Here is a 56,648-nt window from a genome sequence, read left to right on the forward strand (position 1 = left end):
CTCGAGGTCGCCGCCGAACCCGGCGCGCGCGGCGTCGAGCACGGCAGGCTCGTCGACGGACGAGACGACGACCCGCGGCGTGACGCCGGCTGCTGAGGAACTGCCGCGCTCTCGAGCGCCTGGAAGAATGGTCCGACCATGACTTCCCCGACCGGCACCCCCACCGAGACCACCCCCACCCCCCGCCCCGCCGGCACGCTGCTGCCGTACCTGCCCGCCCCCACCGGCGGCGCGCCGGACCCCGACGTCCTCTTCGAGGGTTTCGGCGAGTGGGCCACCGGCACCGGCCGGCCGCTGTACCCGCACCAGGAGGAGGCGCTGCTCGAGCTCATGACGGGCTCGCACGTGGTGCTGGCGACGCCCACGGGGTCGGGCAAGTCGATGGTCGCGATGGGCGCGCAGTTCGCGGCGCTCGCGAACCGCCGGTCGGGCCGGGGCGGGCGCACGTTCTACACCGCTCCGCTGAAGGCGCTGGTCAGCGAGAAGTTCTTCGACCTCGTCGCCGCGTTCGGGTCGCGCAACGTGGGCATGATGACCGGCGACTCCGCCGTCAACGCCGACGCCCCGATCATCTGCTGCACCGCGGAGATCCTCGCCAACCTCGCCCTGCGGCGCGGGGCCGACGACGACGGCGTCGGCGCGGACGGCACGGCCGGCGACGACGCCATCGCCCAGGTCGTCATGGACGAGTTCCACTTCTACGGCGACCGGCAGCGCGGCTGGGCGTGGCAGGTGCCGCTGCTGGAGCTGCCGCGCACGCAGTTCCTGCTGATGTCCGCCACCCTCGGCGACACCACCCGGCTGCGCGAGGACCTCGAGGAGCGCAGCGGCCGCCCCGTGGCGGAGGTCGCGGGCGCCGAGCGTCCGGTGCCGCTGACCTTCTCCTACGTCGTCGAGCCGCTCACCGACGTCATCGCCGAGCTCGTCACGACGCACCGCGCCCCCGTCTACGTCGTGCACTTCACGCAGAAGGACGCCGTCGAGCGCGCCCAGGCGCTGCTGTCCACGAGCCTCGCCTCCAAGGACGAGAAGGCCGCCATCGCGGCCGAGATCGGCGCGTTCCGGTTCGGCACGGGCTTCGGCAAGACGCTGAGCAAGTTCCTGCGCGCGGGCATCGGCGTGCACCACGCCGGGATGCTGCCGAAGTACCGCCGCCTCGTGGAGCGGCTCACCCAGCGCGGCCTGCTCAAGGTGGTCTGCGGCACCGACACCCTCGGCGTGGGCATCAACGTGCCGATCCGCACCGTCCTCATGACGTCGCTCGTGAAGTACGACGGCGAGCGCATGCGCCACCTCACCGCGCGCGAGTTCCACCAGATCTCCGGCCGTGCCGGGCGCGCGGGCTTCGACACCGTGGGCGAGGTGCTCGTCATGGCGCCCGAGCACGTCATCGAGAACCGCAAGCTGCTCGCCAAGGCCGGCGACGACCCGAAGAAGCTCAAGAAGGTGGTGCGCAAGAAGGCGCCCGCCGGCGCCGTGAACTGGACGGACTCCACGTTCGAGCGGCTGCGCGACGCGGACCCCGAGCCCCTGACCAGCCAGTTCCACGTCAACCACGCCATGGTGCTCAACGTGCTGGCGCGGGACGCCGCGGGCTCGGGCGGCGACCCCGTCGAGGCCATGCGCCACCTGCTCACCGCGAACCACGACACCGAGGCGCAGCAGGCGAAGCACGTGCGCCAGACGTTCCGCATCTACCGCTCGCTGCGCGTCGCGGGCGTCGTCGAGAAGGTGCGCGTGCCCGACCCGGCGCGCCCCGTCGGGTACCGCCCCAGCGTGCGGCTCGTCGTCGACCTGCCGCGCGACTTCGCGCTCAACGCGCCGCTGTCGCCGTTCGCCCTCGCCGCGATGGACCTGCTCGACGTCGAGAGCCCCACCCACGTGCTCGACGTCGTCTCCGTCATCGAGGCGACCCTGGACGACCCGCGCCAGATCCTCTACGCCCAGCAGTCCAAGGCGAAGGGCGAGGCGGTCGCGGCGATGAAGGCCGAGGGCATGGAGTACGAGGAGCGGATGGAGGCGCTCGAGGACGTCACGTGGCCGCGGCCGCTCGCGGACCTGCTCGAGCCCGCGTTCACCACGTACAAGCGGTCCAACCCGTGGGTGGCCGACGCCGAGCTCGCGCCCAAGTCCGTGGTGCGCGACATGCTCGAGCAAGCCATGACGTTCGCCGAGCTGGTCAGCGTGTACGGGCTGGAACGCACCGAGGGCGTGGTGCTGCGCTACCTCGCCGACGCCTACCGCGCGCTGCGCCAGGTGGTGCCGGAGGAGCACCGCACCGAGGAGGTGCAGGAGGTCGTCGAGTGGCTCGGCGAGCTCGTGCGCGGCGTCGACTCGTCGCTGCTCGACGAGTGGGAGCGGCTGCAGAACCCCGTCGACGACGACGCCGACCTCGTCGTCGAGGGCGAGCTCGCCGAGGCGGGCGCGGAGGCGCCGGCGCGGCCCGTGACCGGCAACCCGCGCGCGTTCCGCCGCCTGGTGCGCAACGCCACCTTCCGCCGCGTCGAGCTCGCCGCCCGCGAGGACTACGACGGGCTCGGGGCGCTCGACGGCGCGCACGGCTGGGACGGCGACGCCTGGGCCGCCGCTCTCGACCCCCTGTTCGAGGCGCAGGGCGACGACGCCGTCGGCATCGGCCCCGCCGCCCGCGCGGCCGGGCTGCTGACCATCCTCGAGCCGGGCGCCGAGCTGCCCGGCGGCGCGACCACGACCACGCGCGACGGCGTCGAGGTGGCCGAGGTGCCCGCCGGCACGTGGTGGGTGCGGCAGGTGCTCGACGACGCCGACGGCGACCACGACTGGGCGGTCACCGCCGTCGTCGACCTGGCCGCGAGCGACGAGGCCGGGGCCGTCGCGCTCACGGTGGTGGACGTCGGCCGGATCTGAGGGCCCGCGGCGGTTGCAAGCATCCGGGGTCGGCCGTGTGATCGAGGCAGGGCGCCGACCCGGCTCCCCCGACGTCAGGAGCCCGCCGTGGACACCTCGACCATCGTCTGGATCGTCGTCGCCGTCGTCGTGGTGCTGGTCCTCGTGCTCGTCGCGGTGGCGCTCGCCCGCCGGTCGCGGGCCGCCGAGGCGCGCCGGCGCGAGGAACGGCGCGACGAGGCCGCCGAGCTGCGCCGGCAGGCGGAGCACGACCGGATCGCGGTGCAGGAGCGCGAGGCGGCGGCCGCGAAGCTCGACGCCGAGGCCCGGATGTCCCAGGCCGAGGCCGACCAGAAGGCCGCCGAGGCGGCGCGCCTGCAGGAGGAGGCCCGTCGCCGCGACGCGAGCCTCGACGAGCATCGCGCCGACGTCGACGAGCGCCTGCGCCGCGCGGACGAGCTGGACCCCGACCGAGGGGACGAACCCGGGACGCCCGGGCGGCACGCCCCCGAGCACCGCGCGGACGGTCCGGCGGACGGCCCGGCGGACGGGTCCACCGACGTCCCGCGTCGGGACGACGGCGACCGGCCGGTCTGAGCCCACCCGCCTCAGCCCAGGTGCGCCAGCCCCTGGGCGAGGGTCGCGACGCCCCCGACGTACGCGAGCACGATCAGGCCACGCCGGACGGCCGCGGCGGGGACACGCGGGGTGAGCCAGTCGCCGACGACCAGGCCGGCCACGATCGCGGCCAGGACGACGATCCACTGCCAGGCGGCGAAGGGCGGGAAGGTCGCGTCGGTGAGAGTCAGCTTGGCGACCAGCGCGGCGAGCGCGTTGGTGGCGAAGAACGGCTGCGCCGTCGCGGCGAACCCGCGCGGGTCCCAGCCGCTGAGCACGGAGTAGATCGCCACGGGCGGGCCGCCGATGCCCGCGGCCACGCTGCCCACCCCGCTGGCGACGCCCGTGACGACGAGCGGCGCACGCGCCTCCGGCCGCACCGGGTGACGGCCGCCCCGACGCAACCGGGTCGTGACCACGGCGAGCGTCATGGCGACGACGACCAGCGCCCCGACGGCGACCTCCAGCGCCGCGCGGCTCGCGTCGCGCAGCAGCAGCGCGGCGGGGACCATGACGGCCACCGACGTGACGGCCAGCCAGGCGTACCGCCGCCAGTCCACGTCCCGCGCGACCCGGCCCAGGATGAGCGCGGAGGCGATGGCGCCGGCCAGGTTCACGAAGAGCACGCCCTCGAGCGGGCCCACCAGGAGCACGATGAACGGCCCGGCGACGAGCCCGAAGCCCATGCCGGTGACCCGTTGGAGAGCCCCTCCCACCAGGATCGCGAGGACGAGAAGGAGGAGCACCGCACCACCCTACTCAGGCACAATCGGCGGCGTGTCGAAGAAGGTGTCGAAGAACAAGCCGCACGCCTCGCACGGGACGCCGGCGGTCGTCGCGCTCGACCGCGCCGGCGTGGCCTACGACCTGCACACCTACGAGCACGACCCGGCCTCGGACCTGAGCTACGGCCTGGAGGCGGCCGAGGCGCTCGGCGCGGACCCGGCCCAGGTGTTCAAGACGCTCCTCGCGGACGTCGACGGACGGCTCGTCGTCGGCATCGTGCCCGTGGACGGCAGCCTCGACCTCAAGGCGTTGGCCCGCGCCGTCGGCGGCAAGCGGGCGGCGATGGCGGACCCTGCGGCGGCGCAGCGCGCCACCGGCTACGTGGTGGGCGGCATCTCGCCGCTCGGGCAGAAGCAGCGGCACGCGACCGTGCTCGACGAGTCCGCGGCACGCTTCGACGTCGTCTACGTGTCCGGCGGGCGCCGCGGGCTGGACGTGTCGCTCGCGCCGGACGACCTGCTGCGTCTCACGGGTGGGACGACGGCGCCGATCGGCCGCGCCTGAGCCACGGCGTCGCGAGGTCGGTGCGGCGTCAGTGCTGGTAGGTCGGGTAGCGGGCGTCGCTGGGCACGATGTCCTTGCCGAGCGGCAGCAGCGAGACCGGGATCATCTTGATGTTCGCGATCGCCAGCGGGATGCCGATGATCGTGATCGCCTGGGCGACGGCCGTCGTGATGTGCCCGATGGTGAGCCAGATGCCAGCGAAGACGATCCAGATGATGTTGCCCAGCACGGACCAGCCGCCGGCGCCCGGCTTGTCGACGACCGTGCGGCCGAACGGCCACAGCGCGTAGCCCGCGATACGGAACGAGGCGATGCCCCACGGGATCGCGACGATCGTGATGCAGCACAGGATGCCCGCGGCGGCATAGCCGAGCGCGAGCCAGAAGCCGCCGAAGACGAGCCAGATGATGTTGAGCAGGGCCTTCACCCGACCATCCTCGCCGCCCCGGCCGCCGCGGCACCACCCGGGATGCCCCTGAGGCGACCCTGGGCCGGTGCGACGTCGGTCACGTCCCGGTACCGCCGGCGGCGTTCGTAGACTGGCGCCCATGCCCACCGAGTGTCCCGGGATCCCCGCACGCCTGGCCACCGTCCACGACCGCGTCGCCGACGCGGCGCGCGCCGCCGGCCGCGACCCGCGCGAGGTGCGCGTCCTGCTCGCCACCAAGACGCAGGACGCCGAGACCGTGCTCGCCGGCGTGCGGGCGGCGCTCGACCTCGCCGCCGCCGCGAGCGACGACCGGCCGGTGCTGGTCGGCGAGAACCGGGTCCAGGAGCTCGTCGCGAAGGCGCCCGCCCTCGCGGACCTCGTCGCCGCGGGGCGGGTCGAGGCGCACCTCATCGGCCACCTGCAGAAGAACAAGGTCAACCAGGTGCTCGGCGCCGCCACGGCTGTCGACTCCGTGGACTCCCTCGCCCTCGCGAGCGCCCTGTCGACGCGGTGCGAGCGCGACGGCCGCACCCTCGACGTGCTGGTGCAGGTCAACGTCTCCGGCGAGGAGAGCAAGTCCGGCGTCGCGCCCGAGGACGCGGCGGCGCTCGCCGTCGACGTCGCCGCGATGCCAGGCCTGCGCCTGACGGGGTTCATGACGATCGGCGCGCGCCTGGACGAACGTCGCGACGAGGCGCTCGTGCGGGCCGGCTTCGCCCGGCTGCGCGCGGTACGCGACGACGTCCTCGCCAGCGGGGCGCCGGGGACGAGCGGCGCGCGCGAGCTCTCGATGGGCATGACCGGCGACCTCGAGCTCGCCGTCGCCGAGGGCGCGACCGTCGTCCGCGTCGGCACCGCCGTCTTCGGCGCGCGCCCCACCCCCGCGAGGTAGTCCAAGACCTGCCGAGGTAGTCCAGCTCGCGCCGAGGTAGTCCGAGCCGCACCCAGACTGGGCGCGATCTGCACGAGTTGTCCTTCTTGTCCGAACTACCTCGCGGGCTCGGCGACTACCTCGGCAGGTCTTGGACTACCTCGGCAGGTTTCGGACTACCTCGGCAGGTTTCGGACTACCTCGGCGGGGCGGCGCCGAGACGTGCGAGCGCGCCGCGGACGCCGCCGCCGCCGGCCAGAGCGGTGCGCGCGTGCTCGACCTCGACTCCGGCCAGCAGCATGACCAGCGCGACCTGCACGTCCCCGCCGGCGTCGGCGAGCACGGGCGCGCAGACCTCCGGCTCGAGGCCGGTCGCCTGGCTCAGCAGCCGCACGAGGCGGGCGCGGAGCTTGGCGTTGGACGCGCGGACGTCGACCATGAGGTTCGAGTACGTCTTGCCGAGCCGGATCATCGTGGCGGTCGAGAACGTGTTGAGCACGATCTTCTGCGCGGTGGCGGCCTTCATCCGCGTGGAGCCCGTGACGGCCTCGGGGCCCGTGTCGAGCAGGATCGCGACGTCGGCCAGGTCGGCCAGCGGCGCGGCCGGGTTGGCGCTGACGAGCGCGGTGCGGGCTCCGCGCTCGCGGGCGAGGTCGAGCGCCCCGCCGACGTACGGGGTGCGGCCGCTGGCCGCGAGCCCGACGACGAGGTCGTGCGGGCCGACGTGGTCCAGGTCGCGCCGGCCGGCCTCGGCGTCGTCCTCGGCGCCCTCGACCGAGACGGTCATCGCGTCGGGCCCGCCCGCGAGGTGCGCGTCGAACCACTCGGGCCCGACGCCGTACGTGGGCAGCAGCTCGACGGCGTCCAGCACGCCGAGGCGCCCGGACGTCCCCGCGCCCACGTAGTGCACGCGGCCGCCGGCCCGGATCGCCTCGACCGCCAGCTCCACGGCCTGCGTGACGCGGAACCGCTCGGCGCGCACCACGCTCGCGACGCCGGCGTCCTCGTCCATGATGAGGCGCACGACGTCGGCGGGCGGCAGCAGGTCGATGTCGGTGGTGCGCGGGTTGCGTTCCTCCGTCGGCGAGGCGAGGCGCGCGACGACGAGCACGTCGTCCGGGGGGACGTCGTCCGCGGGCACGGCGGGGTCGGGCACGATCGCTCCGCTCATCGGGTGCTTCCTCTCGTCAGGTCGCGCGCAGTGGTCAGGACGCTCGGCGCGGTGGTGAGCGCGAGGCGCCGCACCGGGCCGCCGACGGCGCCCACGGGCAGCGGGTGCGGCGGCGTGAGCGACCCCAGCACCACCGGCCGCCGGGCGCCGGTGGCCTGGCGCCGGTGCGGGCCGGGGGCGGTGCCCGGCAGCCCGTGCACGCCGAGGAAGCCGAGCAGCGCGAAGAGGTACGCCTCCTTGGCGTCCGACGGCAGGCCCAGGTCGTCCGCGGTCACGAGGGCGGTGCCCGCCGGGAGCCGCGCGCGCAGCCGGTCGCGCAGCACCGGGTTCCGGGCGCCGCCGCCGGAGATCACGACCCGCTCGACGGTGCCGCCCGGCGCGTGGTCCGCGAGCGAGCGCGCCACGGTGGCGGCGGTGAGCTCGGTGAGCGTGGCGAGCAGGTCGGGCGTGCTGAGCCGGTCGGCCCGCACGCCGGCGGCGGCGAGGTGCGTCGCGACGTACTCGGCGTCGTAGAGCTCGCGACCCGTGGACCGCGGCACGGGCAGCGCGTAGTACGGCTCGTCGAGCAGCGCGTCCAGGGCCACGGGGTCGACGACGCCGCGGGCGGCGAGCTCCCCGTCGCGGTCGAACGGCTGCCCGGTGAGCCGCTGCACGGCGGCGTCGAGCAGGCAGTTGCCGGGCCCGGTGTCCCAGCCGAGCACGGGCTCGTCGTGCGCGCCCACGACGGTCACGTTGGCGATGCCGCCCACGTTGATCGCCGCGGTGTACGCCGTGCCCGCGGGCCCGTCGTGCCCCAGCCAGAGCGCGTCGAGCACGCTCACCAGCGGCGCGCCCTGCCCGCCCGCGGCCACGTCGGCCACCCGGAAGTCGTTCGCCACGGGCCGTCGGGTCCGCTCGGCGATCCAGGCCGGGTTGCCGAGCTGGAGCGTGCCGCGCGCGCGGCCCGCCACCACCCAGTGGTGCAGGGTCTGCCCGTGCGACGCCACGAGGTCCGCGTCGCCGCCGGCGAGGTCGTCGACGGCGCGCCGGGCGGCGGCGCCGAGCTCCTGGCCGATGAGCGTGTCCAGCTGGCACACCTCGCCCAGGTCGACGGTGGCGGGCGGCAGCGCCGCGAGGATGCGCCGGCGCAGGTGGTCGGGCCAGGCGTACTCGGCGTGGCCCAGCGGGCGCAGGGACAGCGTGCCGTCGGCGCGCAGGTCGAGGTCCGCTGCGGCAGCGTCGATCGCGTCGACGCTGGTGCCGGACGAGATACCGATGACGATCATCGCGCCGCCTCCGTGGGTTCCGGCTCGCGGTCTCCCGCGAGGAGCGACACGGCGGCCTCGGCGTTGGCCCGGCCGGTGCCGCAGGCCAGGACGGTCGCGGGCAGGCCGCCCGGGAGCGCGGCGAGCCACCGCTCCCCCGCGGCCGGGACGCCCGTGTGCACGACGACGAGATCGGGGCGGGCCGCCTGCAGCTCCGCGAGCCGCGCGTGCTCCGCCCCGCCCGGGGCCGGTTCGCGCGTGACGACGACCAGGGGCCGCGCGGCGCCGGGGCGCCGCAGCGCCTCGACGGCGTCGTCGTCGAGCGCCGCATGCACGACGGCGTCGGGCCAGCGGGCGAGGACGGCGCGCTGCACGTGCTGCGCGGTGCGCCCGGCCGCGTGGTCGAGCCGCAGCCGCAGGTCGACGACGTCGGGCGCGCCGTCGAGCACGGCACGCGGGCCGACGGCGCGCACGGCCCGGCGAGCCGCCTCTGCCCCCACGGCCGCGAGCGCGGCGAGCGCCTCCTCGGCCGCGACCGGCGCGCCGGACGCCCGCCGGGCGCGCAGCCGCCGCACCAGGACGTCCGTCCGACGCCGCGAGGCGACGAGCCGGTCCGGGCTCAGCCGGCCGGCGTCGACCGCGGCCACGAGGGCGTCGGCGGCGGAGCGGAACAGCGCCTCGTCGTCCCGTCCCGTCGTCGTGCCCAGGCACAGCAGGTCCGCGCCGCCCTGGACCGCGCGCACGGCCGCCTCGCCGACGTCCGCGCCGTCGGACACGGCGCGCATGTCGAGGGCGTCGGTGACGATGGGCCCGGCGTGGCCGAGCTCCCGGGCCAGTGCCGCCACCGCGGGCTCGAGGGACGCCGGCGCGGGCCCGAGCGCGGGCACGACGACGTGCGCCGTCATGAGAGCGTCGGCCGCGGGGCCCTCATCGCCGGGACCGCCCGCGAACGCCGCGGCGAACGGCACGAGGTCACGACCGTGCAGGGTCCGGGCGTCGGCCTCCACGACCGGCAGCGCGAGGTGCGAGTCGACGGTCGTGGAGCCGTGGCCCGGGAAGTGCTTGGCGCACGTGCCGACGCCGCCGCTCTGCAGGCCGCGGGCGAACGCGACGCCGTGCCGCGCGACCGCCTCGGGGTCCGTGCCGAAGGACCGCACCCCGATCACGGGGTTGCCGGGCGTGTCGACGTCGAGCACCGGCGCGAGGTCGAGGTCGACGCCTGCGGCCGCGAGCAGGCGGCCGAGCGCCTCGCCCGCGGCCCCTGTGAGGCGCAGGTCGTCCACCGCACCGAGCGCCGCGGCGCCGGGCAGCGACGAGCCGTCCGCGGCCTCCAGCCGCGACACGTCGCCGCCCTCCTCGTCTGTCGCGACCAGCAGGTCGGGCGCGGCCTCGTGCAGGCGCGCCGTCAGCGCAGCCGTCGTCGCGAGGTCCGGGGTGTTGTGCGCGAACAGCACCACTCCCGCGAGCCCGTCGCGTGCGGCGTCGAGCAGCCAGGCGGGCGGCGTGGTGCCCGTGAACCCGGGCAGCAGCACCCCGTGCACGGCCCGCCGGACGTCGTTCACCCCTTCACCGCCCCGGACGTCAGCCCGGACGCGAGCCGGCGCTGGACGACGATGAAGAAGATCATCACGGGCACGGTGATGATCGTCGAGGCCGCCATGATCGCGCCCCAGTCGTTGGAGTGCTGCCCGAAGAACGACCGCAGGCCGATGGCGACGGTGTAGTTCTGCGTCTCGCCGCCGAGCAGCGTCATCGCGAAGACGAACTCGTTCCACGCCGTGATGAAGCTGAAGATGCTCGTGGCCACGAGGCCGGGCGCGACCAGCGGCAGCAGGATGGAGCGGAACATCCGGCCCCAGGTGGCGCCGTCGAGGTAGGCGGCCTCCTCGAGCTCCACCGGCACGGCGGCGACGAACCCGCGCAGCATCCAGATGCCGAAGGGCAGCGCGAGCGCCACGTACACGACGACCAGGCCGGTGAGCGTGCCGAGCAGGTCGAGGTTGCGCACCTGGACGAACAGCGGGATGACGAGCGCCTCGAGCGGCACCATCTGCACGATCAGCACCAGCATGAGCACCTGGGTGCGGAGCTTGAAGCGGAAGCGCGCCACCGCCACGGAGGCGAGCAGGGCGAGCAGCGACGAGACGAGCACGGTCGCGAGCGCCACGAGCAGCGAGTTGCGCAGGAAGACGTCGAACCCGCCGTCGGTGAGGACGAACTGGAAGTGCTCGAGCGTCGGCTCGGCAGGCAGGAAGGACGACCCGCGCCCCGCCTTGCCGTCGAGCGCGCTGACGAGCATCCAGTAGGCCGGGAAGAGCGTGAACGCCAGGAGCAGCGCGACGGCGACCCCCTTGCCCACCTGGGTCGCGGTCCGGGGGCGGCTCACAGCTCCTCCTCCTTCAGGATCGTGCGCACGTAGGCGACGGTGATGCCGAGCAGCAGCAGCGTGAGCAGCACCGCGATCGCGGCGCCGAAGCCGTACCGGTTCTGCCCGAACGACTCGGTGTACGACCAGACGCCCAGGTTGAGCACCTCGCGGTTGCTGCCGGCGCCGCCGGGCATGAGGTAGACCTGCGCGAAGACCTTGAAGTCCCAGATGGTCGACAGGATGATCACGACGGCGAAGATCTGCTTGAGCTGCGGCACGATCACCGAGAAGAAGCGCCGCCAGGCGCCGGCGCCGTCGATCTCCGCGGCCTCCAGGAGCTCCTTCGGCACGCCGAGCAGGCCGGCGAGCACCGTGATGGCGACGAACGGGAAGCCGTGGTGCACCACGTTGAGCAGCACGATCGCGTAGAACGACCAGCGGTCGGTGAACCAGTTGACGGGCGCGTCCTGCAGCCCGAGCGCCTGGAGGACGTGGTTGAACACGCCGCGGTCGGCGTCGAAGATCCAGACCCACACGTACGTGCCGGTGACGGCGGGCATCGCCCAGGCCGCCATGATCGCGCTGGACACGATGGTGCGCCAGACGCGGCCGAGCGAGGCCAGCAGCACGGCGACCGCGGTGCCGAAGATCACCGTGAAGGACACCGACAGCACCGCGAAGACCACGGTGTTCGGCAGCACGACCGTCCACAGCTGGGACGACGTGAACACCTCGACGTAGTTGCCGAGGCCGATCCAGTTCGGCTCGCCGGAGACGATCTCCTTCAGGCCGTAGTCCTGCAGCGAGAACAGCCCGACCCGCACCAGCGGCCACAGGAGCAGCACCGCCAGCACGAGCAGCGCGGGCGTCAGCAGCATCCACGGCCGCACCCGCGCGAGCAGGGACTTGCCGAGCGGGCGGCGCCCGCCGGACCCGGGCTGCTGCCCGGGCCCGGCGGGGACCGCCACGGGGAGGGTGCTCGTCATCCGTCAGCTGCCACCGTTGAGCAGCGACGTCATCTCGTCGGCCGCCTTCGTGCTGGCCGTCGCGACGTCCTCGCTCCCGGAGAGGATCGACTGCATCATCGTGCTCGTCGTCAGCTTGGCCTGCACGGCGCCGAAGTTCGGCGACACCGGCACGGACGCGCCGCCCTCGACGAACTGCTTCGCGAACGGCGCCACGAGCGGGTCGGTGCTCTTCAGCGTCTCGTCGAGCAGCGACGTCTGGCCCGGGAAGTACCCGGCCTGCTCGCCCCACTTGGTGGCGAACTCGCCGGTGGTCATGAGCTCCACGAAGGCGAAGGCCAGGTCCTTGTCCTCCGCCGTCTCGAAGACGGACAGGTGCGAGCCGCCAAGCACCGACGGCGACATCCCGCCGTCCTTGCCGGGGATCGGGACGGCCGCGAACTTGCCCTCCATGTCCTTGTTCGCCTCGACGATCGCGCCCGGGGTCCAGGAGCCCATGATCGCCATGCCGACGTCGCCCTGGGCGAACGCGTCGAGCACGTCGGTCTCGCGCCAGGTCGTGGCGCCGGCCGACGAGTAGCCGTCCGCGGCCAGCCCGGTCCAGAAGCTCAGGCCCTCCTGGGACTCGGGGCTGTCGAGCCCGGACGTCCAGGTGTCGCCGTCGAGCGTCGCGACCTCGCCGCCCGCGCCCCAGACCCACGGGTACACCGTGAACTCGGCGTCGCCCGGCACCGCGACCGCCGTCTTGTCCGGGAACTTCTCCTTGATGGCCTTGGCCGCCGACTCGATCTCCGCCCAGGTCGTGGGCGGCTCGACGCCGGCCTGCTCGAAGATCTCCGTGTTGTACACGAGCGAGCGGACGCCGGCGTACCAGGGCATGCCGTACAGCTGCCCGTCGTAGGTGCCCGCCTCGACGAGGCCCTCCACGAGGTCGTCGCCCAGGCCGGCCTGCTCGATGTAGTCGTCCAGCGGCGCGAGCGCGCCGGCGTCGGCGAACTCCGGCGTCCAGGTGGTGCCGGTCTCCGCCACGTCGGGCGTGGTCTGGCCGGCGATCGACGTGACGAACCGGTCGTGCGCGTCCGCCCACTCGACGAACTCGACGTTCAGCTCCGCGCCCGTCTCCTCCTTGAAGGCGGTACCGACCTCGTCGAAGAAGTCGTCGGCGCTGGGGTTCGTGCCCTGCATGATCCAGACGTCGAGGGTCTTGCCCTCGCCGTCGACGGTCCCGTCGCCGCCGTCGTCGCCGGAGCCTCCGCTGCCGCACGCGGCGACGCCGAGCGCCACCAGTGCCGCGGTGGCCACGGCCCCCACGTTCCTGCGGGTCCACATCTCTCGACGCATCATCGTCCTCCCCCGGCGGCCGCTGGGCCGCCCTCCGTGGCACGCACCGCCGCCGTTGTCGCGGTCGCGCGCCGTCCTCGCGGTCATGTCCTGTCGACGTCCTCGTCGTCCGGCGTGACGTCGTCGTCTCGCTTGTCGTGCTGATCGCCGTGGTGATCGCGAGCGCCGCCCCGGCCTGAAAGGAAGTTCCGGAGCATCGCTTCATGAGGAAGATAACTGACCGCACCAGGATAACGAAAGCCCCCGCACCAATTCGTGACGCGACGGTGACCTCGTCGGCGCGTCGCGGTCGGTACGGGGGCGGTGCAGGCGGCGGAGCCGGCGCTCAGGGCACCCGGTTGATCCAGGCCGGGTCGGCGAACTTCGTGCGGACCAGCTCCTCGGCGCGCGCCAGCTCCTCGGGCCGCAGCTCGGAGTCCACGGTCCGGTGGTGGGCCTTGAAGTGCGCCTCGAAGGCGTCCAGGATCTCGTCGCGCGACATGCCGGTCTGCGACCGCAGCGGGTCGACGCGCTTGTTGGCGCTCGTGGTGCCCTTGTCGGAGAGCTTCTCGCGGCCGATGCGCAGCACCTCGAGCATCTTCGCGTTGTCGATGTCGTACGCCATCGTCATGTGGTGCAGCACGGCCCCGCCGGCCAGCCGCTTCTGCGCCGAGCCCGCGAGCTTGCCCGCCGGGGACGCGACGTCGTTCATGCCGGAGAAGTACGCCTCGACGCCGACGTCGTGCAGCGCGCCCAGCACCCACGAGTCGAGGAACGCGTACGACTGCTCGAACGACAGGCCGTCCACGAGCGACGCCGGCACGACCAGGGAGAACGTCACGCAGTTGCCGGCCTCCATGAACATGGCGCCGCCGCCGGAGATGCGCCGCACGACCGTGACGTCGTGCTCGCGCACGCCCGCCGGGTCCACCTCGTTGCGCAGCGACTGGAACGAACCGATGAACACGGCCCGCTCGTTCCAGTCCCAGAACCGCAGCGTGGGCCCGCGACGCCCCTCGGCCAGCTCCTCGGTGAGCACCTGGTCCAGGGCGGCGAGCGTCGCCGGGGGCAGCGGGCCGGGGCGCAGCACCTCGAACGTGTGGTCGTCCCACGTGGTGGCGAGCCCGAGGGCGCGGCGGACCGCGACCGCGACCGCCCAGGCGTCGAAGCCCACCATCGTCACGGCGCCGGCCACGCGGCCGTCCTGCTCGGCGATCCGCAGCCCGTCGTCCACCGCCCGGGCCAGCTCGCTCGTGGACGTCTCCCGCGGCAGCCCGGCGAGGGCGGCGTCGATGACCTCCAGCGCGTCGTCGGGCTCGAGGAAGAAGTCGCCGCTGAGCCTGACGTCGGCGAGCAACCCGTCGCGCACGTCGAGGTCGACCGTCACGAGCTTGCCACCGGGAACCTTGTACTCACCATGCACGTCCTTACGGTAGCCGTGCCAGGGAGCAGCGTGGGCGAGATTCTTTTTGTGAGTTGCCCAGCCTGAGAAAATCGCTGCCACACTGGGTCCCGTGACCGGCCCCGACGTCCCCCTCGCGCCCGAGCACGTCGTCGCCGTGGACGTCGGCGGCAGCGGCGCCCGCCTCGTCGCCGCGCCCGTGCACGGAGCGGGCGACCCGGCCGGTGCGCCGATCACGCTCACCGGCCGCCCGGTCCGCATCACCGCCTCCGGGAGCGACGCGGCAGACGTCGTGGCCGAGCTGATGGACGCCCTCGCGGTGCGGCAGCCTGGACTGCGCGTCGCCGCAGCCGCAGTGTCGGTCACCGGCCTCCCCTCGCTCGTGCCCGACCCCGGCGCCGTGCACGGCGTGCTGCGAGCCGCGGGCGCCTCCGCCACGGCCGTCGCCGCGGACGCGCTCGCCGCGCACCTCGGAGCCCTCGGCGGCCGGCCCGGCGCCGTCGCCGCCGTCGGCACGGGAGCCATCGTCCTCGCCACCGACCTGCGGCGCCGGTGGCACCGCGCCGACGGCTGGGGCCACCTGCTCGGCGACCTCGGCTCCGGCTCGTGGATCGGCGCGCACGGCCTGCGCGCCGCGGTCGCGACCCACGACGGGCGCCCCGGGCCCGCCTCGCCCACGCTGCTCGCCGCCGCGCTCGAACGGTTCGGCCCCGTCGAGGGCTGGCCCGCCGCGCTGTACGGGCGCCCCGACCGCGCGCACGTCCTCGCGTCCTTCACCCCCGCCGTCGCCGACGCCGCCCGCGCGGGCGACCTCGTCGCGACCGCCATCCTGCACGACGCCGGCACCCACCTCGCGGAGAGCCTCGCCGCCGCGCTGCGGCCGGGCATCCCGCCGCTGGCGGCCGTCACGGGCGGCGTGCTCCAGATCGGCGACCCCGTCACCACCCCGCTCAGGGCGCGGCTGTCCGCCCTGCGCCCCGACGTGCGGGTCGTCCCCGCCGACGGGACCCCGCTCGACGGCGCGCTGCGCCTCGCACGCTCCCTCGTCGACCCGCGCGACGGCGGCCTCGTGGAACCCCACGACACGTGGCTCACCGTCCGTGCCACCGGTGCCACCGGTGCCACCCCCCGCACGTCTCCGGCGACCGCCGGGAAGGAGAACCGCGCATGAACGGTGACGTCCTCGTCAGGCTCCGCCAGGCGCTGCCCACGCTGCGGCCCGCGGAGGCGCGGATCGCCGCGGTCGTGCTCGACGACCCGCCCGGCGTCGTCGGCGCCACCATCACCGAGCTCGCCGCGCGCGCGGGCACGTCGCAGGCGACGGTCGTCCGGTTCTGCCGCGCCGTCGGCTACGCCGGCTACCCCGAGTTCCGCATCGACCTCGCGCAGGCCACGAGCCGCCGCGCCGTCGAGCTGGAGCGCTCCGGCATCGCCGAGGGGGAGATCAACCGGACCGACACCGCCACCGACGTCGTGTCCAAGATCGCCTTCCACGAGGCCCGGACGATCGAGGAGACGGCGCGCATGCTCGACCTCGACGCGCTGGAGCACGCCGTCGAGGCCGTGGCGTCCGCCCCCCGCGTGGACGTCTACGGCGTCGGGTCGAGCGGCCTCACGGCGCAGGACCTCGGCCAGAAGCTCACCCGCATCGGCATCGCCTGCTTCGCCCCGGTCGACCTGCACGGCCAGCTCCAGTCCGCGGCGCTGCTGGACGAGGGCTGCGTCGCCGTGGCGGTCTCGCACACCGGCACCACCATGGAGACCGTCCAGGCGCTCACCCTCGCGCGCGACGCGGGCGCCACCACCGTGGCCGTGACGAACTTCCCGGCGTCGCCCCTGGCCGAGGTGGCCGACGTCGTCCTCGCGACGACGGCGCGCGAGACCCAGTTCCGCTCCGGCGCCATGTCGAGCCGCATCGCCCAGCTCGCGATCGTCGACTTCCTCTTCGTCCGCGTGGCGCAGCGCCGCTACGACCGGACGACGGCCGCCCTCAAGGCGACGTACGAGGCCGTCCGGCCGCACCGCCTGACGAACGGCAGCCGCAGCACGCGCTGACGCCCCGCCGGGTCAGCGCGCCTCGACGCCCGCGTGCAGGAGGCCGTACACGTACGCGTCGATGAGCGACTCCCACGCGGCCTCGATGACGTTCGGGCCCACGCCCACGGTGGACCACGAGTGCTGCCCGTCCGTCGTCTCGACCAGCACGCGCGTGGTGGCGTCGGTGCCCTGCTGGGCGTCGAGGATGCGCACCTTGAAGTCGATGAGCTCGAACTTCTCGATCTGCGGGTAGACGCGGGTGAGCGCGCTGCGCAGCGCCTGGTCGAGGGCGTTCACGGGGCCGTTGCCCTCGCCGGTCGCGACGACGCGCTCTCCGCCCGCGTGCAGCTTGACCGTCGCCTCGGCGACCGCGTCGGCGTCCCTGCTCCCCGCGTCATGACCCGGGTCGTGACCCGGCCCGCCGGCGACGGTCTCGACGATGGTCCGCCAGCTCTCGACGCGGAAGTACGCCTGCCGCGTGCCGAGGAGCTCCTCGCGCAGCAGCAGCTCGAACGACGCGTCGGCGGCGTCGAAGGTGTAGCCCTGCGCCTCGGCGTCCTTGACCCGCGTCGTGACGCGGGTGAGCAGCTCGCCCTGGCCGCTGAGGTCGTAGCCCAGCTCGCGGCCCTTGAGCTCGATCGACGCGCGCCCGGCCATGTCGGACACCAGCATGCGCATGTCGTTGCCGACGGCGGTGGGGTCGATGTGCTGGTACAGGTCGGGGTCGACCTTGATCGCGCTCGCGTGCAGGCCCGCCTTGTGGGCGAAGGCGCTCGCCCCGACGTAGGGCTGGCGCGCGTACGGCGAGATGTTGGTGATCTCGGCGACCGCGTGCGCGATGCGCGTCGCCTCCTCCAGGCCGTCGCCCGCGAGCGTGCGCAGGCCGTGCTTGAGCTCGAGGTTCGCGACGACGGTGACGAGGTCCACGTTGCCCGTGCGCTCGCCGTAGCCGTTGACCGTGCCCTGCACGTGCCAGGCCCCGGCCGACACGGCGGCGAGGGTGTTCGCGACGGCGCAGCCCGAGTCGTTGTGGGCGTGCATGCCGAGCAGCCGGTCCCCCGCGACGGCCTCCCGCCCGTGGGGCAGCCCCAGGGCCTCACGCACCTCGGTCACGACGTCGGTCACCCAGTGCGGCAGCATGCCGCCGTTCGTGTCGCACAGCGTGACCACCTCGGCGCCCGCCTCGAACGCCGCCTCCGCCGCCGCCAGGGACCACACCGGGTCGAACCGGTAGCCGTCGAAGAAGTGCTCGGCGTCCACCACGACGCGGCGGCCCTCGCCCACGAGGAACGCGACCGTGTCCGCGACCATCGCGAGGCCCTCGTCGGGGGTGGTGCGCAGCGCGCGCTCCACGTGCCGCACGTCCGACTTCGCCACCAGCGTCACGACCGGCGCCTCGGAGTCGAGCAGGGCTCGCACCTGCGGGTCGTCCCACGCGCGGGTGCCCACCTTGCGCGTGGCGCCGAACGCCGCGAGCACCGCGTTCTTCAGCTCCAGCTCCTTCGCCGCCCGGCGGAAGAACTCGGTGTCCTTGGGCACGGCGCCCGGCCAGCCGCCCTCGATGAAGCCGACCCCCAGCTCGTCCAGCAGCGGCGCGATCGCCAGCTTGTCCGCCACGGAGAGGTTCATGCCCTCCTGCTGCGCGCCGTCGCGCAGGGTGGTGTCGTACACGTGGAACGGGGTGGCGGTCATGCGGGACTCCCCAGGTCAGAAGCTGAGCGTGCTGGTCAACAAAAAAGACCCCCCGGGGTACGGAAGGTCTGCGCGTCCGGCGGGTGGCCGGACGCGCTACGGAATGATGAGCGAGCGACGCTGGTGCGCGAGGCGTGTCATGGGCCACATGGTGCCACACCCGCGAGGCGCACCGACAGGCCGTCCACGGCGTGGCACCGGACGTCCCGCCCGTGCGACCGGACCCGAGGTGTGGTCGGCTGGCACCGTCCCGACGTCAGGAGGCAGCACCGATGACCGACACGCGGCCCCCAGGCGGCCCGACGAACCCGAGCGGTCCCGCGGCGTCGACGCCGGGTGCGACCCCGGGTGCGACCCCGGGCATGACCCCGGGCATGACCCCGGGCGGCATCACGCCGCCCCCGTCCGTGGTGCCGACGGCGGAGCCCGCGGACGCCTGGGACGCGCCGGCCCCGACGTCGCGCAGCCTGCTGGCGCTGGACCGCGGCCGCTACTGGTCGGGGGCGGCCGTGACCGTCGTCGTGTGCGCCGTGCTCGGCCTGGCCGCGTCCGTCGTCTTCGACAGCGCGTTCGACGTCGGCCTGCTGGGTCCGTCCCGCGTGCTGCCGGACGCGCCGGGGCTGGCCTGGGCGCTGACCGGCGCGCTCTTCGCCCTGCTCGCGGCCGTGGTGCTCCTGCTGCTCGTCCGTGTCGTGCCGCGACCGCGGATGTTCTTCGGCTGGCTGGTCGCGCTGGTCACCGTGATCCTCGCCGCCCTCGCGTTCACGGGCCCCGGCGACGCCGCCTCGGCGGTCGTGACCGCCTTCGTGTGGATCGTGATGGGGGTCGCCGTCTCGGCGATGCTCACCGGCGTGCTCGGCCGGACTCTCGTGCGCCCTCAGCCGCCCAGGTGATCTCGCGTTCCGGCGCGTCGGCCGCGGCGAGGTCGAGCAACGAGCCCGCCTCCGCCTCCAGCTCCTCACGATGGTGCGCCCACGCGTCTGCGCCGAACGGCTCGAGGTGCACGGTGGCACGGCGGGCGTCGACGTCCAGGGTCCAGGTGCCGGCGACCCGGCCGTCCACCCAGAGGGTGGGGAGCACGTCGGCGTTGCGCCGGTAGACGAGCCCGGCGTGCTCGGGGTCGACGATCCGCGACCGCTCGTCCAGCGCCACGAGCAGCTGGTCCCAGCGCGGCAGGAGCCGCACCGGCGCGGGCACGTCCCCGGGCACGACGTCGGCGTCGGCCAGGTCGACCAGGTCGCGGCCGTCCGGCGCCTCGTACGTCCGCAGGTCCAGCAGCGCGAGCGCCCGCTTCAGCGCGCCCACGCCGCGGATCCCCACACCGCGCGCGACGTCGCGCGCGGACGCCGGCCCGAAGGCCCGCAGGTACTTCTCCACGGCCCCGGCCCGCGCCTCGTCGGGCGGGAGCGCGGGAAGCGGGTGCGGCACCCGGTCGGCGAGCCAGCGCGCGCCGTCCTGGTAGCGCGCCGCGACGTGGGAGCCCCACAACCCGCTCGGCGGCACGTGCACGAGGCCGCCGCCCGCGCTCGCGAGCCGCCACCACGCGCGGCTCACGCCGCCCGGGATCGCCGCGACGGCGTCGACCCCGGGGTACTGCTCGGCCGCGAAACCCTCCACCTCGTCGAGCGTGCGGGGCTCGGCGCAGTACGCGCGTACGGCGGCGTTGAGGCCCGCGAGGTCGACGCCGGCCCGTCGGGCGCTCGCCCGCCAGGCCGCCAGCCGCTGCTCCGCCGAGACGGCGTCGAGCAGGGGCCAGTCCGCGCTCGGCACCACGTGCAGGGTGGACCGCATGACGGTCGCCTTCACCACGTCGCCGCCGGTCAGGGCCTCCTCGAGCGCCCCGATCGTCTGGCCGGCCCGCCGCGCCCACAACGCGACGTACGGCATGTCGGCGTGCTGCGCCTGCAGGCCGCCCACCCGTCCGACGACGGCGGGGACGCCGTCGTCGGAGCGGGCGAGCAGCTGCTGGCGCGCGAGCGTGGTGCGGCCCAGCTCCTCGAGCGTGATCGGCGTGGGCATCGTGGCGACGGCTCCTCCCCGTCAGGCGTGCCGCGGTGCGGGTGGTCAGGCGAGGCGGCGCATCCAGCCGTGCCGGTCCGCGGCCCGGCCGTACTGGATGTCGGTGAGCTCGTCACGGATCGCCATGGTGAGCTCCCCGGGCTGCCCGCCCGAGACCTGCAGGTCGAACTCGTCGCCCGCGAGCCGGCCGACGGGGGTGATGACCGCCGCCGTGCCGCAGGCGAAGATCTCGCGCACGGTGCCGTCCTGGAGGCCGGCGACGACCTCGGCGAGCGGGATGCGCCGCTCCACGGCCTGGTGCCCGCGGTCCGTGGCGAGCTGCAGGATGGACGAGCGGGTGACGCCCTCGAGGAACGAGCCCGTGAGCTCCGGGGTGTGCACCGAGCCGTCCGCCATGACGACGAACACGTTCATGCCCCCGAGCTCCTCGAGGGACGTGTTCGTGGTCGCGTCGAGGTAGCAGACCTGGTCGAAGCCCTTCTCGCCGGCGAGCTGCTGCGGCAGCAGGCTCGCCGCGTAGTTGCCGCCGTACTTCGCGTCGCCCGTGCCGCCCGGGCCGGAGCGGTGGTAGTGCGTGTCGATCCAGATCGACACCGGCTTCACGCCGCCCGCGAAGTACGGGCCGACGGGCGAGGCGATGACGAGGTACTCCGCCTCGTTCGTGGGGCGCACCCCGAGGAAGGCCTCCGACGCGAACGTGAAGGGCCGCAGGTAGAGGCTGAAGTCCTCGCCGGACGGCACCCAGTCGATGTCGGTGCGCACGAGCGCCGCGATCGAGCCGATGAAGTCGTCCACCGACAGCGCCGGCAGGGCCAGGCGGTGCGCCGAGCGCGCGAAGCGGGCCGCGTTGGCGTCCGGGCGGAACGTCCACACGGAGCCGTCCGCGTGCCGGTACGCCTTCATCCCCTCGAAGATCTCCTGCGCGTAGTGCAGGACGGCGGTCGCGGGGTCGAGCTGCAGCGGACCGTACTTCTCGATGCGGCGGTCGAGCCAGCCGTCGCCCCGGCGCCAGCTGATGCGGGCCATGTGGTCGGAGAACACGGTGCCGAACTTCGGCGCCTGCAGCGCGGCCTCGCGCTCGGCGTCCGGCGTGGGGGTGTCCGTGGCGCGCACGTCGAACAGGGCGACGAGGTCCTCGAGCTCGGCCGGGAGGATGCCCGGCGCGCCGCTGTTCGACGTGCTGCTCGACGTGGACGGAGTGGTGCTGGAAGTGGTCATGATCGGGGGCCTTTCACCGGGTGACCCCTGTAGTTTTCCACGACCGTGCACCTCATGGGCACCGGCGTCGCTCCGACCACAGCGGTCACCCGGACAGAAGTGGATGTCGGGTGATCGACGGGGGAATGACGGCCGGGGCGGGCGGTGGCTCGGACGACGCGTCCGACGGCGCGGCGCGGGTGGCGCCGCGCCGTCCGGCTGACGACGGTGGGGCTGTCGTCAGCCGTTGACGCGCGCGGCGAGGTCGCGCCCGACCTCGGCCGTCGTGCGTACTCGGTCGCCGCGCTCGACGAGGTCGGCCGCGACGGCGGCCTCCACGCGAGCGCTCTCCTCGGTGAGGCCGAGGTGGTCGAGCAGGAGGGACACCGACAGCACGGTGGCGGTCGGGTCGGCCTTGCCCTGGCCGGCGATGTCCGGCGCCGAGCCGTGCACCGGCTCGAACATGGACGGCGCCGTGCGGTCGGGGTTGATGTTCGCCGACGCGGCGAGCCCGATGCCGCCCGTGATGGCGGCCGCCTGGTCCGTGAGGATGTCACCGAACAGGTTGTCGGTGACGATCACGTCGAACCGCGACGGGTTCGTCGTGAGGAAGATCGTGGCGGCGTCCACGTGCAGGTAGTCCGTGGTGACGTCCGGGAACTCGGCGTTGACGGCCTCGACCGTGCGGCGCCACAGGTGGCCGGCGTGCACCAGCACGTTGTGCTTGTGCACCAGCGTGAGGTGCTTGCGCGGGCGGGCCTGCGCGCGGGCGAAGGCGTCGCGCACGACGCGCTCCACGCCGAAGGCGGTGTTGACCGACACCTCGGTCGCGATCTCGTGCGGGGTACCGACGCGCAGCGCGCCGCCGTTGCCGACGTACGGGCCCTCGGTGCCCTCTCGCACGACGACGAAGTCGACGTCGCCGGGGTTCGCCAGGGGGCTGGTCACGCCGGGGTACAGCTTGCCCGGGCGGAGGTTCACGTAGTGGTCCAGCGAGAAGCGGAGCTTGAGCAGCAGGCCGCGCTCCAGCACGCCCGACGGCACGCTCGGGTCGCCGATGGCGCCCAGCAGGATCGCGTCGTGCTGCTTGATGGCCTCGAGGTCGGCGTCCGTGAGCGTCTCGCCGGTCGCGTGCCAGCGGCGCGCCCCCAGGTCGAACTCGGTGGTGGAGATCTTGACGTCCGAACCGGCCACCGCCGCCTCGAGGACCGCCAGGCCCTGCTCCACGACTTCCGTGCCGATGCCGTCGCCGGCCACCACTGCCAGGTCGATGCTCCGCGTCATGGGCCGAGCCTAAGCCCGCCGGGTCATGATGCGGACAGAAATCTCATTCCTCGGACACGTCGGCCGGGGACCTCGCAGGTCACGCACAGAGCCCTGGGTCCCGGTCAACGCACGCAGCGGACGCTGGCGATCCCGGACTGCGCGTCGACGTCCCGCGCACCGTCAGGCCGGAACCCGTTGCGACGATAGAAGCGTCGCGCCCGCGGATTGTCTTCGGCGACCCAGAGCTGGGCCGACGCCCCCGGCGGCAGCACGGCGTCGAGCAGCGCCTGGCCGACACCGGTCCCGTGGTGCGCGGCCAGCACGTAGAGCAGCCAGAGCTCCCGGTCCCGGACCGGCGGGTGCGCTCCGACCGGCCGTCCCGCGTTCACGAACGCGATCCCGACGATCCGACCGCCCTCCTCCGCCACCGTGACGGTCAGCTCGCCGGCGAGCCAACGCCGCCAGGTGGCCGTCCGCCGCTCGAGCGTGTCGGACTCCCAGTGCTCGGCCGGGAGCAGCGCGGAGTAGGTCTCCACCCATGACGCGTGGTGCACGAAGGCGCACCCCGACGCGTCGTCAGCGGTGGCGGGGCGGATGGCGACGGACGTCGGCGCGGCGGACATCGCCCCATCCTGCCTCCCGGACGACACGATCGGCGCCGACCTGCCGAAGCTCTCTCGCCGCCGTCAATCGACATTGGTTGTCCACAGATTCCCGAGAGGGCCTAGAACAGGTGTTCGAATATCGCTAGGGTGAGGGCATGACGACGACGCTCCCCGACCCCGTGAACGGCACCGATGCCGGTGCTCCGGGTTACGTCGGCGATCGCGCGGGCTCTTCGGTGGACCTGCGGGCAGAGGCGGACCGGCTCGCCGCGATGCCCCGGAACCCGTCGATCGGCGAGCTGCTCGAGGAAGAGTCGCGGCGCCACCAGCCATCCGGCCGACACGCCGCGGGCGGGGATGACACCGGCGGCCATGACGTCGAGCGGCCGCAGGCGTCGACGGACCGCCAGCCACTGGCAGGGCGGCCGACGCTGGCAGACCTGGACCGGGTGCTGGACCAGCTCGCCGCGAACGACACCGACATCGCGACCCTGCACGCCGAGCGGGCCGTCCTGCTCGCACTGGCCGCTGGCCTGGCCGAGGCGCTGGAGACCGACCTGCTCGACCAGGACGACCCCACCGCCAGGCGCGCACCCTCCGCTCGCAGGCTCGAGCTCGCCCACCGCGCCGTGACCGCCGAGATCGCCACTGCCCTCCGGATCGGGGAGCACGCCGCGGGCACCCTGACCGACCACGCCGTCACCCTCACCGACAAGGCCCCAGGCACCCTGCGTGCACTGCACGACGGCCACCTGTCCTGGGCGCACGCCACGGCCATCTCCACACACGTCGCCGACCTGAGCCCCGAGGAATCCGCATCCGTGGAGCAGGCCGTCCTGGCCACGATCCTCGACCGCGACACCGGCCGCGTCACGTGCACGCCCACACAGACCGGACGCCGCGCACGCCGAGCCCGCGAGACGGCCCACCCCACTCCCGCCGACGTCCGCCACACCGAAGCTACCCAGCGGCGCGCCGTCTGGCTCGACGACGGCCGCGACGGCATGGCCTGGATCACCGCCCACCTGCCCGCACCCCTGGCGCACGCCGCGTACGACCGCCTCACCCGCACCGCCCACCACCTCACCAGCAGCAACGGCAGCGCCGGCGGGAGCCACAGCGGCAGCGGTGAGCACCGCACCTTCGCCCAGGCCCGCGCCGACGCCCTCGCCGCCCTCCTCCTGGACGACGGCACTCTCGATGTCGCGGCCGTGCCCGGCCCTGGCCCGCGGCACACCCGACAGGACACTCGCCGGCACCCTGACCAGCACGGGGGCCAGCCCGACGGGCAGCACGAAGCACCGCCAGAAGGCCAGCGTGCGGATTCGGCCGACCTCGAACACACGGAGACCGGTGATGACCTCGACCGGTTGCTTCACCAGCACAGCGCCTTGGCAGCTCTCGCCCGCTCGATCCGACCCCAGGTCACCGTCACGATCCCGGTCCTGACCCTGCTCGGGCTCACCGACGCCCCGGCTGTCCTCGACGGTCGGGTGCCGATCGACCCCGACACCGCCCGCCAGCTCACCGCCCTCGCGCCCTCACTCAGACGGATCCTCACCCACCCCGAGACCGGCACCGTCCTGTCCGTCGGACGCACCACCTATGCCGTCCCCGCCGACCTCAAGGCCCTGGTCCGCGCACGCGACACCACCTGCCGCTTCCCCGGCTGCACCCACCCCGCCGCCCACGCCGACCTCGACCACACCACCGCCTGGGCCCACGGCGGCACCACCAGCGCCACCAACCTCGCCGCGCTGTGCCGTCGACACCACGTGACGAAACACCGGACCCGATGGCAGGTCACGCAGAGAGAGACCAGCAACTGGGGCGGCACCCTCGAATGGACCTCCCCCACCGGACGCCGATACGTCACCGCACCCGAACCCGTCGACACGACGCGGCACCGGCACCCGCCCCACGGTCCCGACATCCCCGAGACGCCCGAGACGCCCGAGAACGGCCCACCGAACGTCCGTCCCGACGGCCCACCGGACGCGATGCCGAACGGCCCGCCGTTCTGACCTGAGCAGGTCGGACGGGGCGGGTCGGACGGATCGGAGGGGCCGGGCGTGGGCCGGTGTCAGGCGCGGTAGAGCACCTTGAACCGCTCGCACACCACGGGCATGGTCGGGTCGAACTCGCGACCGACCTGCGCGAGCGTGCGCCGCCAGTACCGCTCGTGCTCCTCCCGCCAGGACGCGAGAGTGCGGTCACCCTCGCCCTCGGCGGCGGCGTGCTCGGCGGTCACCTCGTCGAAGGGGACGGTCTCGACCTCGGTCGTCCTGATGAGGAGTCGCGGCGCGCCGGCGCCGTCGAGCACGATCGACAGGTCGCCCTTGCGGGGTAGCGGCTCGTCGGCGGCCTCGTACTCCCAGACCGCGGCGGCGGTGCCCGTCTTCACGCCGTCGAGCACCAGCCCCAGCAGCTCGTCGGCCAGCTCCGGCGAGTCGCCGAACGACCAGGCGGGCGGCGGCACCACGTTCTCGGAGCGCTCCCCCACGGCGCCGCCGTGGCTGGTGCGGCCGGCGCTAGGGCGCGCGACGTCCCAGAACTCGGTGATGCTGTCGGCCTGCTCGGAGTCCAGCCCGGGGTTCGCGTCGTCGCTCATGCTCACCATCCTGCCAGGCCATGCCCCACCCGGCAGGCGCCCTCTGCCACGATGTCCGGATGTTCACGCGTATCGCCGCCTACGCCGTCGTCGTCGACGGAGACCGGATCCTGCTCCCCCACTGGAACGAGGGCGGTGGGTCCGGCTGGACGCTGCCCGGCGGGGGCATCGACCCCGGCGAGCACCCGGAGGCCGCCGCCGTCCGCGAGCTGCGGGAGGAGACGGGGTACGACGTCGAGCTCGACGGGATCCTCGGGGTCGACAGCATCGTCATCCCCGCCGAGCGGCGGTTCGTCGTGAACGGCACTCCGCCCGCGGAACCGCTGCACGGCATCCGCATCGTCTACCGCGCGCACGTCGTGGGCGGCGACCTCACCGTCGAGGCCGACGGGTCCACGGACGACGTCGCCTGGCACCGGCTGGCCGACGTCGACGCCCTCCACCGCGTGGAGCTGGTCGACGTCGCCCGCCGCTGGGCCGGCCTCCTCGACTGACAGGCAGTACTACCTCGGCACGCCCCGCACTACCTCAGCGACGTCCGGACGCACGTGCGGCCGCCGTCCCCGGGTGGGGGACGACGGCCGCGCGCGTCGCTGCTGACGGTGTGGGTCAGCGAGCGGCGCTGCCCTCCGTGTAGTCGGAGTCAGCGGGCTTGATCCACGAGAACATCTTCCGCAGCTCGCGGCCGGTGGTCTCGATCGGGTGCGCCTCGCCCTTCTCGCGCAGCGCGGTGAACTCGGGGGCCCCGGCGTCCTGGTCGGCGATGAAGCGCTCGGCGAAGGCGCCGTTCTGGATGTCCGCGAGGACGGCCTTCATGTTCTCCTTGACGCGCGGGTCGATGACGCGCGGGCCGGAGACGTAGTCGCCGTACTCGGCCGTGTCGGAGACGGACCAGCGCTGCTTGGCGATGCCGCCCTCGACCATGAGGTCGACGATCAGCTTCAGCTCGTGCAGCACCTCGAAGTACGCGACCTCGGGCTGGTAGCCCGCCTCGGTCAGCGTCTCGAAGCCGTACTGGACCAGCTGCGAGGCACCGCCGCACAGCACGGCCTGCTCGCCGAAGAGGTCGGTCTCGGTCTCCTCGGTGAAGGTGGTCTTGATGCCGCCGGCACGCAGGCCGCCGATGCCCTTCGCGTAGGACAGGGCCAGCTCCCAGGCGGAGCCCGACGCGTCCTGCTCGACGGCGACGATCACCGGCACGCCGCGGCCGTCGACGTACTCGCGGCGCACGAGGTGACCCGGGCCCTTGGGGGCGACCATGAGCACGTCGTGGCCGGCCTCGGGCTTGATGTAGCCGAAGCGGATGTTGAAGCCGTGCCCGAAGACGAGGGCCGCACCCTCGTTGAGGTTCGGGGCGATCTCGTCGCGGTACACGTGCCGCTGCACCTGGTCCGGCGCGAGGATGACGACGACGTCCGCCTCCTTGACGGCGTCGGCGACGGTGAGCACGCGCAGGCCCTCGTCCTCGGCCTTCTTCGCGGAGCCGGAGCCCTCGCGCAGGCCGACGCGGACGTCGACGCCCGAGTCGCGCAGGTTCAGCGCGTGCGCGTGGCCCTGGCTGCCGTAGCCGATGACCGCGACCTTGCGCTGCTGGATGATGGACAGGTCGGCGTCGTCGTCGTAGAACAGCTCAGCCACGGTGATGCTCCTCGGGTCTCGGTACTGCTGTGGTGGTTCGGGGGTGACGGTACGCGCTCGGCCTCAGGCCGTGCGCACACGCTCCAGTGCTCGGTCGGTGATGGACCGCGAGCCGCGGCCCACGGCGAGCGTGCCGGACTTCACGATCTCGCGGACGCCGTACGGCTCGAGCGCGCTGAGCAGCGCGGACAGCTTGGCGGCGGTCCCGGTCGCCTCGATGACGACCGTGTCGGGGACGACGTCCACGACGTGGGCGCGGAAGAGGTCGACGACCTCGAGCACTCCCGCGCGGGTGGCCTGGTCGGCCCGCACCTTGACGAGCAGGAGCTCGCGCTGCACGGACGACTCGGGGTCGAGCTCGACGATCTTGATGACGTTGATCAGCTTGTTGAGCTGCTTCGTCACGTGCTCGAGCGGGTGCTCCTCGACGTCGACCACCACGGTGATGCGCGAGATCTCCTCGTGCTCCGTGGGCCCGACGGCCAGGGAGTGGATGTTGAACGCGCGACGCGCGAACAGCGCGGTCACGCGGGTGAGGACGCCGGGCTTGTTCTCGACCAGCACGGACAGGGTGTGACGCGACATGGGTCTCAGTCCTCTCGGTCCCACGCCGGCGAGATGCCGCGCGCGTACTGGATGTCGTCGTTCGGCACGCCGGCGGCGACCATCGGCCACACCATGGCGTCGCGCGAGACCTGGAAGTCGATCACCACGGGGCGGTCGTCGATCTCCTGCGCCCGCTTGATCGCGGCGTCGACCTCGTCCTCGCGCTCCACGCGGATGCCCTCGCACCCGTACGCGTCCGCGAGCTTCACGAAGTCCGGGATGCGCCGGGTCCCGTGCCCGGTGTGCAGGTCGGTGTTGGAGTAGCGCTCGTCGTAGAAGAGCGTCTGCCACTGCCGCACCATGCCGAGCGAGCTGTTGTTGATCAGCGCCACCTTGATGGGGATGTCGTTGATCGCGCAGGTCGCGAGCTCCTGGTTGGTCATCTGGAAGCAGCCGTCGCCGTCGATGGCCCACACCTCGCGGTCGGGCTCGCCCACCTTGGCGCCCATCGCGGCGGGGACGGCGAAGCCCATGGTGCCCAGGCCCGCGGAGTTCAGCCAGGTGCGCGGGCGCTCGTAGCGGATGAACTGCGCCGCCCACATCTGGTGCTGCCCCACGCCCGCGGCGTAGATCGCGTCGGGGCCGGCCAGCTCGCCCAGGCGGGAGATCACGTGCTGCGGGGACAGGTGGCCGTCGTCCGTGGGCGAGTAGCCCAGCGGGTACGTCTCGCGCCAGGTGTCGAGCTGGTGCCACCAGGCCGCCAGGTCGGGCTTGCCCACCTTGGCGTGCTCGGCCTCGAGGGCGGGCACCAGGTCCGCGATGACCTCGCGCAGGTCGCCCACGATCGGCACGTCCACGGGCCGGTTCTTGCCGATCTCCGCGGGGTCGATGTCCGCGTGCACGACGGCCGCGCTCGGGGCGAAGCTCGACAGGCGGCCCGTGACGCGGTCGTCGAAGCGGGCGCCGAGCGCGACCACGAGGTCGGCCTTCTGCAGCGCGGCCACGGCGGGGACGGTGCCGTGCATGCCAGGCATGCCGAGGTGCTGCGGGTGGCTGTCGGGCACGGCGCCGCGGGCGGTGAGCGTCGTGACGACGGCCGCGCCCGAGGTGTCGACCAGCCGGCGCAGCGCCTCCGACGCGCCGGAACGGATGACGCCGCCGCCCACGTACAGCACCGGGCGCCGGGCGGTGGCGAGCAGCTTCGCGGCCTCGCGGATCTGCTTGGCGTGCGGCTTCGTCACCGGGTGGTAGCCGGGCAGCGACAGCTCCTGCGGCCAGGAGAACGTCGTCGAGGCGGTCATGGCGGACTTCGCGATGTCCACCAGCACCGGGCCGGGCCGGCCGGTCGACGCGATGTGGAACGCCTCCGCGATCGTGCGCGGGATCTCCGCCGGGTCCGTGACCAGGTAGGAGTGCTTGGTGATCGGCATCGTGATGCCGACGATGTCCGCCTCCTGGAACCCGTCGGTCCCGATCAGGGACTGCGCCACCTGGCCGGTGATCGCGACCAGCGGGACGGAGTCCATGTGCGCGTCGGCGATGGGCGTCACGAGGTTGGTCGCGCCGGGGCCCGAGGTCGCCATCGTCACGCCGACCTTGCCGGTCGCGTGGGCGTAGCCCTGGGCCGCGTGCCCGCCGCCCTGCTCGTGCCGCACCAGCACGTGGCGGATCTGCTTCGAGTCCATGAGCGGGTCGTAGAGCGGAAGGATCGCTCCGCCCGGGATGCCGAAGACGTCCTCGACGCCGACCGACTCGAGCGAGCGGACGATCGACTCGGCGCCGGTGACCTCCTCACCGGACACGGTTCGGCCGGTGGCGCCGTCGGCACTGCGTGACGCGGTGCGGGCGGCCACCTGGGCGGGGGTCGGGTTCGGCTGGACCATCGGTCTCTCCTGCCGGTCGGTCTTGCGGGCGAAGGGTCTGGCGAGGGGTGTCGCTGCAATGAAAAACCCCCCGGTCCCGGGATGGCGGGACTGACGAGGGGTGAGCGCGCTGACGAAGCCTGGTGCGTGGGCCTAGTCGGCGCGCCCGGGAAGAAGTACTACGAGGATCGTCTGCACGGATCGAACGTTACGCCCGCGGTTCGTCGATGTCACGTCGTGAGCCCGGTGTCCCATCATGCGGACAGCATGACGGCCACCGGGCTCACGACCTGCGCCGAGACGGTCGCGGTCAGCTCACGTCTCGCCGCCGGAGCACGAGCACCGCGAGCAGGGTGACGACGACCACGATCCCCGCCACGGTCAGCCCGCCCTGGACGGTGGTCACGACGTGGTCCACCGGGACGCACTCGAACACGCCGTCGACGCTCGGCGCGCACCGCTCCGTCTGGAACACGAGCCCGCCCTGCAGCCAGGCCGAGAGCGCCGTCGTCGGGAGCCAGCGCTGCAGCTCGCCGAACGAATAGGCGAAGGCGAGGCAGACCCAGGCGACCACGCCGACCAGGCCGACGGCGGCCGCGGCGTGCTTGAGCAGCGTGCCGAGGGCGACGCCCAGCGCGGCGAGCACGGCCCCGGCCGCGACGAGGCGCCCGGTGAACGCGGCGACCTCCAGCCACACGGCGCCGGTGAGGTCCCCGAGCGTGCCGAACGAGGCGTACACCGCGTACGACGCGCCGACCAGGAGCGCGAACCCGACCAGCACGAGCGGGACCGTGCCGACGGCCGCGGCCACCGCCTTCGACCAGTACACGCGCTGCCGGCGCGGCTCGAACGTGAGCCACATCCCCAGCGATCCGCTGTTGATCTCGGCGGTCACGAAGCTCACCCCGACCACCAGCACGACGAGGAGCAGCAGCACCGCGAGGTCGTCGAGCGACGCCAGCCCCGACCACCCGTTCCACACCGAGCCCTGGATCTCCTGCACGGCGGCCCGGGTCGCGTCGTCCTGCGCGTTGACCTCGGGCTCCCCGAACAGCATCGCGTCCTGGGCAGCGTCCGGGACGAACGTCTGCGTCGGCGGCAGGTACCAGTCGAGGCGGGGGGCCATCTGGTCGCAGCCCCACTCCTCGGGGGCGACGCCCTCGGCCTCCGCGCCGGCCTCGCAGTCGGCGACCTGCTGCTCCCCGTCCTTCTCCCACTGCTCCTGGTCGGCGGCGTACATCTCCTGCGCGCTCGCCACCTGCTGGTCGCTCGGCGGTGGCGCCGACAAGAACGTCGCCGCTCCGCTCAGCGCGACCAGCGCCAGTGCCCCGACGCACGCCCAGCGCGTCACCTGGCGCGCCCACAGCCGGCGCAGCTCGACCCGCAGCAGCCGACTCATGCGCCCACCTCCGTCGAAGCCCCGGTCGTCGTCGCCGTCGTCGCCGGACCGCGTTCGCCGCCGCCCGGGACCTCCCCGGCCGTGAGGCCGAGGAACACCGACTCGAGGTCGGCCTGGAGCGGGGTGAGCTCGCGCACCCACACCCCACGCTCGCCGAGGGCGCGGTTCACGGCCGCGGGGTCGGCGGCGCCGTCGACGACGAGCGCGTCGTGCTCGCGCCGGACGAGCAGACCGCTCGTCTCCAGCACGCTGGTCGCGATGGTGAGGTCGCTCGGCGCGACGCGCAGCCGGACCGACCCGGTCGCGGAGCCGGCGCCGATGAGGTCGGCCACCCGCCCGGCGGCGACGAGGCGCCCGCGGGCCACGATCGACACCGTGTCGGCGATCTGCTCGACCTCGGCCAGGATGTGGCTGGACACCAGCACCGTCTTGCCCTGGTCGGCGAGGCCGCGCATCGTCTGGCGGATCTCCCGGATGCCCGCGGGGTCGAGGCCGTTCGTCGGCTCGTCGAAGATGAGCAGGTCGGGGTCCTTGAGCAGCGTCGCCGCGATCGCGAGCCGCTGCTTCATCCCGAGCGAGTACCCCTTGTACTTGTCCTTGGCCCGACCGGTGAGACCGACCTGGTCGATGACGGCGTCCACCCGGCCCGCGGGCGCGCCGATCGCGTCGGCCAGCAGCCGCAGGTTGCGGCGGGCGCTGAACGCGGGGAAGAACTTGGGGCTCTCGACGATCGCGCCGACCCGGCCCACGACCTCGGGCAGCCGCTTCGGCACCTCGTGCCCGAAGATCGTCGCGGTGCCACGATCGGGCCGGACCAGGCCCAGGAGCATCCGGATCGTCGTCGTCTTTCCCGACCCGTTGGGCCCGAGGAAGCCGTGCACCCCGCCCACGGGCACCCGCAGGTCGAGGCCCTCGACCCCGACCGATCTCCCTCGCACGCTCCGGTACGTCTTGCGGAGCCCTCGCGTCTCGATCGCGAGCTCTCCGCCACCTCCGGCACCGTCCAGCACGGCCACCGCCACCTCCTCGTGGCCGCGGCGCGGCCCGTCGGTCGCGCCCGTCGGACGACGGCGCTGCCAGGGAGGATAGAGCAGCCTTGACGTGGGCGAAAGGTCCCTTCTACCCGAGGTTGACCCGGGCGCGGCGATTCACCCGCCCGGCTCGCCCGCCCAGCGCTCGGCACGCCCCGGGATCACGGCGATGTCCACCTCGTTGCCCTCCGGGTCCGCGACCGTGCGCCAGAACGGCGCCTCCGCGTCGCGCACGACCGTGCCGCCGGCGGCGACCGCGGCCGCGACCCGGGCGTCGGCGACGTCGGCGGGGACGAACACGTCCACATGGATGCGGTTGCGCTGCTCGCGCGGCTCGGCCATCTGCTGCAGGAACACCGATGGCCCGCGCAGCAGCGGGTCGTACAGGTCCGTCGTCCCGCGCTCGACGTACCCGAGCGCGGCCGCCCAGAACCGCCGCACCGCGTCGAGGTCGAGCGCGTCGAACGTGAGCTGCACGTCGCGCAGGACGGCGGGCTCGGCGCGCAGCCCCAGGTCCCGCGCCGCCGCCTGCGCCCGCTGCGCCACCCCGAGCCGGGCGGGACCGATCCAGCCGTCCTCCGGCGGCCCGACGCGCAGGGTGACACCGGAGTACCGCAGGTCGGCGAACAGCGGCACGCCCGCGTCCTCGGCCGCGCGGGCCGCCCGCGCGACCAGCTCGACCCCCGCGTCGAAGCCGCCCGTCGCGTAGTACGCGCTGGCGCCCTGGAGCACCCGCCAGTCCGCGACGCCGCCCGCGGCCCGGAACTCCTCCGGCGTGAGCAGCCCGTCGGGCAGGTCGTCCTCGAACCCCTCCCAGGCGATGACGTCGGCCTCGTTCCCCTCGGGGTCCGCGAGCGTCCACCACTGGGGCACGAACTCCTCGGTCGTGACGCGCCCGCCCGCCGCGAGCGCCGCGTCGACGCGCGCCTGGCGCACGTCGTGCGGCACGAAGACGTCGAGGTGGAGCCGGTTGCGGTGGGACCGCGGCTCGTCCATCGCCTGGAACCAGATCCCCGGCCACCGCCCGTGCGGGTCGCGGAGGTCCTCCCCGGAGCGCGAGTGCCCGAGGACCGCGCCCCAGAACGGCATGACCCGTTCGCGGTCGGCGGCGTCGATCGTCAGCTCCACCTCCTGCACCGCCGCGGGGTCGGCGGCGAGCCCGAGGTCGGCCGCCGCGGCGGAGACCTCCCGCGCCAGGGCGACGTCGCGCACGCTCAGTCCGTCGACGTCGTGCGACCGGACCCGCACGACGACGCCGCCGGGTCGTAGGTCCACGTCGGGGTGGTGGTTCGCCGCGTCCGCCAGCACGGCCACGCGCTCGAGCAGCACGGCGCCCTCCCCCGGCGACCCGATGCGGAACAGGGCGCTCGCACCCGTGCCGAGGGCACGCCAGTCGCCGGTTCCCGCGGCCGCCTCGAACCGGGCCGCGGAGAGCTCGTCGCTCATCCCCCGCTGCCCGACCCGTGGCGGGACCCCTCGACCGGCAGCTCCAGCTCGGCCGCGGCCTCGCTGATCCGCCGCGCCAGGTCCACGTCGCGCGTGGTCAGCCCGCCGGCGTCGTGGGACGACGTGCGGACCGTCACGGCGGCGTAGCGCAGGTCCACGTCGGGGTGGTGGTTCACCGCGTCGGCGATCTCCGCGATCGCGTCCACGAACCGTGCGCCGGCCGCGAAGGACCCGGAGCGGAAGACGGCCCACGCGGAGCCGTCGTCCGCCTGCCAGTCGGCGACGCCGTCGGCCTGGGCGAACTGTCGCGGCGTGATCGAGTCGCTCATGCGCCCAGCATGGCGCGACCGGGCACCGTTCGCGCGGCGTCGGCCGGCCCGTCAGCCCGCGGGGACGGGATCGTCGTCGAACGCCGGGAGCCCGTCGATGCTCGTGCGGTTCTTGCGCCGCCGGTAGGCGGCCTGCCCCTCGGCGCCCTTGCGGTCCATGAACTGCGGCAGGAGGTCGCGCTCCCCGGAATAGTCGAGCAGCGGCACGCCGTACCCGCAGGAGTCCGACACCCGCTCGACGTCCACCACGATCACGGCGCGCGCCCCGCGCCGCTCGGTGAACCGCGGCTCCCATGCCGCGTACTCGTCGTCGTAGATCGTCACGACGCGACCCCGGCCGTGCAGCCGGACGATGTTCGGCGGGCCGTCGAAGGCGCAGAACATCAGCGTGATGCGGCCGTTCTCGCGCAGGTGCGCGATCGTCTCCGCCCCGGACGCCGTGAGGTCGAGATAGGCCACCGTGTGCTCGTCGACCACGACGAACGACCCGTCGACGCCCTTGGGCGAGACGTTGACGTGCCCGTCCTCCGCCAGCGGGGCGGTCGCGACGAAGAAGACGTGCTGCGACTCGACGAAGCTCCGCAGCCGGGCGTCGATGTTCTCGTGCACCTGTCCCATGGGCGCCATCCTGCCGCGCCTGCCGCGCCAGGTCGACGGCCGACCGGGTGGCGGGCGCTCAGCCCAGCACGGCACCCTTGGACGCGGACTGCACCAGCTTCGTGTACTTGGCGAGCACGCCGCGGGTGTACCCGTGCGACAGCGGCGCCCAGCCGTCGCGGCGGGACGCGAGCTCGGCGTCGTCGACCAGCAGCTCGAGCGTCTTGCTCGCGACGTCGAGCCGGATGCGGTCGCCGTCGCGCACGAACGCGATGGGCCCGGCGTCGACGGCCTCGGGCGCGATGTGCCCGACGCACAGCCCGGTCGTCCCGCCGGAGAACCGCCCGTCGGTGATGAGCAGCACGTCCTTGCCCAGGCCGGCGCCCTTGATCGCGCCGGTGATGGCGAGCATCTCGCGCATCCCCGGCCCGCCCTTGGGGCCCTCGTAGCGGATGACGACGACGTCCCCCGCGGTGATCGTGCCGTCCTCCAGCGCGTCCAGGGCGCCGCGCTCGCGCTCGAAGACGCGGGCGGTGCCCTCGAAGACGTCGGAGTCGAAGCCGGCCGACTTCACGACCGCGCCCTCGGGGGCCAGCGACCCGTGCAGGATCGTGATGCCGCCCGTGGGGTGGATGGGCCGGTCGAGGGCCCGCAGGATCTTGCCGTCCGGGTCGGGCGGGGCGATGTCCGCGAGGTTCTCCGCGACCGTGCGACCGGTGACGGTGAGGCAGTCGCCGTGCAGCAGCCCGGCGTCGAGCAGCGCCTTCATCACGACGGGCACGCCGCCGATGCGGTCGACGTCGTTCATCACGTACCGGCCGAAGGGCTTGAGGTCGCCCAGGTGCGGCACGCGGTCGGCGACGCGGGAGAAGTCGTCGAGGGTGAGCTCCACCTCCGCCTCGTGCGCGATGGCGAGCAGGTGCAGCACGGCGTTGGTCGAGCCGCCGAACGCCATCACCACCGCGATCGCGTTCTCGAAGGCCTCCTTGGTGAGGATCTGGCGCGCGGTGATGCCGCGCCGCAGCAGCTCGACGACGGCCTCGCCCGACGCCTGCGCGAAGGCGTCGCGGCGGCGGTCGGCGGACGGCGGCGCCGCCGAGCCCGGCAGCGACATGCCCAGCGCCTCGGCGGCCGACGCCATCGTGTTCGCCGTGTACATGCCGCCGCACGCGCCCTCGCCCGGGCAGATCGCGCGCTCGATGCGGCCGACGTCCTCCTCGCTCATCAGCCCCCGCGCGCAGGCCCCGACCGCCTCGAACGCGTCGATGATCGTCACGTCCTTCTCGGTGCCGTCGGACAGCTTCACCCAGCCGGGCATGATCGACCCGGCGTAGAGGAACACGCTCGCGAGGTCGAGCCTCGCGGCCGCCATGAGCATCCCCGGGAGCGACTTGTCGCACCCGGCGAGCAGCACGGAGCCGTCGAGCCGCTCCGCCTGCATGACCGTCTCCACGGAGTCGGCGATGACGTCACGGGAGACGAGCGAGAAGTGCATCCCCTCGTGCCCCATGGAGATGCCGTCGGAGACGGAGATCGTGCCGAACTCGAGCGGGTACCCGCCGCCCGCGTGCACGCCGTGCTTCACCGCCTGCGACAGCCGGTCCAGCGACAGGTTGCACGGCGTGATCTCGTTCCACGAGCTCGCGACGCCGATCTGCGGCTTGGCGAAGTCGTCGTCGCCGAGGCCGACGGCGCGCAGCATGCCGCGCGCGGCGGTGGCCTCCAGGCCGTCGGTGACCTGGCGGGAACGGGGCTTGAGATCCGGGGTGGCTGGGGCGTCGGCGCTCATGCCCCGAGCGTAGGGACGACGGCGCGCACGTGCGCGGCGGCCGCGCCGGCGAACGCGGCCCGCAGGGCGGCGAACCGCGCCACCCCCGCCGTCCCGGGCCAGTCCGGGGGCAGGACGGCCGCGGGCAGGCCCGGGTCGACGTACGGCAGCGGGCGCCAGTCGTCGACGGCGCGCACCCAGCGGGCGAACGCCTCGGCCGGTGAGCGGGCCGCTGTCTCCTCGCCCGAGCCCGCGTCCGGGTCCGGGTGCGCCACGAGGAACGCGTGGTGCCGGGCGGCGAGGCCGTCGAGGTCCCACCATCGGGCGACGGCGTCCGCGAGCGGTCCCGCGACGCGCGGCGGGCCCGCGACGAAGACCGTCGCGGCGTCGCGCAGGCCGAGCCCTTCGAGGATGCCCTCGACCTCGTCGACGAGGTGGCCCGGGCTGATCCACAGGCCGGTCGCGACCGTGCCGCACCCGATCCCGGCCAGGTGCCGCCGCAGCTGGTGACGGGCGTCGCGCCGCGACTCGGGGATGGAGAACGACACGAGGCACCACGGGTCGTCGTCCCCCTGCGGCCGGTAGCCGAAGATCCGCCGGTCGCCGCGCGCCAGCATCTCCGCCGCGCCCGGAGCGAGGCGGTACCCCGCCCGGCCGCCGACCTCCGCCGCGTCGAGCAGCCCCTTGCCCTTGGCCCGCGACACGGCCGAGCGCACCGCCCCGGGAGCGACGCCCGCCGCGCCGAGCAGGGCGACCAGGTCCGCGGCGGCCAGGTGCCCGCCCAGGTCGCGGGCGTACAGGCCCACGACCGTCCGCAGCAGCGACGTCGCGCTCCCGGGCCGGGCGTCGAGGTCATCGAGGATCACGCCGTGACCTCGTCCAGCGCCGCCCGCACCGCCTCGACGCCCACGCGCACCTCGTCGAACGAGGTCGACAGCGGCGAGAGCCCGAGCCGCAGGCCGTTCGGCCGGCGGAAGTCGGGGATGACGCCGCGCTCCCACAGCAGCGGCAGGGTGTCGGCGAACGCGTCGTGGTCGACGGTGACGTGCGACCCCCGCCGGTCGTCGTCCCGCGGCGACGCGACGCGCACGCCGAGCGGCACGAGCAGGTCGTCCACCAGCTCGAGCGCGAACCGCGTGAGCGCCACCGACTTCGCGCGCACGGCATCGAGCCCGGCCTCGGCGACCAGGTCGAGCATGTCCTGCATCGCGAGCATCCCGACGATCGCCGGCGTGCCGGACAGGAAGCGCCGCACCCCGGCGTGCGGCGCGTACGCGGGGCCCATCTCGAACGGCTGGTCGCTGCCCATCCAGCCCTGGATCGGCTGGACGAGCTCGCCCTGGAGGTCGGCGCGCACGTACCCGAACGCCGGCGACCCCGGGCCCCCGTTGAGGTACTTGTACGTGCAGCCGGCGGCGAGGTCCGCGCCCCAGGCGTCCAGCGCGACGGGGACGGCTCCCGCCGAGTGGCACAGGTCCCACAGCACCAGGGCGCCGGCGTCGTGCGCGCGCCGCGTGATCTCGGCGGCGTCGCTCACGTACCCGGAGCGGTACGCCACGTGGCTCAGCACCACGAGCGCCGTCCGCTCGGACAGGACGGCGGACACCTGCTCGGGCGTGACCCCGCCCTCGTGGTCCGGCGCGATCCAGCGCAGCGTGGCGCCGTGCTCGCGCGCGACGCCCTCCAGCACGAAACGGTCGGTCGGGAAGTTGCCCGAGTCGAGGACGATCTCGTCGCGCCCGGCCACCCGCGGCGACGACAGCGCGGCGCGGACCAGCTTGTAGAGGATGACCGTCGTCGAGTCGCCGACGAACGTCTGGCCCGGCGCCGCGCCCAGCGCGACGTCGCCGACCCGGTCGCCGAGGCGCAGCGGCAGGTCGAACCACTCCTCGTCCCAGCCTCGGATCAGCCGGGCGCCCCAGGCCTCCGGCACGAAGCGGGCGAGCCGCTCGGCCGACGCCTTCGTGGGGCGGCCCAGCGAGTTGCCGTCGAGGTAGGCGGTCACCTCGTCCGAGTCGACGAACGCCGACCGGAACCGGGCCAGCGGGTCGGCGGCGTCCAGCGCGGCGGCGCGGTCGCGGTGGGTGGCGTCGGTGGTCATGCGGCTCCTTCGGGGTTCGTGAGCTCGGCGAGGTCGAGGACGGTCGCGCGGGCGAGCCAGGCGGCGTGGACGGGGCCGGGGTCGGTCGGCGCGGGCGCCGGGCCCGGCACGAACGACACGAGGCCCGCGGGCGGCTCGTCGCCGACGAGCGCCACGAGCAGCGACCGCCGTCCGAGGCCGGCCGCCGCGAGCGCCGCCAGCTCCCGGGCGTTCAGGCCCACCGGCAGCGGGCCGTTGCCGAGGTCGGTGCCGTACCGGACGCGCCCGCCCGCCGCGACGAAGCGGCGCACGTTGTCGAGCGCCACCTCGTGCTCGGGCGTCGGGTCGCCCCAGCCGTGGATGTCGAGCGTGCTGAGCCACGTGATCCCACCGGCGGCCATGGCCACGAGCAGGTCGTCGCCGAGCGGCTCGCTGAACGGCGCGTGCGCCAGGCGGTCGACGCCCGCCTCGAACGCCCGCGCCGCCTGGCCCGCCCCCTCGGCGTGCGCGACGACGGTGCGGCCCCGTTCGTGGGCGTGCCCCAGGACGGCGGTGAGCGTGGCGTCGTCCGGCGTCGGCCCGGCGTCGGCGTGCAGGGCGACCTTGACGAAGGACGCCCCGGCCGCGAGCTGCCGGTCCACGGCGGCGACGGCCGACGCCGGGTCGGCGACCTCCTCGACCGCGCCCGGGGGCGCCCACGCCCGGTCGCCCGGGTACCCGCCGGGCGCGGTGAGGAACGCGCCCGCGTACGCGACGCGCGGGAGGGCCGGGTCGGCGGCCGGCCCCGTCGCCATGGCCGCGATCTCGTGCGGCGTCCAGCCCAGGTCGTGCACCGCCGCGACGCCGCGGGCCCGCAGCGGCGCGGGGTCCACGAGGCCGAGGTGCACGTGCGCGTCCGTGAACGGCGGGAGCACGGTGCCCGACTCCTGCAGGCGCCGGCGCACCTCCGGCGGGACGTCGGCGGGCAGCCGGACCGCGGCGACGCCCGGGGGCACGCGCAGGGGGCCGGTCACGCCCGGCCCGTCGTCGTGCCCGGGCCGGCCGTGGCGCCGAGCTCGGTGCGCACGGCGAAGAGCTCGGGGAAGAACGTGAGGTCCAGGGCGCGCTGCAGGAAGCCGACGCCGCTGGAGCCGCCGGTGCCGCGCTTGGTGCCGATGATGCGCAGCACGGTCTTCATGTGGCGGAACCGCCAGAGCTGGAAGTTGTCCTCCAGGTCGACGAGCTCCTCGCACGTCTCGTACGCCGACCAGTCCGACTCGGGGTCGGCGTAGATGCGGCGGAACACCTCGACGAGGTCCTCGTCGAGCGTGTGGGCGGTCGTGACGTCCCGGTCGAGCACCCGCCGCGGCACGTCGTGGCCGTGCCGGGCCAGGTAGCGCAGGAACTCGTCGTACACGCTGGGCTCGGCGAGCAGGCGGGCGAGCTCCGCGCGCGCCTCGGGCTCGGCGTCGAACACCGCGAGCATCCGCGCGTTCTTGTTGCCGAGCAGGAACTCCACGGCGCGGTACTGCCAGGACTGGAAGCCCGACGCGTTGCCGAGGAACCCCCGGAACTGGGCGTACTCGCTGGGCGTGAGCGTCGCGAGCACCGACCACTGCTCGGTGAGCGTGCGCTGCACGTGCTTGACGCGCGCGATGCGCTTGAGGGCCGCGCCGAGCTCGTCCGCGGCGAGCAGGTCGCGCGCGGAGACGAGCTCGTGCAGCACCAGCTTGAGCCACAGCTCGGTGGTCTGGTGCTGCACGATGAACAGCATCTCGTCGTGGTGCGCCGGGACGCTGATCGGCTCCTGCGCCGCGAGCAGCGTGTCCAGGTGCAGGTAAGAGCCGTACGTCATCCGCTCCCGCAGATCGGTGACGATCTCCGGCTCGAGCTCGCGCTCGTTCGTCTCGGCGCGCGCGACGGCGGGCCCGGGCTGATCGACCATGCCCGGAGCCTATGTCACGAACGTGACGGGCGTCAGCGGCGCGCGATGAGCGACACGTCGCGCACGGCGCCGCGGTCGGCCGACGTCGCCATCGCCGCGTAGGCCTGCAGCGCCGGGGACACGTAGCGGTCGCGGTTCAGCGGCTGCCACGGGTTCTCCCGCGCCTCCATCTTGGCGCGGCGCTCGGCGAGCACCTCGTCCGGCACGTTGACCCGGATGAGGCGGGTGTCGACGTCGATCTCGATCTCGTCGCCGTCCTCGATCAGGCCGATCGTGCCGCCGGCCGCGGCCTCGGGCGAGACGTGCCCCACCGAGATGCCGCTCGACCCGCCGGAGAACCGGCCGTCGGTGATGAGCGCGCAGACCTTGCCCAGGCCACGCCCCTTGATGAACGACGTCGGGTAGAGCATCTCCTGCATGCCGGGGCCGCCGGACGGCCCCTCGTAGCGCACGACCACGACGTGGCCCGGCTGGACCTGCTTGGTGAGGATCTTCTCGACCGCCTCGTCCTGCGACTCGCAGACGAGGGCCTTCCCGACGAAGTGGAAGACGTCGGGGTCGACTCCCGCCGTCTTGAACACCGCGCCGTCCTCGGCGAGGTTGCCGCGCAGCACGGCCAGTCCGCCCTCCACGGTGTACGCGTGCTCGAGGTCGCGGATGCAGCCGTTCGCGGCGTCGGTGTCCAGGCTCTCCCAGACGTTCGACGTCGAGAACGCCTGCGTGGTGCGCACGCCGCCGGGGGCGGCGTGGAAGAGCTCCTGCGCCCGCTCGGTGGCCTTGCCGCCCCGCACGTCCCAGTCGTCCAGCCACCCGCGCAGCGTGGGCGTGTGCACGGAGGTCACGTCGTGGTCGAGGAGCCCGGCGCGGTCGAGCTCGCCCAGCAGCGCGGGGATGCCGCCGGCGCGGTGCACGTCCTCCATGTGGTAGTCCGGGTGGTTCGGCGCGACCTTGCTCAGGCACGGCACACGGCGGCTGATCGTCTCGATGTCCGTGAGGTCGAAGTCGACCTCACCCTCCTGGGCCGCGGCCAGGATGTGCAGCACCGTGTTGGTGGAGCCGCCCATCGCGACGTCGAGCGCCATCGCGTTCGAGAACGCGGCCTTCGTGGCGATCGAGCGCGGCGCGGCCGAGTCGTCCTCGTCCTCGTAGTAGCGCTTCGCGAGGTCGACGATGGTGCGGCCGGCCTCGAGGAAGAGCTCCTTGCGGGCGGCGTGCGTGGCCAGCGTGGAGCCGTTGCCCGGGAGAGACAGCCCGAGCGCCTCCGTGAGGCAGTTCATCGAGTTCGCCGTGAACATGCCGGAGCACGAGCCGCAGGTGGGGCAGGCGTTCTCCTCGACCTGGGCAAGCGCCTCGTCGGACACGTTGTCGTCGGCCGAGTAGTTGATCGCGTTGATGAGGTTGAGCGGGGTCTTCGCGACGCCGTCCGCGACGATCGCCTTGCCGGCCTCCATCGGCCCGCCGGACACGAAGATCACCGGGATGTTGAGGCGCAGCGCCGCGTTGAGCATGCCCGGCGTGATCTTGTCGCAGTTGGAGATGCACACGAGGGCGTCCGCGCAGTGCGCGTTGACCATGTACTCGACCGAGTCCGCGATGAGGTCGCGGCTCGGCAGCGAGTAGAGCATCCCGGCGTGGCCCATCGCGATGCCGTCGTCGACCGCGATGGTGTTGAACTCCTTGGAGACGCCGCCCGCCTCGCGGATCGCCGAGGCGACGAGGTCGCCCATGTCCTTGAGGTGGACATGGCCGGGCACGAACTGCGTGTACGAGTTCGCGATCGCGACGATCGGCTTGCCGAAGTCCTCCGAGCCCATACCGGTCGCGCGCCAGAGCGCGCGGGCACCGGACATGTTGCGGCCGTGGGTGGACGTCCGAGAGCGCAGGGGACGGCTCATGTCAGCTCCTTCGACGAGATCTGCCGCGCCGTCACGGACGACGCGCACGAGCACGCTACGCCCGCCGTCCCGCATCCCGGGCATCCGTCCGCCCAGTGGTCGGTTTGTCGGGTGAAACGTTCCGAAGGTCACGGATCGGTTGCGGTGCCCCAGGCGACGTGTGCAAGTTGTCCCCGGTTCAACCGTTATCCGATCAAACCGGACGAACCGTCCCCACGCAGCGCACCACGATCAGGGAGCTCACTCATGACCGCGACCGCCGCAGGCAGCACGACCCGCACGACCGTCACCGACCACGCCGGCCACGACGACGCCGAGGCCGTCGTCACCCGTCCCGGCGCGCGCCGCGCCCTCGCGCTGTGTCGCATCCTCCTCGCCGTGGTCTTCCTCTGGCCGGTGGCCGACAAGACCTTCGGGCTCGGCTACGCCACGCCGGACGAGCGCGCCTGGATCGCCGGGAGCTCGCCGACCGCGGGCTACCTGGGCTCGATCGAGAGCCCGCTCGCAGGTGGGTTCGCCGCGCTGAGCGGCCCTGCCGTCGACTGGCTGTTCATGCTCGGCATGCTCGGCACGGGCCTCGCCCTCCTGCTCGGCATCGGGCTGCGCGTCGCCGCCGTCGCCGGCGGGCTGCTCATGCTCACGCTGTGGCTGTCGACGTGGCCCTTCGCCGCCGGCTCGCAGAACCCGCTGGTCGACCAGCACCTCGTGTTCACGGCGCTCCTGGCCGCCCTCGCGCTGACCCGCGCCGGCGACACCTGGGGCCTCGGCCGCGCCTGGGCGGCCTCGCCGGTGCCCGGCAGCGCCACCTGGCTGCGCTGACGCGACGCCGTCAGAGCCACCCCCGGCGCCGGCGCGGTCAGGACGCGCCGGCGCTGTGGGTGTGCTCCAGCTCGTCGGCGTGACGGATGTGTCGCGTCACCCACGGCGCGAGCAGCAGCAGGATCCCCGCGAACACCAGCGCCACGAGGCCGATCCCGCCGAAGTAGGCGGTGTCGGAGACGCCCTCGGTCGCCTCGATGGTCTGCGCGGTGATCGCCTGGCCGGCGGCCGACGACAGGAACCACAGCGCCATCGCCTGGCCGCGGAACGCCCGCGGCGCCAGCAGCGTCGTCGCCGCGATCCCCACCGGCGACAGGCACAGCTCGCCGAGCGTCTGGATCACGTAGACCCCGATGAGCACCCACGGCGGGGCGAGCTCGTCCGCGAACACCTCCGACATCCCCGCGAGGAACAGGAACGACAGCGCCGCGAGCGTCAGCCCCATGACGAACTTGTACGCCGTGGGCGGCCGGTCCCCCGTCTTCGTCCAGATCCACGCGAACACGGGCGCCAGGATGATGATCGACGCCGGGTTGACCGACTGGAAGAACGCCGGCGAGAGGTCGATACCGAACAGCTGCAGCTGGGTCCGGTCGGCGGCGAAGGCCGCGAGCGTCGTCGCCGCCTGCTCGAAGATCATCCAGAACAGCATCGCGGCGACGAAGAGCGGCACGTACGCGACCACGCGCGGCCGCTCCGCCGCCGTCACGCGCTTCGACCGGTACATCACGACGAGCAGCACGACCGGCGTCACGAGGGCCAGGTACGACACCGCGTCGATGAACGTCTCGACGGCCCAGCCCCCGGCGACGAGGGCGGCCAGCGCGGCCGCGACGAGGATCGCCCCGACCACGTAGAGGCCGAGCCGCACGACGGCGGGCCGGTCCTCGGGGGTGATCGGGTTCGGCACGTCCGTCCCGGCGGCGCCGAGGTACCGGTAGCCGCCGACGAAGAAGACGAGGGCGAACGCCATCCCGATCGCGGCCACCGCGAAGCCCGCGTGGTAGCCCCACGCCTCCTCGACGACGCCGACGATCAGCGGGGAGAAGAACGACCCGAGGTTGATCCCCATGTAGAAGATCGAGAACGCCGGGTCGCGGCGCTCGTCGTCGCGCGAGTACAGCTCGCCCACCATGGACGACACGTTCGGCTTGAGCAGGCCGGTGCCGAACGCGACCAGCCCGATCCCCAGCATCGAGAAGCCGTAGGTCGGCAGCGTGAGCGACACGTGCCCGGCCGCGATGACGATCCCGCCGTAGAGCACGGAGCGCCGAGCCCCGATCACCCGGTCGGCGAGCCAGCCCCCGACGACCGAGAGCAGGTAGACGGACGTGCCGTAGATCGACACGAACGCCGCCCCGGTGGTGGGGTCCATCCCGAGGCCACCGTTGGCCACCGTGTCGGTCAGGTAGTACAGCAGGATGGCGCGCATCCCGTAGTAGCTGAACCGCTCCCACAGCTCCGTGCCGGCCAGCGTCATGAGGCCGCGTGGGTGCCCGAAGAACGCGCGGTCGCCCTCGTGCTCCGGGTGCGACGGCGCCGCTGCCTGCTCGGTCATGAAAAAACTCTCGCACCGGCAGAAGCCGACGGCGACCCGGGGAACACCGGGCCCACGTACGGTGACGGGATGGCGGCGAGCGTGATGTGGTTCCGGCGAGACCTGAGGCTGCACGACAACCCGGCGCTGCTCGCCGCGATCGAGGAGGCGCGCGACGCGGGCGGGGAGGTCGTCGGCCTCTACGTGCTCGACGACGCGCTGTGGCGGCGGGCCGGTGCGGCGCGCCTCGCCTACCTGGCGGACTCCCTGGCGATGCTGGACGACGCGTGCGACGGCCGGCTCGTGGTGCGGCGCGGCGACCCGCGCGAGGTCGTCCCGCAGGTCGCGCGGTCGGTGGGCGCGCGCGGCGTGCACGTCGCCGCCGGGCACGAGCCGTACGGCCGCCGGCGCGACGCCGCGGTCGAGGAGGGCCTGGCCGACGCAGGCGTCGTCCTGACCAGGACGGGCTCGGCGTACGCCGTCTCCCCCGGACGGCTGCGCACCGGGCAGGGCTCGCCCTATCAGGTCTTCACCCCGTTCCGCGGCGCCTGGCTCGCACACGGCTGGCGGGCCCCCGCGCCGCGGCCGCGCGAGGTCCCGTGGGCCCGGCTGCCGTCGGACGGCGTCCCCGCGGCACCGCCGTGCGACGCACGCCTGCCGAGGGCGGGCGAAGAGGCGGCCCGGCGCCGCTGGCACGAGTTCGTCCGCGACGGCCTGGCCGGATACACCGAGGGCCGCGACCGCCCCGACCTGGCCGGGACCTCGGAGATGTCGGCGCACCTGCGCTGGGGCGAGATCCATCCGCGGACGATGCTGGCCGACCTGGCGGCCGCGGAGGCCGCCGGCGTCCCGGCCGAGGCGGTTGCCACGTACCGCTCGGAGCTGGCGTGGCGGGAGTTCCACGCCGACGTCCTGCACCACCGGCCGGACGCCCGGCGCCGGTCGCTGCGCGCCGTGGTTCCCGACGACGCCTGGGCGACCGGGGCAGCGGAGCGCGACGCGTTCGACGCCTGGGCCGCCGGCCGCACCGGGTTCCCGCTCGTCGACGCCGGCATGCGCCAGCTGCTCGCCACCGGGTGGATGCACAACAGGGTGCGGATGGTGGTGGCGTCGTTCCTCGTCAAGGACCTGCACGTGCGCTGGCAACGGGGCGCCGCGCACTTCATGGCGCACCTGGTCGACGGCGACGTCGCGCAGAACCAGCTCAACTGGCAGTGGGTGGCCGGCACCGGGCACGACGCGGCCCCCTACTTCCGGGTGTTCAACCCGGTGACGCAGGGCAAGAAGTTCGACCCGGACGGCGACTACGTGCGCCGCTGGGTGCCCGAGCTGCGCGGGGTCGAGGGCAAGCGCGTGCAGGAGCCGTGGCGCCTCGACCCGCCGCCGGAGGGCTACCCCGCGCCGATCGTCGACCACGCGCACGAGCGGCGCGTCGCGCTCGACGACTTCGAGCGCGCGCGCCGCTGAGCGGGACCGGGCAGGTCAGCGGCGGTCGAGCTTCACCTGGCGGTTGACGTCCTTGTACAGGAGGTAGCGGAACGGCTTGGGGCCGCCGGCGTAGCACGCCTGCGGGCAGAAGGCGCGCAGCCACATGAAGTCGCCCTCCTGCACCTCGACCCAGTCGCCGTTGAGGCGGTAGACGGCCTTGCCCTCGAGCACGTACAGGCCGTGCTCCATGATGTGCGTCTCCGCGAACGGGATGGAGCCACCGGGCTGGAACGTCACGATGTTGACGTGCATGTCGTGCGCCAGGTCGTCGGGGTCGACGAAGCGGGTGGTGGCCCAGGCGCCGTCGGTGTCCGGCATGGGGCGCGGCTCGATGTCCTGCTCGCGGGTGACGAACGTCTTCGCCTGGTAGCCGTCGATGCGCTCGTAGACCTTGCGGACCCACTGGAACGCAGCCTTGGCGTCCGAGCGGTTGTGCAGCGACCACGCGTCGCCGGCCGCGAGGTACGCGTAGCCGCCGGGCTCGAGCACGTGCTCCTCGCCGCCCACCGTGAGCGTCAGCGTGCCCTCGGTGACGAAGACGACCGACTGCACGGTGTCCTCGACCTCGCCGCGGTCGGCGCCGCCGCCCGGGGAGACCTCGACGACGTACTGCGCGAACGTGGTCGCGAAGCCCTCGACGGGGCGCGCGAGCACCCACAGGCGCGTCTTGTCCCAGCCGGGCAGGTTGGAGGTGACGATGTCGCGCAGCACACCGCGCGGGATGACGGTGTACGCCTCGGTGACGATGGCCCGGTCGGTGAGCAGCTCTTCCTGCCCGGGCAGCCCGCCCTGCGGGGTGTAGTAGCGGGTGGTCTGCGGGCCTGGCTGGGTCATCGTCGCGCTCCTCGCTCGGCGGACCGGCCACCACGCCGGTTTCCGCGGATCGGAATTGAGATTCTGCTTTGCGAGATTAACGGTCGCTGGATCGGTGGTCAAGCCGCCCACCCGCCGTGCCCCGGTGCGACGACGCCGGCGCCCCGCGGATGCGGGACACCGGCGTGGCGCTGGATCGGGCGGCGCCGGATCGTGCGGTGCGGGTCAGTCCGTGCCGGCCCCGGCGCGGAACTCGTCCTCGAGGATGCTCATGACGACGGCGTCCGCCCAGCCCTGGCCGTCGCGGAACGCGTCGCGCAGGCGCCCCTCCTCGCGGAAGCCGAGCGAGTCGTACAGCGCTCGCGCCCGCGGGTTGACACTGATCACCGCGAGGCTCACGCGGTGCAGGCCCGGGCCGGAGCCGCCGTCGAACGCGAACCGCAGCACCTCCCCGATGGCCTCCCGCCCGTACCCGCGGCCCCGGTAGTCCGGCATCATCCGCAGGCGCAGGTTCGCCGACCGCAGCTCGAGGTCCACCCGGTCGAGGGAGATCTCGCCGAGCAGCTCGTCGCTGACGAGCTCCCCGTCCCGCACGGCGGCGGACGTGATCGCCCAGTCGTACCGGCGGGGCAGGTCCGCCGCGCTCGCGGCCCAGGCGTCCACCTCGGCCCGGGACGACGCGGCGTTCGTGCCCATGCCCGTCAGCCGGCCGCCGTCCGGGTCGCGCAACGACGCCCAGAGGCGGTCGGCGTCCCGCGCCTCGATCGGGCGCAGGCGCACGAGCTCCCCGTGCAGGACGGGCGACCGCATCAGCCGATCCTCTCCAGCACCAGCTCCCGGACGCGCTTGGCGTCCGCCTGACCCCGGGTCGCCTTCATGACCGAGCCGATGATGGCGCCGACCGGACCCTGGTTGCCGCCACGGACCTTCTCGACGATGTCGGGCTGCGCGGCGAGCGCCGCGTCGATGGCCTCGAGCAGCGGGCCGTCGTCGGACACGACCTCCAGGCCGCGCGCCACGACGACCGCCTCCGGGTCGCCCTCGCCGGCGAGCACGCCGTCGAGCACCTGGCGCGCGATCTTGTCGTTGATGCGGCCGGAGTCGACGAGCCGCTGCAGCTCGCCGATCTGCGCGGGCGTGATGGCGAGGTCCGCGAGCTCGACCTCGTCCTGCTTGGCCCGGCGGGCCAGCTCGCCCATCCACCACTTGCGCGCGGCGGCGGGCGTGGCGCCGGCCGCGACGGTCGCCTCGATGAGGTCGAGGGCGCCCGCGTTGACGACGTCGCGCATCTCGGCGTCCGCGAAGCCCCACTCGTCGTGCAGGCGGCGGCGCCGGGCCTGCGGCAGCTCGGGCAGGGTCGCGCGGATCTCCTCGACCCACTCGCGCGACGGCGCGACGGGCACGAGGTCGGGCTCCGGGAAGTACCGGTAGTCCTCGGCGTCCGACTTCACCCGGCCGGGCGACGTGGAGCCGTCCTCCTCGTGGAAGTGGCGCGTCTCCTGGATCACGGTCTCGCCGGCGTCGAGGATCGCGGCCTGGCGCGAGACCTCGTAGCGCACCGCCCGCTCCACGGAGCGGAACGAGTTGACGTTCTTCGTCTCCGTGCGCGTGCCGAGCGGGGACTCGGGCGTGGCGCGCAGCGACAGGTTGACGTCGGCGCGGACGTTGCCGCGCTCCATGCGCGCCTCGGACACGTCGAGGACGCGGAAGATGTCGCGCAGCGCCTGCACGTAGGCGCGGGCCACCTCGGGCGCCCGCTCCCCCGCGCCGGTGATCGGCTTGGTGACGATCTCCACCAGCGGGACGCCGGCGCGGTTGTAGTCGACCAGGGAGTACTCGGCGCCGTGGATGCGGCCGGCGGAGCCGCCGACGTGCGTGTTCTTGCCGGCGTCCTCCTCCATGTGCGCGCGCTCGATCTCGACGCGGTGCACCGTGCCGTCCTCGAGCTCGACGTCGAGCCAGCCCTCGAAGGCGATCGGCTCGTCGTACTGCGACGTCTGGAAGTTCTTCGGCACGTCCGGGTAGAAGTAGTTCTTCCGGGCGAACCGGCAGCTCTCCGCGATCTGGCAGTTGAGCGCCAGGCCGATGCGGATCGCGTACTCGACGGCGGTGCCGTTGACGACGGGCAGCGCGCCCGGCAGCCCGAGCGACACCGGCGTGGTCTGCGTGTTCGGCTCCGCGCCGAACGACTGCTCCGCCGGGCAGAACATCTTGGTGCGGGTGCCGAGCTCGACGTGCACCTCGATGCCGATCACCGGGTCGTAGCGGCGCACGGCGTCGTCGTAGGCGACGAGAGCGGGGGTCCCGTGGGTAGTCGTGGTCACAGTGATGTTCTCCTGTTCTCAGCCCAGCTCGGGCGCGCGCGAGAGCAGCGGGGCGCCCCAGGTGGACTCGAGGGCCGACTCGAGCGCGGCGCCGACGCGGTAGAGGCGGTCGTCCGCCTTGGCCGGCGCGAGGATCTGGAAACCGGTGGGCAGGTCGGCGCCGCCGTCCGACGACGCGGCCACGCCGTTCGGCACCGAGATGCCCGGCACACCGGCGAGGTTGGCCGGGATGGTCGCGACGTCGTTGAGGTACATCGCCAGCGGGTCGTCCAGCTTCTCCCCCAGCTTGAACGCCGTGGTGGGCGCCGTGGGCGAGACGAGCACGTCCGCCTGCGCGAACGCGGCGTCGAAGTCGCGCTGGATGAGCGTGCGGACCTTCTGCGCGCTGCCGTAGTAGGCGTCGTAGTACCCGGCCGACAGGGCGTAGGTGCCGAGGACGACGCGGCGCTTGACCTCGTCGCCGAAGCCGGCGCCGCGCGTCGCGGCCATGACGCGCTCGGCCGTCACCGGGCCGTCGGTGGGCTCGACGCGCAGGCCGAACCGCATGCCGTCGAACTTCGCGAGGTTGCTCGACGCCTCCGCCGGCATGATCAGGTAGTACGCGGCGAGCGCGTAGTCGAAGCTCGGGCAGGAGACCTCGACGACCTCGGCCCCGGCCTTGGTCAGCAGCTCGAGCGACTCGTGGAACCGCGCGAGGACGCCGGGCTGGTAGCCCTCGCCCTGCAGCTGCGTCACGACGCCGACCTTGAGGCCGGACAGGTCACCCAGCGCGCCCTGGCGCGCGGCCTCGACCAGCGGCGGCAGCGGTTCGGCGATGGACGTCGAGTCGCGCGGGTCGTGGCCGCCGATGAGCTCGTGCAGCAGCGCCGAGTCGAGCACGGTGCGCGTGACCGGGCCGGCCTGGTCCAGCGACGACGCCATCGCGATGAGCCCGTAGCGCGAGACGCCGCCGTAGGTGGGCTTCACGCCGACCGTGCCGGTGACGGCGCCCGGCTGGCGGATCGAGCCGCCGGTGTCGGTGCCGATCGCGAGGGGCGCCTCGAAGGCGGCGACGGCGGCCGCCGAGCCGCCGCCCGAGCCGCCGGGGATGCGGTCGAGGTCCCACGGGTTGTGGGTGTTGCCGAACGCGGAGTGCTCGGTGGAGGAGCCCATCGCGAACTCGTCCATGTTCGTCTTGCCGAGGATCGGCAGGCCGGCGGCGCGGATCTTCTCGACGAGCGTCGCGTCGTAGGGCGGGATCCAGCCCTCGAGGATCTTCGAGCCGGCCGTGGACGGCAGGCCCTTCGTCACGACGACGTCCTTGACGGCGATCGGCACGCCGGCCAGCGGGTGCAGCTCCTCGCCGGCGGCGCGGCGGGCGTCGACGTCGGCGGCCGTGGCCAGCGCGTCGTCCTCGCTCACGTGCAGGAAGGCGTGCACGTCGCCGTCGACGGCGGCGATGCGGTCCAGGTGGGCGCGCGTGGCCTCGACGCTGGAGGCCTCCTTGCGCGCGAGGGTCTCGGCGAGCTCCGCCGCGCTGAGGCGGGTCAGGTCCGTCATCTCACTCCTCCCCGAGGATCTGCGGGACGGCGAAGCGCCCGTCCTGCGCGTCGGGCGCGGCGGCCAGCACGTCGGCCACGGGCAGCGCCGGCTGGGGCACGTCCTCGCGGAACACGTTCGTCAGGGGCAGCGGGTGGCTGGTCGCCGGCACGTCGGGGGTCGCGACCTCGCGCACGCGGGCGATGGAGTCGACGATGACGTCGAGCTCGCCGGCGAGCCGGTCGACCTCGTCGTCGCGCAGGTCGATCCGGGCCAGGGCGGCGACGCGCGCGACCTCGTCTCGGGAGATGGTGGACATGGCCGCCAGTCTAGTGGGCGGCACGTGTCGGGGAGGTTGTGCGCACATGACAGGACGGCCGGCACCACGCCCTCGCGGACCTGGTGCCGGCCGTCCTGCTCCGGCGATGCTCGGCGCCCCCGTCGCAGCCGAGCGGTGCCGGGTTCCTCAGTCCATCCGCTCGTAGGCGGCCGTCGTGAGGAAGTCGATGTACTCGTCGGCCACGGCGACCTCCATGAAGGTGGTCCGCGCCTCGTCGAAGGCGGCGCCGCCGCCCGGGAGCTTCGCCACCTCCTCCTCGACGATGCGGTCGACGAGCTCCCGCGTCACCTTCTCGCCGGTGTCGGCGAGGACGACGTCGTTGTGCAGCCACTGCCACACCTGGGAGCGGGAGATCTCCGCGGTCGCGGCGTCCTCCATGAGGCCGAAGATGGCGACGGCGCCGAGGCCGCCCAGCCAGGCCTGGAGGTACTGGATGCCGACGGAGACGTTGTTGCGCAGGCCGGCCTCGGTGACGGTGCCGGGCGTCTTGTCGACCGACAGCAGGTCGGCGGCGGTGACGCTCACGTCCTCGCGCGTGCGGTCGATCTGGTTCGGCCGGTCGCCGAGCACCGCGGTGAAGGCCTCCTTGCACGTGGCGACCATGCCGGGGTGCGCCACCCAGGACCCGTCGAAGCCGTCGCCGGCCTCGCGCGCCTTGTCGGCGCTCACCTTGGCGTAGGCCTGCTCGTTGGCGGCGGCGTCCTTGCTCGGGATGAACGCGGCCATGCCGCCGATGGCGTGCGCGCCGCGCTTGTGGCACGTGCGGACCAGCAGCTCGGTGTAGGCCCGCATGAACGGCACCGTCATGGTGATCTGGTTGCGGTCGGGCAGCAGATACGCGGACCCGCTCTTTCGGAAGTTCTTCACCACGGAGAACAGGTAGTCCCAGCGGCCGGCGTTGAGGCCCGCGGAGTGCTCGCGCAGCTCGTAGAGGATCTCCTCCATCTCGAACGCGGCCGGGATGGTCTCGATGAGCACGGTGGCGCGGATGGTGCCGCGCGGGATGCCGAGCGCGTCCTGGGCCAGGACGAACGCGTCGTTCCAGAGGCGCGCCTCGAGGTGCGACTCCATCTTCGGCAGGTAGAAGTACGGCCCGAGGCCCTTGGCGATCTGCCGCAGGCCCGCCGTGGCGACGTAGAGCGCGAAGTCGACCAGGGAGCCCGACGTCTCCTGGCCGTCGACGAGGATGTGCTTCTCGTTCATGTGCCACCCGCGGGGGCGCATGATGATCGTCGCGAGCTCGTCGTCGGGCTTCAGCGTGTAGGACTTGCCGGCCTCGTTGGTGAAGTCGATCCGGCGCTCGATGGCGTCGAGCAGGTTGAGCTGGCCGCCCACCACGCTGCGCCACTGCGGCGTGTTGGCGTCCTCCTGGTCCGCGAGCCAGCACTTCGCGCCCGAGTTGAGCGCGTTGATGGTCATCTTGCGGTCGGTCGGGCCGGTGATCTCCACGCGGCGGTCGACCAGCCCGGGGGCGGGCTCCGCGACCCTCCAGGAGTCGTCGGCGCGGATGTGCGCCGTCTCCGGGAGGAAGTCGAGCGTGCCGCCGTCGGCCAGCGCCTGGCGGCGACGCTGCCGCGCCTCCAGCAGCTCCAGGCGGCGGGCGCCCAGCTCGCGCTGCAGGGTCACGATCAGGTCGAGCGCGGCGGGGGTGAGCACCTCGGTGTCGCGCTCGCCGATCTCGGCGGTGATGGTCAGGCCGTCGGGGAGCTCCACGACAGTCCCTCCTTGTTCTCGTTCTACGGGGGTGTGCTGCGGCCGTGCATCCATTGCACAGCGGAATTCGTATTACGCCTAGCGGAAACTCTCCAGGCCGACCCTACCGGGTCTCGGGTGCTCAGGCACCCACGAGCTGCTCGCGCAGCGCGGCGACGTGCCCGGTGGCCTCGACGTCGTACTCCGCGGACCGCAGGGTCCCGTCCGGGTCGACGACGAAGGTGCAGCGGTGCACCCCGTCGAACGTCCGGTCGCCGATCGTCTTCGGGCCCCACGTGCCGTACGCGTCGGCCACGGCGTGGTCCGCGTCGCTCAGCAGGGGGAAGGTGAGGTGCTCGGACTCCACGAACGCACGGATGTCCTCGACCGGGTCCGCGGAGACCCCGACGACGGCGTACCCCGCCCCGGCGAGCGACGCGAGGTTGTCGCGGAAGTCGCAGGCCTCGGTGGTGCACCCGGGGGTGCCCGCCTTGGGGTAGAAGTACACGACCACGCCCTTGTCCGCCCCGGCGCGCACGTCCGCGAGGGACACCGGCGTGCCGGCGGAGTCGGGCAGGGTGAAGTCGGGAGCGGTGTCGCCCGCCTGGAGTCGCGTCATGTCAGTCGTCCTTCGTGGTCGTTCTCGTCAGCGTTCTCGTCGTCGGGCTCTGCTCAGGCCTCGCCGCGGCGCAGCAGGGTGCCGCTGGGCTCGTCGCCCACGGGACGCCCGCGCAGCAGCGTGCGCCGCACCACGCCCGTGAGGTCGCGACCGGCGTACGGCGTGACCGGGTTCTTGTGGTGGAGCCGGGCCGGGTCGACGACGAACGTCGCCTCGGGCGCGAAGACCGCGAGGTCCGCGTCCTTGCCCACCGCGATCCCGCCCTTGCGCTCCAGGCCGACCAGCTCGGCCGGGCCGGAGGACATCCAGCCGACGACCTCCGCGAGCGGCACCTCGCGGCGGCGCGCCTCGGTCCAGACGACGGCGAGGCCGAGCTGCAGCGACGAGACGCCGCCCCAGGCCTCGGCGAAGTCGCCCGACGCCGGCTGCTTGAGCTCGGCGGTGGCCGGCGAGTGGTCGGTGACGACGACGTCGATCAGGCCCTCGCGCAGGCCCTGCCAGAGGCGGTCCTGGTTGTCGTGCTCGCGGATCGGCGGGCAGCACTTGTAGGCCGTCGCCCCGTCGGGCACGTGGTCGGCGTCCAAGGACAGGTAGTGCGGGCAGGTCTCGACGGTGAGGCGCACGCCCTCCGCGCGGGCGGCCGCGATCATCGGCAGCGAGTCCGCGTCGGACAGGTGCAGCACGTGCGCCCGCGCGCCGGTGGCGCGGGCCGCGTCGATGAGCGCGGCGATCGCCGTCGACTCCGCCTTGGCGGGCCGGGAGGCGAGGAAGTTCTTGTAGGTGGGGCCCGGCTCCTGCGGGGCGTCCTCGAGGGTGCCCGGGTCCTCCGCGTGCACGATCATCAGGGCGCCGAAGGTCGTCAGCTCCGCGAGGTCGGCGCGCAGCTCCGCGTCCTCGAGATGGCCGAACTCCGGCACCCCCGAGTCGGCGAGGAAGCACTTGAAGCCGAACACGCCGGCGTCGTGCAGGGGCTCGAGGTCCGCCGTGTTGCCCGGCACGGCCCCGCCCCAGAAGCCGACGTCGACGAACGCCTGGTCCAGCGCACGCTGCTTCTTGACCTCCAGGTTCGCGACCGAGGTCGTGGGCGGCAGCGAGTTGAGCGGCATGTCGACGATCGTCGTGACGCCGCCGGCCGCGGCGGCGCGGGTGGCGGTGGCGAAGCCCTCCCACTCGGTGCGGCCGGGCTCGTTGACGTGCACGTGAGAGTCGACGAGGCCGGGCAGCAGCACCTCGTCCTCGGCGAGCTCCAGCACCTCCGCGCCGGCCAGGCCGGTGCCGAGCGGCACGACGGCGGCGATCCGGCCGTCGGTCACGCCCACCTCGACAGCACGCTCCCCCAAGGGGGTGACGGCGCGGGCGGCACGGACGACGAGGTCGTGGGTCATGCGATCTCCAAGGTGTTCAGGGCCGGGGTGTTCAGGGCCGGCAGGTGGTCGGCGAGCCGTGCCGCGAGGGTCTCGAGCAGCGGGCCCGCCCCGGCGATGCAGCGGGCGACGTCCGGCTCGACGTCGGTGAGGGCGTGCACGGCGGCGAGGCCGGCAGCCGCCGCCTCCTGGGGGCTCAGGATCGTGCGGCCGCACACCGCGACCGTGGGGACGCCGGCCGCGGCCGCGGCGGCGGCCACGCCGACCGGCGTCTTGCCGTGCAGGGACTGGCGGTCGAGGCTGCCCTCCCCCGTGACGACCAGGTCGACCCCGGCGAGACGGTCCGCGAAGCCCGTGAGGTCCAGCACCTCCTCGACGCCGGGGCGACGCTCGGCGCCGAGCAGCAGGCAGGCGAAGCCCACGCCGCCCGCCGCGCCCGCACCGGGCTCGGCGGCGTATCCGCGGGCGCCCGTGACCCCGACGGTGGCGAGCACGTCCACCCAGGTCGCCAGGCCCAGCTCGAGCTCGGCCACGGTCGCGGGGTCGGCGCCCTTCTGCGGCCCGTACACGGCGGCCGCGCCGTGCTCGCCGAGCAGCGGGTTGTCCACGTCGCTCGCGAGCACGATCTCCGTGTCGGCGAGCGCGGGGTGCAGCCCGGACAGGTCGACGTCGGTGAGCTCGTGCAGGTGGCCGCCGCCGTCGGCGACGTCCCCCGCCCCGGACGCGAGGCGCGCGCCGAGCGCGGCGAGCATGCCGGCCCCACCGTCGGTGCTGGCGGAGCCACCCACCCCGACGACGATCTCCCGGGCGCCCGCGTCCAGGGCGTGCGCGATGACCTCGCCGAGCCCCCGGGAGGTCGCGGCGAGCGCGGTGACCGGTGTCGGGGTCACCTGGGCGAGGCCCGTCACCGTCGCCATCTCGACGACGGCGGTGGTGCCGCGGCGGGCGTACCGGGTGGCGAGCGGCTCCCCGAGGGGGCCGGTCGCCATCAGGTCCACCGCGCTGTACCCGGCGGCGAGGGCGGCCTCCAGGGTGCCCTCGCCGCCGTCCGCCACGGGGAGCTGGTCGACGACGACGCCGGGCACCGCCCGCCGCAGGCCGGCCGCCAGGTGGGCGGCCACCTCGCCCGCGGTCAGGGAGCCCTTGAACTTGTCCGGGGCGAGGAGCACGCGCGCCATCGTCGCTCCGCCTCCTCGTCCGTCGGGACTGCCCGTCCTCGTCATCGTCTCTCCCGTCGCCGTCGTCGGGTACTGCTCAGCCTGTCGCGCTCAGTCGAGCAGCGCGATGGCCGTGGGCGAGTCCTCGGCCGAGATGGCCAGGTCCTCGAACTCGTTCACCCCGTTGAGCTCCGCGCCCATCGCGATGTTGGTGACACGCTCGAGGATGACCTCGACCACCACGGGGACGCGGAACTCGGCGGTCATGGCCTGCGCCTTGGCGAACGCGGCGCCCAGGTCCTCCGGGTCCTTGACGCGGATCGCCTTGCAGCCCAGCGCCTCGGCGACCTTGACGTGGTCCACGCCGTAGCCGTCTGTCTCCGCCGAGTTGATGTTGTCGAACGCGAGCGACACGTGGAAGTCCATCTCGAACGCCCGCTGCGACTGACGGATCAGGCCCAGGTAGGCGTTGTTCACCACGACGTGCACGT

At 73.8% G+C, this 56,648-nt stretch carries 51 protein-coding genes (1 of these 51 running past the window's edge); 11 read left to right on the forward strand and 40 right to left on the reverse strand.

Translation table 11 applies throughout. The features are described 5' to 3' along the window. Positions 1-138 precede the first annotated feature (138 nt). The gene (locus ABZ493_RS14455) at positions 139-2,886 is read left to right on the forward strand and encodes a DUF3516 domain-containing protein (protein WP_430582837.1); all 2,748 of its coding nucleotides are present in this window, start codon (positions 139-141) and stop codon (positions 2,884-2,886) included. A gap of 87 nt (positions 2,887-2,973) precedes the next feature. Further along, positions 2,974-3,462, forward strand: a complete 489-nt coding sequence (locus ABZ493_RS14460) for a hypothetical protein (RefSeq protein ID WP_430582838.1) — start codon at positions 2,974-2,976, stop codon at positions 3,460-3,462. Positions 3,463-3,473: 11 nt separating this feature from the next. Here ABZ493_RS14460 and ABZ493_RS14465 read toward each other — a convergent pair whose 3' ends face one another. Then, complete coding sequence (locus ABZ493_RS14465) at positions 3,474-4,229, reverse strand: sulfite exporter TauE/SafE family protein (RefSeq protein ID WP_430582839.1); 756 nt, start codon at positions 4,227-4,229, stop codon at positions 3,474-3,476. 31 nt (positions 4,230-4,260) lie between these two features. Between ABZ493_RS14465 and ybaK the strand changes: the two genes are divergently transcribed. After that, positions 4,261-4,773 carry a Cys-tRNA(Pro) deacylase gene (gene ybaK, locus ABZ493_RS14470; protein ID WP_430582840.1) on the forward strand — a complete coding sequence of 171 codons (513 nt, stop codon included), beginning with the start codon at positions 4,261-4,263 and terminating at the stop codon, positions 4,771-4,773. A gap of 28 nt (positions 4,774-4,801) precedes the next feature. On the opposite strand, the gene ABZ493_RS14475 is transcribed toward ybaK, so the two are convergent. Continuing rightward, positions 4,802-5,200: a YccF domain-containing protein gene (locus ABZ493_RS14475; protein ID WP_430582841.1), complete on the reverse strand. Its 399-nt coding sequence runs from the start codon at positions 5,198-5,200 to the stop codon at positions 4,802-4,804. Positions 5,201-5,321: 121 nt separating this feature from the next. Between ABZ493_RS14475 and ABZ493_RS14480 the strand changes: the two genes are divergently transcribed. Beyond that, on the forward strand, positions 5,322-6,095 hold the full coding sequence (locus tag ABZ493_RS14480; RefSeq protein ID WP_430582842.1) for a YggS family pyridoxal phosphate-dependent enzyme: 774 nt from the start codon (positions 5,322-5,324) through the stop codon (positions 6,093-6,095). Positions 6,096-6,270: 175 nt separating this feature from the next. On the opposite strand, the gene murQ is transcribed toward ABZ493_RS14480, so the two are convergent. The 7 genes from murQ to ABZ493_RS14515 all read right to left on the reverse strand — a co-directional run bounded on the left by murQ (position 6,271) and on the right by ABZ493_RS14515 (position 14,565). Then, positions 6,271-7,245 (reverse strand): N-acetylmuramic acid 6-phosphate etherase, encoded by a 975-nt coding sequence (gene murQ, locus ABZ493_RS14485; protein WP_430582843.1) that lies wholly within the window; start codon positions 7,243-7,245, stop codon positions 6,271-6,273. Further along, entirely contained in the window at positions 7,242-8,510 is a 1,269-nt protein-coding gene (locus tag ABZ493_RS14490; RefSeq protein WP_430582844.1) for an anhydro-N-acetylmuramic acid kinase, read from the reverse strand. Before ABZ493_RS14490 ends, murQ begins: the two co-directional genes overlap by 4 nt. Further along, a complete protein-coding gene (locus tag ABZ493_RS14495) occupies positions 8,507-10,051 on the reverse strand; it encodes a glycoside hydrolase family 3 N-terminal domain-containing protein (protein ID WP_430582845.1) in 1,545 nt (514 codons plus the stop codon). Before ABZ493_RS14495 ends, ABZ493_RS14490 begins: the two co-directional genes overlap by 4 nt. Beyond that, a complete protein-coding gene (locus ABZ493_RS14500) occupies positions 10,048-10,875 on the reverse strand; it encodes a carbohydrate ABC transporter permease (RefSeq protein ID WP_430582846.1) in 828 nt (275 codons plus the stop codon). Before ABZ493_RS14500 ends, ABZ493_RS14495 begins: the two co-directional genes overlap by 4 nt. Next, on the reverse strand, positions 10,872-11,735 hold the full coding sequence (locus ABZ493_RS14505; protein WP_430582892.1) for a sugar ABC transporter permease: 864 nt from the start codon (positions 11,733-11,735) through the stop codon (positions 10,872-10,874). The genes ABZ493_RS14500 and ABZ493_RS14505 overlap by 4 nt, the downstream gene beginning before the upstream one ends. 111 nt (positions 11,736-11,846) lie before the next feature. Further along, positions 11,847-13,151 (reverse strand): sugar ABC transporter substrate-binding protein, encoded by a 1,305-nt coding sequence (locus tag ABZ493_RS14510; RefSeq protein WP_430582847.1) that lies wholly within the window; start codon positions 13,149-13,151, stop codon positions 11,847-11,849. 337 nt (positions 13,152-13,488) lie between these two features. Then, positions 13,489-14,565 (reverse strand): lipoate--protein ligase family protein, encoded by a 1,077-nt coding sequence (locus tag ABZ493_RS14515; protein ID WP_430582848.1) that lies wholly within the window; start codon positions 14,563-14,565, stop codon positions 13,489-13,491. A 91-nt stretch (positions 14,566-14,656) separates the two neighbouring features. On the opposite strand from ABZ493_RS14515, the gene ABZ493_RS14520 reads away from it, so the two are divergent. Both ABZ493_RS14520 and ABZ493_RS14525 read left to right on the forward strand, forming a co-directional pair. Beyond that, positions 14,657-15,715, forward strand: a complete 1,059-nt coding sequence (locus ABZ493_RS14520) for a BadF/BadG/BcrA/BcrD ATPase family protein (protein WP_430582849.1) — start codon at positions 14,657-14,659, stop codon at positions 15,713-15,715. Next, entirely contained in the window at positions 15,712-16,599 is an 888-nt protein-coding gene (locus ABZ493_RS14525) for a MurR/RpiR family transcriptional regulator (RefSeq protein WP_430582850.1), read from the forward strand. The genes ABZ493_RS14520 and ABZ493_RS14525 overlap by 4 nt, the downstream gene beginning before the upstream one ends. A gap of 12 nt (positions 16,600-16,611) precedes the next feature. Here ABZ493_RS14525 and cimA read toward each other — a convergent pair whose 3' ends face one another. Next, positions 16,612-18,273 (reverse strand): citramalate synthase, encoded by a 1,662-nt coding sequence (cimA, locus tag ABZ493_RS14530; protein WP_430582851.1) that lies wholly within the window; start codon positions 18,271-18,273, stop codon positions 16,612-16,614. 272 nt (positions 18,274-18,545) lie between these two features. On the opposite strand from cimA, the gene ABZ493_RS14535 reads away from it, so the two are divergent. After that, positions 18,546-19,166 (forward strand): hypothetical protein, encoded by a 621-nt coding sequence (locus ABZ493_RS14535; protein ID WP_430582852.1) that lies wholly within the window; start codon positions 18,546-18,548, stop codon positions 19,164-19,166. Here the strand turns inward: ABZ493_RS14535 and ABZ493_RS14540 are convergent. The 4 genes from ABZ493_RS14540 to ABZ493_RS14555 all read right to left on the reverse strand — a co-directional run bounded on the left by ABZ493_RS14540 (position 19,117) and on the right by ABZ493_RS14555 (position 23,378). Further along, entirely contained in the window at positions 19,117-20,292 is a 1,176-nt protein-coding gene (locus tag ABZ493_RS14540; RefSeq protein WP_430582853.1) for a winged helix DNA-binding domain-containing protein, read from the reverse strand. The genes ABZ493_RS14535 and ABZ493_RS14540 overlap by 50 nt on opposite strands. Positions 20,293-20,337: 45 nt before the next feature. Further along, positions 20,338-21,510 (reverse strand): branched-chain amino acid aminotransferase, encoded by a 1,173-nt coding sequence (locus ABZ493_RS14545; RefSeq protein ID WP_430582854.1) that lies wholly within the window; start codon positions 21,508-21,510, stop codon positions 20,338-20,340. Between the two features lie 219 nt (positions 21,511-21,729). After that, on the reverse strand, positions 21,730-22,773 hold the full coding sequence (locus tag ABZ493_RS14550; protein WP_430582855.1) for a 3-isopropylmalate dehydrogenase: 1,044 nt from the start codon (positions 22,771-22,773) through the stop codon (positions 21,730-21,732). 104 nt (positions 22,774-22,877) lie between these two features. Next, complete coding sequence (locus ABZ493_RS14555) at positions 22,878-23,378, reverse strand: GNAT family N-acetyltransferase (protein ID WP_430582856.1); 501 nt, start codon at positions 23,376-23,378, stop codon at positions 22,878-22,880. A 137-nt stretch (positions 23,379-23,515) separates the two neighbouring features. Between ABZ493_RS14555 and ABZ493_RS14560 the strand changes: the two genes are divergently transcribed. Then, positions 23,516-25,384 (forward strand): DUF222 domain-containing protein, encoded by a 1,869-nt coding sequence (locus ABZ493_RS14560; protein ID WP_430582857.1) that lies wholly within the window; start codon positions 23,516-23,518, stop codon positions 25,382-25,384. 59 nt (positions 25,385-25,443) lie between these two features. On the opposite strand, the gene ABZ493_RS14565 is transcribed toward ABZ493_RS14560, so the two are convergent. Next, a complete protein-coding gene (locus ABZ493_RS14565; RefSeq protein ID WP_430582858.1) occupies positions 25,444-25,971 on the reverse strand; it encodes an ASCH domain-containing protein in 528 nt (175 codons plus the stop codon). A 59-nt stretch (positions 25,972-26,030) separates the two neighbouring features. Here ABZ493_RS14565 and ABZ493_RS14570 point away from each other — a divergent pair, with 59 nt between their 5' ends. Beyond that, complete coding sequence (locus ABZ493_RS14570) at positions 26,031-26,465, forward strand: NUDIX domain-containing protein (RefSeq protein ID WP_430582859.1); 435 nt, start codon at positions 26,031-26,033, stop codon at positions 26,463-26,465. 115 nt (positions 26,466-26,580) lie between these two features. Here ABZ493_RS14570 and ilvC read toward each other — a convergent pair whose 3' ends face one another. The 14 genes from ilvC to ilvD (ABZ493_RS14640) all read right to left on the reverse strand — a co-directional run bounded on the left by ilvC (position 26,581) and on the right by ilvD (ABZ493_RS14640) (position 42,486). After that, the gene (gene ilvC, locus ABZ493_RS14575; RefSeq protein ID WP_429763836.1) at positions 26,581-27,609 is read right to left on the reverse strand and encodes a ketol-acid reductoisomerase; all 1,029 of its coding nucleotides are present in this window, start codon (positions 27,607-27,609) and stop codon (positions 26,581-26,583) included. A gap of 63 nt (positions 27,610-27,672) precedes the next feature. Then, positions 27,673-28,194, reverse strand: coding sequence for an acetolactate synthase small subunit (ilvN, locus tag ABZ493_RS14580; RefSeq protein WP_429731522.1), 522 nt, complete (start codon positions 28,192-28,194; stop codon positions 27,673-27,675). 5 nt (positions 28,195-28,199) lie between these two features. Continuing rightward, entirely contained in the window at positions 28,200-30,038 is a 1,839-nt protein-coding gene (locus tag ABZ493_RS14585; RefSeq protein ID WP_430582860.1) for an acetolactate synthase large subunit, read from the reverse strand. Between the two features lie 289 nt (positions 30,039-30,327). Then, positions 30,328-31,416: an ABC transporter permease subunit gene (locus ABZ493_RS14590; protein ID WP_430582861.1), complete on the reverse strand. Its 1,089-nt coding sequence runs from the start codon at positions 31,414-31,416 to the stop codon at positions 30,328-30,330. Continuing rightward, entirely contained in the window at positions 31,413-32,432 is a 1,020-nt protein-coding gene (locus tag ABZ493_RS14595) for an ABC transporter ATP-binding protein (protein ID WP_430582862.1), read from the reverse strand. Before ABZ493_RS14595 ends, ABZ493_RS14590 begins: the two co-directional genes overlap by 4 nt. Before the next feature lie 132 nt (positions 32,433-32,564). Next, positions 32,565-33,893, reverse strand: a complete 1,329-nt coding sequence (locus tag ABZ493_RS14600; RefSeq protein ID WP_430582863.1) for a VOC family protein — start codon at positions 33,891-33,893, stop codon at positions 32,565-32,567. After that, positions 33,890-34,222, reverse strand: coding sequence for a 4a-hydroxytetrahydrobiopterin dehydratase (locus ABZ493_RS14605; protein WP_430582864.1), 333 nt, complete (start codon positions 34,220-34,222; stop codon positions 33,890-33,892). The genes ABZ493_RS14600 and ABZ493_RS14605 overlap by 4 nt, the downstream gene beginning before the upstream one ends. Before the next feature lie 51 nt (positions 34,223-34,273). After that, on the reverse strand, positions 34,274-34,840 hold the full coding sequence (locus tag ABZ493_RS14610) for a pyridoxamine 5'-phosphate oxidase family protein (protein WP_430582865.1): 567 nt from the start codon (positions 34,838-34,840) through the stop codon (positions 34,274-34,276). A 58-nt stretch (positions 34,841-34,898) separates the two neighbouring features. Further along, the gene (ilvD, locus tag ABZ493_RS14615) at positions 34,899-36,608 is read right to left on the reverse strand and encodes a dihydroxy-acid dehydratase (RefSeq protein WP_430582866.1); all 1,710 of its coding nucleotides are present in this window, start codon (positions 36,606-36,608) and stop codon (positions 34,899-34,901) included. After that, complete coding sequence (locus tag ABZ493_RS14620) at positions 36,605-37,453, reverse strand: PaaX family transcriptional regulator C-terminal domain-containing protein (protein WP_430582867.1); 849 nt, start codon at positions 37,451-37,453, stop codon at positions 36,605-36,607. Before ABZ493_RS14620 ends, ilvD (ABZ493_RS14615) begins: the two co-directional genes overlap by 4 nt. Next, positions 37,450-38,688, reverse strand: coding sequence for an aminotransferase class V-fold PLP-dependent enzyme (locus ABZ493_RS14625; RefSeq protein ID WP_430582868.1), 1,239 nt, complete (start codon positions 38,686-38,688; stop codon positions 37,450-37,452). Before ABZ493_RS14625 ends, ABZ493_RS14620 begins: the two co-directional genes overlap by 4 nt. Next, positions 38,685-39,680 (reverse strand): hypothetical protein, encoded by a 996-nt coding sequence (locus ABZ493_RS14630; protein ID WP_430582869.1) that lies wholly within the window; start codon positions 39,678-39,680, stop codon positions 38,685-38,687. Before ABZ493_RS14630 ends, ABZ493_RS14625 begins: the two co-directional genes overlap by 4 nt. Continuing rightward, positions 39,677-40,591, reverse strand: coding sequence for a tryptophan 2,3-dioxygenase family protein (locus ABZ493_RS14635; RefSeq protein ID WP_430582870.1), 915 nt, complete (start codon positions 40,589-40,591; stop codon positions 39,677-39,679). Before ABZ493_RS14635 ends, ABZ493_RS14630 begins: the two co-directional genes overlap by 4 nt. 32 nt (positions 40,592-40,623) lie before the next feature. After that, on the reverse strand, positions 40,624-42,486 hold the full coding sequence (gene ilvD, locus ABZ493_RS14640; RefSeq protein WP_430582871.1) for a dihydroxy-acid dehydratase: 1,863 nt from the start codon (positions 42,484-42,486) through the stop codon (positions 40,624-40,626). Positions 42,487-42,732: 246 nt separating this feature from the next. Here ilvD (ABZ493_RS14640) and ABZ493_RS14645 point away from each other — a divergent pair, with 246 nt between their 5' ends. Next, a complete protein-coding gene (locus tag ABZ493_RS14645) occupies positions 42,733-43,305 on the forward strand; it encodes a DoxX family protein (protein ID WP_430582872.1) in 573 nt (190 codons plus the stop codon). A gap of 37 nt (positions 43,306-43,342) precedes the next feature. Here ABZ493_RS14645 and ABZ493_RS14650 read toward each other — a convergent pair whose 3' ends face one another. Next, entirely contained in the window at positions 43,343-44,863 is a 1,521-nt protein-coding gene (locus tag ABZ493_RS14650) for a peptide MFS transporter (protein ID WP_430582873.1), read from the reverse strand. 69 nt (positions 44,864-44,932) lie between these two features. Here ABZ493_RS14650 and ABZ493_RS14655 point away from each other — a divergent pair, with 69 nt between their 5' ends. After that, positions 44,933-46,309, forward strand: a complete 1,377-nt coding sequence (locus ABZ493_RS14655; RefSeq protein ID WP_430582874.1) for a deoxyribodipyrimidine photo-lyase — start codon at positions 44,933-44,935, stop codon at positions 46,307-46,309. A 15-nt stretch (positions 46,310-46,324) separates the two neighbouring features. On the opposite strand, the gene ABZ493_RS14660 is transcribed toward ABZ493_RS14655, so the two are convergent. The 10 genes from ABZ493_RS14660 to gcl form a co-directional block, all read right to left on the reverse strand. Further along, entirely contained in the window at positions 46,325-47,164 is an 840-nt protein-coding gene (locus ABZ493_RS14660) for a bifunctional allantoicase/(S)-ureidoglycine aminohydrolase (protein WP_430582875.1), read from the reverse strand. A gap of 204 nt (positions 47,165-47,368) precedes the next feature. Beyond that, positions 47,369-47,953 carry a GNAT family protein gene (locus tag ABZ493_RS14665; RefSeq protein WP_430582876.1) on the reverse strand — a complete coding sequence of 195 codons (585 nt, stop codon included), beginning with the start codon at positions 47,951-47,953 and terminating at the stop codon, positions 47,369-47,371. Then, positions 47,953-49,467 (reverse strand): Asp-tRNA(Asn)/Glu-tRNA(Gln) amidotransferase subunit GatB, encoded by a 1,515-nt coding sequence (gene gatB, locus ABZ493_RS14670; protein ID WP_430582877.1) that lies wholly within the window; start codon positions 49,465-49,467, stop codon positions 47,953-47,955. The genes ABZ493_RS14665 and gatB overlap by 1 nt, the downstream gene beginning before the upstream one ends. Positions 49,468-49,485: 18 nt before the next feature. Next, on the reverse strand, positions 49,486-51,006 hold the full coding sequence (gene gatA, locus ABZ493_RS14675; RefSeq protein ID WP_430582878.1) for an Asp-tRNA(Asn)/Glu-tRNA(Gln) amidotransferase subunit GatA: 1,521 nt from the start codon (positions 51,004-51,006) through the stop codon (positions 49,486-49,488). 1 nt (position 51,007) lies between these two features. Next, positions 51,008-51,304 (reverse strand): Asp-tRNA(Asn)/Glu-tRNA(Gln) amidotransferase subunit GatC, encoded by a 297-nt coding sequence (gatC, locus tag ABZ493_RS14680; RefSeq protein ID WP_429731461.1) that lies wholly within the window; start codon positions 51,302-51,304, stop codon positions 51,008-51,010. 147 nt (positions 51,305-51,451) lie between these two features. Next, positions 51,452-53,092 carry a malate synthase A gene (gene aceB / locus ABZ493_RS14685; protein WP_430582879.1) on the reverse strand — a complete coding sequence of 547 codons (1,641 nt, stop codon included), beginning with the start codon at positions 53,090-53,092 and terminating at the stop codon, positions 51,452-51,454. 67 nt (positions 53,093-53,159) lie between these two features. Continuing rightward, positions 53,160-53,636 (reverse strand): thioredoxin-dependent thiol peroxidase, encoded by a 477-nt coding sequence (bcp, locus tag ABZ493_RS14690; RefSeq protein WP_430582880.1) that lies wholly within the window; start codon positions 53,634-53,636, stop codon positions 53,160-53,162. 53 nt (positions 53,637-53,689) lie between these two features. Next, entirely contained in the window at positions 53,690-55,021 is a 1,332-nt protein-coding gene (gene allB / locus ABZ493_RS14695; protein ID WP_430582881.1) for an allantoinase AllB, read from the reverse strand. Beyond that, positions 55,018-56,178: a glycerate kinase gene (locus ABZ493_RS14700; RefSeq protein WP_430582882.1), complete on the reverse strand. Its 1,161-nt coding sequence runs from the start codon at positions 56,176-56,178 to the stop codon at positions 55,018-55,020. Before ABZ493_RS14700 ends, allB begins: the two co-directional genes overlap by 4 nt. 90 nt (positions 56,179-56,268) lie before the next feature. After that, positions 56,269-56,648 carry the end of a glyoxylate carboligase gene (gene gcl, locus ABZ493_RS14705; protein ID WP_430582883.1) on the reverse strand. It continues 1,396 nt past the right edge of the window, so 380 of the gene's 1,776 nt are visible here — the last part of the coding sequence; the start codon falls outside the window, past its right edge — the gene reads right to left on this strand; the stop codon is at positions 56,269-56,271.

Source organism: Isoptericola sp. NPDC019482 (assembly GCF_040632295.1).
Taxonomy (GTDB): domain Bacteria; phylum Actinomycetota; class Actinomycetes; order Actinomycetales; family Cellulomonadaceae; genus Isoptericola.

Coding starts and splice junctions, on each gene's coding strand:
- ABZ493_RS14655 (WP_430582874.1), top strand. CDS start 44,933: ATGGCGGCGAGCGTGATGTGGTTCCGGCGAGACCTGAGGCTGCACGAC.
- ABZ493_RS14540 (WP_430582853.1), bottom strand. CDS start 20,292: ATGCCCACGCCGATCACGCTCGAGGAGCTGGGCCGCACCACGCTCGCG.
- ABZ493_RS14635 (WP_430582870.1), bottom strand. CDS start 40,591: ATGGTCGATCAGCCCGGGCCCGCCGTCGCGCGCGCCGAGACGAACGAG.
- ABZ493_RS14505 (WP_430582892.1), bottom strand. CDS start 11,735: ATGCTGCTGACGCCCGCGCTGCTCGTGCTGGCGGTGCTGCTCCTGTGG.
- murQ (WP_430582843.1), bottom strand. CDS start 7,245: ATGAGCGGAGCGATCGTGCCCGACCCCGCCGTGCCCGCGGACGACGTC.
- ABZ493_RS14510 (WP_430582847.1), bottom strand. CDS start 13,151: ATGTGGACCCGCAGGAACGTGGGGGCCGTGGCCACCGCGGCACTGGTG.
- ABZ493_RS14565 (WP_430582858.1), bottom strand. CDS start 25,971: ATGAGCGACGACGCGAACCCCGGGCTGGACTCCGAGCAGGCCGACAGC.
- ABZ493_RS14535 (WP_430582852.1), top strand. CDS start 18,546: ATGACCGACACGCGGCCCCCAGGCGGCCCGACGAACCCGAGCGGTCCC.
- allB (WP_430582881.1), bottom strand. CDS start 55,021: ATGACCCACGACCTCGTCGTCCGTGCCGCCCGCGCCGTCACCCCCTTG.
- ABZ493_RS14525 (WP_430582850.1), top strand. CDS start 15,712: ATGAACGGTGACGTCCTCGTCAGGCTCCGCCAGGCGCTGCCCACGCTG.
- ABZ493_RS14650 (WP_430582873.1), bottom strand. CDS start 44,863: ATGACCGAGCAGGCAGCGGCGCCGTCGCACCCGGAGCACGAGGGCGAC.
- ABZ493_RS14560 (WP_430582857.1), top strand. CDS start 23,516: ATGACGACGACGCTCCCCGACCCCGTGAACGGCACCGATGCCGGTGCT.
- ABZ493_RS14545 (WP_430582854.1), bottom strand. CDS start 21,510: ATGACCACTTCCAGCACCACTCCGTCCACGTCGAGCAGCACGTCGAAC.
- ilvD (WP_430582871.1), bottom strand. CDS start 42,486: ATGAGCCGTCCCCTGCGCTCTCGGACGTCCACCCACGGCCGCAACATG.
- ABZ493_RS14480 (WP_430582842.1), top strand. CDS start 5,322: ATGCCCACCGAGTGTCCCGGGATCCCCGCACGCCTGGCCACCGTCCAC.
- gatC (WP_429731461.1), bottom strand. CDS start 51,304: ATGTCCACCATCTCCCGAGACGAGGTCGCGCGCGTCGCCGCCCTGGCC.
- gatA (WP_430582878.1), bottom strand. CDS start 51,006: ATGACGGACCTGACCCGCCTCAGCGCGGCGGAGCTCGCCGAGACCCTC.
- ABZ493_RS14490 (WP_430582844.1), bottom strand. CDS start 8,510: ATGATCGTCATCGGTATCTCGTCCGGCACCAGCGTCGACGCGATCGAC.
- ABZ493_RS14605 (WP_430582864.1), bottom strand. CDS start 34,222: ATGAGCGACTCGATCACGCCGCGACAGTTCGCCCAGGCCGACGGCGTC.
- ABZ493_RS14600 (WP_430582863.1), bottom strand. CDS start 33,893: ATGAGCGACGAGCTCTCCGCGGCCCGGTTCGAGGCGGCCGCGGGAACC.
- ilvN (WP_429731522.1), bottom strand. CDS start 28,194: ATGTCGCGTCACACCCTGTCCGTGCTGGTCGAGAACAAGCCCGGCGTC.
- ABZ493_RS14660 (WP_430582875.1), bottom strand. CDS start 47,164: ATGACCCAGCCAGGCCCGCAGACCACCCGCTACTACACCCCGCAGGGC.
- bcp (WP_430582880.1), bottom strand. CDS start 53,636: ATGACGCGACTCCAGGCGGGCGACACCGCTCCCGACTTCACCCTGCCC.
- ABZ493_RS14645 (WP_430582872.1), top strand. CDS start 42,733: ATGACCGCGACCGCCGCAGGCAGCACGACCCGCACGACCGTCACCGAC.
- ABZ493_RS14550 (WP_430582855.1), bottom strand. CDS start 22,773: ATGACGCGGAGCATCGACCTGGCAGTGGTGGCCGGCGACGGCATCGGC.
- ABZ493_RS14570 (WP_430582859.1), top strand. CDS start 26,031: ATGTTCACGCGTATCGCCGCCTACGCCGTCGTCGTCGACGGAGACCGG.
- ABZ493_RS14455 (WP_430582837.1), top strand. CDS start 139: ATGACTTCCCCGACCGGCACCCCCACCGAGACCACCCCCACCCCCCGC.
- ABZ493_RS14555 (WP_430582856.1), bottom strand. CDS start 23,378: ATGTCCGCCGCGCCGACGTCCGTCGCCATCCGCCCCGCCACCGCTGAC.
- ABZ493_RS14700 (WP_430582882.1), bottom strand. CDS start 56,178: ATGGCGCGCGTGCTCCTCGCCCCGGACAAGTTCAAGGGCTCCCTGACC.
- ABZ493_RS14590 (WP_430582861.1), bottom strand. CDS start 31,416: ATGAGTCGGCTGCTGCGGGTCGAGCTGCGCCGGCTGTGGGCGCGCCAG.
- ABZ493_RS14665 (WP_430582876.1), bottom strand. CDS start 47,953: ATGCGGTCGCCCGTCCTGCACGGGGAGCTCGTGCGCCTGCGCCCGATC.
- ilvD (WP_430582866.1), bottom strand. CDS start 36,608: ATGAGCGCCGACGCCCCAGCCACCCCGGATCTCAAGCCCCGTTCCCGC.
- ABZ493_RS14625 (WP_430582868.1), bottom strand. CDS start 38,688: ATGACCACCGACGCCACCCACCGCGACCGCGCCGCCGCGCTGGACGCC.
- ABZ493_RS14585 (WP_430582860.1), bottom strand. CDS start 30,038: ATGGTCCAGCCGAACCCGACCCCCGCCCAGGTGGCCGCCCGCACCGCG.
- cimA (WP_430582851.1), bottom strand. CDS start 18,273: ATGACCGCCACCCCGTTCCACGTGTACGACACCACCCTGCGCGACGGC.
- ABZ493_RS14610 (WP_430582865.1), bottom strand. CDS start 34,840: ATGGGACAGGTGCACGAGAACATCGACGCCCGGCTGCGGAGCTTCGTC.
- aceB (WP_430582879.1), bottom strand. CDS start 53,092: ATGGATGCACGGCCGCAGCACACCCCCGTAGAACGAGAACAAGGAGGG.